Annotated in this window: 51 protein-coding genes (2 of these 51 only partly in view); 15 read left to right on the top strand and 36 right to left on the bottom strand. The window is 73.1% G+C overall.

Annotated features, from left to right (window positions below; translation table 11 throughout):
- The 6 genes from AB0424_RS17065 to AB0424_RS17040 form a co-directional block, all read left to right on the top strand.
- A protein-coding gene (locus tag AB0424_RS17065; RefSeq protein ID WP_366306108.1) for a helix-turn-helix transcriptional regulator crosses the window boundary here: on the top strand, positions 1–800 show its 3' portion. 34 nt of this gene lie to the left of the window's left edge; only the last 800 of its 834 coding nucleotides appear in the window; the start codon falls outside the window, past its left edge; the stop codon is at positions 798–800.
- Positions 782–976 (top strand): DUF397 domain-containing protein, encoded by a 195-nt coding sequence (locus AB0424_RS17060; RefSeq protein WP_366306106.1) that lies wholly within the window; start codon positions 782–784, stop codon positions 974–976. Before AB0424_RS17065 ends, AB0424_RS17060 begins: the two co-directional genes overlap by 19 nt.
- A gap of 119 nt (positions 977–1,095) precedes the next feature.
- Positions 1,096–1,923: a hypothetical protein gene (locus AB0424_RS17055; protein WP_366306104.1), complete on the top strand. Its 828-nt coding sequence runs from the start codon at positions 1,096–1,098 to the stop codon at positions 1,921–1,923.
- Positions 1,924–2,068: 145 nt separating this feature from the next.
- Positions 2,069–3,439 carry an FAD-dependent oxidoreductase gene (locus AB0424_RS17050; RefSeq protein WP_366306102.1) on the top strand — a complete coding sequence of 457 codons (1,371 nt, stop codon included), beginning with the start codon at positions 2,069–2,071 and terminating at the stop codon, positions 3,437–3,439.
- A gap of 93 nt (positions 3,440–3,532) precedes the next feature.
- Entirely contained in the window at positions 3,533–5,275 is a 1,743-nt protein-coding gene (locus tag AB0424_RS17045; protein WP_366306100.1) for a helix-turn-helix transcriptional regulator, read from the top strand.
- A 95-nt stretch (positions 5,276–5,370) separates the two neighbouring features.
- A complete protein-coding gene (locus AB0424_RS17040) occupies positions 5,371–6,741 on the top strand; it encodes an FAD-binding oxidoreductase (protein ID WP_366306098.1) in 1,371 nt (456 codons plus the stop codon).
- An 18-nt stretch (positions 6,742–6,759) separates the two neighbouring features.
- On the opposite strand, the gene AB0424_RS17035 is transcribed toward AB0424_RS17040, so the two are convergent.
- Together AB0424_RS17035 and leuA are read right to left on the bottom strand one after the other, a co-directional pair.
- Positions 6,760–7,452, bottom strand: a complete 693-nt coding sequence (locus tag AB0424_RS17035; protein ID WP_366306096.1) for a TerB family tellurite resistance protein — start codon at positions 7,450–7,452, stop codon at positions 6,760–6,762.
- 325 nt (positions 7,453–7,777) lie between these two features.
- Entirely contained in the window at positions 7,778–9,541 is a 1,764-nt protein-coding gene (gene leuA / locus AB0424_RS17030) for a 2-isopropylmalate synthase (RefSeq protein WP_366306094.1), read from the bottom strand.
- A 293-nt stretch (positions 9,542–9,834) separates the two neighbouring features.
- Here leuA and AB0424_RS17025 point away from each other — a divergent pair, with 293 nt between their 5' ends.
- On the top strand, positions 9,835–10,887 hold the full coding sequence (locus AB0424_RS17025) for a M4 family metallopeptidase (protein WP_366306092.1): 1,053 nt from the start codon (positions 9,835–9,837) through the stop codon (positions 10,885–10,887).
- 20 nt (positions 10,888–10,907) lie between these two features.
- A complete protein-coding gene (locus tag AB0424_RS17020; RefSeq protein WP_366306091.1) occupies positions 10,908–11,159 on the top strand; it encodes a protealysin inhibitor emfourin in 252 nt (83 codons plus the stop codon).
- Positions 11,160–11,164: 5 nt separating this feature from the next.
- Here AB0424_RS17020 and AB0424_RS17015 read toward each other — a convergent pair whose 3' ends face one another.
- From AB0424_RS17015 to AB0424_RS16985, 7 genes are all read right to left on the bottom strand, one after another.
- Positions 11,165–12,514, bottom strand: a complete 1,350-nt coding sequence (locus AB0424_RS17015) for a TerD family protein (RefSeq protein ID WP_366306089.1) — start codon at positions 12,512–12,514, stop codon at positions 11,165–11,167.
- Between the two features lie 61 nt (positions 12,515–12,575).
- Positions 12,576–13,517: a GTPase Era gene (era, locus tag AB0424_RS17010; RefSeq protein ID WP_366306088.1), complete on the bottom strand. Its 942-nt coding sequence runs from the start codon at positions 13,515–13,517 to the stop codon at positions 12,576–12,578.
- Between the two features lie 30 nt (positions 13,518–13,547).
- Complete coding sequence (locus AB0424_RS17005) at positions 13,548–14,492, bottom strand: DUF916 domain-containing protein (protein WP_366306086.1); 945 nt, start codon at positions 14,490–14,492, stop codon at positions 13,548–13,550.
- Positions 14,493–14,559: 67 nt separating this feature from the next.
- Complete coding sequence (locus AB0424_RS17000) at positions 14,560–15,891, bottom strand: beta-xylosidase (protein WP_366306085.1); 1,332 nt, start codon at positions 15,889–15,891, stop codon at positions 14,560–14,562.
- A gap of 200 nt (positions 15,892–16,091) precedes the next feature.
- The gene (locus AB0424_RS16995) at positions 16,092–16,571 is read right to left on the bottom strand and encodes a hypothetical protein (protein WP_366306084.1); all 480 of its coding nucleotides are present in this window, start codon (positions 16,569–16,571) and stop codon (positions 16,092–16,094) included.
- A 205-nt stretch (positions 16,572–16,776) separates the two neighbouring features.
- Positions 16,777–17,139: a cytidine deaminase gene (locus tag AB0424_RS16990; RefSeq protein ID WP_366306083.1), complete on the bottom strand. Its 363-nt coding sequence runs from the start codon at positions 17,137–17,139 to the stop codon at positions 16,777–16,779.
- 158 nt (positions 17,140–17,297) lie between these two features.
- The gene (locus AB0424_RS16985; RefSeq protein WP_366306081.1) at positions 17,298–18,185 is read right to left on the bottom strand and encodes a helix-turn-helix transcriptional regulator; all 888 of its coding nucleotides are present in this window, start codon (positions 18,183–18,185) and stop codon (positions 17,298–17,300) included.
- A gap of 102 nt (positions 18,186–18,287) precedes the next feature.
- On the opposite strand from AB0424_RS16985, the gene AB0424_RS16980 reads away from it, so the two are divergent.
- The gene (locus AB0424_RS16980) at positions 18,288–19,691 is read left to right on the top strand and encodes an MFS transporter (RefSeq protein ID WP_366306079.1); all 1,404 of its coding nucleotides are present in this window, start codon (positions 18,288–18,290) and stop codon (positions 19,689–19,691) included.
- Position 19,692: 1 nt separating this feature from the next.
- Here AB0424_RS16980 and AB0424_RS16975 read toward each other — a convergent pair whose 3' ends face one another.
- The 5 genes from AB0424_RS16975 to AB0424_RS16955 form a co-directional block, all read right to left on the bottom strand.
- A complete protein-coding gene (locus AB0424_RS16975) occupies positions 19,693–20,046 on the bottom strand; it encodes an MmcQ/YjbR family DNA-binding protein (protein ID WP_366306077.1) in 354 nt (117 codons plus the stop codon).
- On the bottom strand, positions 20,043–21,338 hold the full coding sequence (locus AB0424_RS16970) for a hemolysin family protein (RefSeq protein ID WP_366306075.1): 1,296 nt from the start codon (positions 21,336–21,338) through the stop codon (positions 20,043–20,045). Before AB0424_RS16970 ends, AB0424_RS16975 begins: the two co-directional genes overlap by 4 nt.
- Positions 21,339–21,343: 5 nt before the next feature.
- On the bottom strand, positions 21,344–21,841 hold the full coding sequence (ybeY, locus tag AB0424_RS16965; protein ID WP_366306073.1) for an rRNA maturation RNase YbeY: 498 nt from the start codon (positions 21,839–21,841) through the stop codon (positions 21,344–21,346).
- A gap of 22 nt (positions 21,842–21,863) precedes the next feature.
- Positions 21,864–22,907: a PhoH family protein gene (locus AB0424_RS16960; RefSeq protein WP_366306071.1), complete on the bottom strand. Its 1,044-nt coding sequence runs from the start codon at positions 22,905–22,907 to the stop codon at positions 21,864–21,866.
- Positions 22,908–23,048: 141 nt separating this feature from the next.
- Positions 23,049–24,167 (bottom strand): PfkB family carbohydrate kinase, encoded by a 1,119-nt coding sequence (locus tag AB0424_RS16955; protein WP_366306070.1) that lies wholly within the window; start codon positions 24,165–24,167, stop codon positions 23,049–23,051.
- 254 nt (positions 24,168–24,421) lie between these two features.
- Here AB0424_RS16955 and AB0424_RS16950 point away from each other — a divergent pair, with 254 nt between their 5' ends.
- Positions 24,422–25,771: an MFS transporter gene (locus AB0424_RS16950; protein ID WP_366306068.1), complete on the top strand. Its 1,350-nt coding sequence runs from the start codon at positions 24,422–24,424 to the stop codon at positions 25,769–25,771.
- Positions 25,772–25,874: 103 nt separating this feature from the next.
- On the opposite strand, the gene AB0424_RS16945 is transcribed toward AB0424_RS16950, so the two are convergent.
- From AB0424_RS16945 to AB0424_RS16925, 5 genes are all read right to left on the bottom strand, one after another.
- On the bottom strand, positions 25,875–26,885 hold the full coding sequence (locus AB0424_RS16945) for an adenosine deaminase (protein WP_366306066.1): 1,011 nt from the start codon (positions 26,883–26,885) through the stop codon (positions 25,875–25,877).
- Positions 26,886–26,895: 10 nt separating this feature from the next.
- Positions 26,896–27,798, bottom strand: coding sequence for a ribonuclease Z (locus AB0424_RS16940; RefSeq protein WP_366306064.1), 903 nt, complete (start codon positions 27,796–27,798; stop codon positions 26,896–26,898).
- 3 nt (positions 27,799–27,801) lie between these two features.
- Positions 27,802–28,161, bottom strand: a complete 360-nt coding sequence (locus AB0424_RS16935) for a histidine triad nucleotide-binding protein (RefSeq protein ID WP_366306063.1) — start codon at positions 28,159–28,161, stop codon at positions 27,802–27,804.
- A 77-nt stretch (positions 28,162–28,238) separates the two neighbouring features.
- A complete protein-coding gene (locus tag AB0424_RS16930) occupies positions 28,239–29,333 on the bottom strand; it encodes a tetratricopeptide repeat protein (RefSeq protein WP_366306061.1) in 1,095 nt (364 codons plus the stop codon).
- Positions 29,330–30,727, bottom strand: coding sequence for an ATP-binding protein (locus tag AB0424_RS16925; protein ID WP_366306060.1), 1,398 nt, complete (start codon positions 30,725–30,727; stop codon positions 29,330–29,332). The genes AB0424_RS16930 and AB0424_RS16925 overlap by 4 nt, the downstream gene beginning before the upstream one ends.
- Before the next feature lie 74 nt (positions 30,728–30,801).
- On the opposite strand from AB0424_RS16925, the gene AB0424_RS16920 reads away from it, so the two are divergent.
- Complete coding sequence (locus AB0424_RS16920) at positions 30,802–31,188, top strand: hypothetical protein (protein WP_366306058.1); 387 nt, start codon at positions 30,802–30,804, stop codon at positions 31,186–31,188.
- Positions 31,189–31,290: 102 nt separating this feature from the next.
- Here the strand turns inward: AB0424_RS16920 and AB0424_RS16915 are convergent, their stop codons facing one another.
- The 4 genes from AB0424_RS16915 to hrcA form a co-directional block, all read right to left on the bottom strand.
- Complete coding sequence (locus tag AB0424_RS16915; RefSeq protein WP_366306056.1) at positions 31,291–32,034, bottom strand: 16S rRNA (uracil(1498)-N(3))-methyltransferase; 744 nt, start codon at positions 32,032–32,034, stop codon at positions 31,291–31,293.
- Positions 32,031–33,113, bottom strand: coding sequence for a nitronate monooxygenase (locus tag AB0424_RS16910; protein ID WP_366306053.1), 1,083 nt, complete (start codon positions 33,111–33,113; stop codon positions 32,031–32,033). Before AB0424_RS16910 ends, AB0424_RS16915 begins: the two co-directional genes overlap by 4 nt.
- Positions 33,114–33,256: 143 nt before the next feature.
- Positions 33,257–34,396, bottom strand: a complete 1,140-nt coding sequence (gene dnaJ, locus AB0424_RS16905; protein WP_366306051.1) for a molecular chaperone DnaJ — start codon at positions 34,394–34,396, stop codon at positions 33,257–33,259.
- A complete protein-coding gene (hrcA, locus tag AB0424_RS16900) occupies positions 34,397–35,416 on the bottom strand; it encodes a heat-inducible transcriptional repressor HrcA (RefSeq protein ID WP_366306049.1) in 1,020 nt (339 codons plus the stop codon).
- Positions 35,417–35,564: 148 nt separating this feature from the next.
- On the opposite strand from hrcA, the gene AB0424_RS16895 reads away from it, so the two are divergent.
- Both AB0424_RS16895 and AB0424_RS16890 read left to right on the top strand, forming a co-directional pair.
- Positions 35,565–36,293, top strand: a complete 729-nt coding sequence (locus tag AB0424_RS16895) for an MBL fold metallo-hydrolase (RefSeq protein WP_366306047.1) — start codon at positions 35,565–35,567, stop codon at positions 36,291–36,293.
- A gap of 10 nt (positions 36,294–36,303) precedes the next feature.
- Positions 36,304–37,110 carry a DUF3097 domain-containing protein gene (locus AB0424_RS16890; protein ID WP_366306046.1) on the top strand — a complete coding sequence of 269 codons (807 nt, stop codon included), beginning with the start codon at positions 36,304–36,306 and terminating at the stop codon, positions 37,108–37,110.
- 462 nt (positions 37,111–37,572) lie between these two features.
- On the opposite strand, the gene hemW is transcribed toward AB0424_RS16890, so the two are convergent.
- The 3 genes from hemW to lepA form a co-directional block, all read right to left on the bottom strand.
- Complete coding sequence (hemW, locus tag AB0424_RS16885; protein ID WP_366306044.1) at positions 37,573–38,805, bottom strand: radical SAM family heme chaperone HemW; 1,233 nt, start codon at positions 38,803–38,805, stop codon at positions 37,573–37,575.
- Between the two features lie 58 nt (positions 38,806–38,863).
- Entirely contained in the window at positions 38,864–40,741 is a 1,878-nt protein-coding gene (locus AB0424_RS16880) for a long-chain fatty acid--CoA ligase (RefSeq protein WP_366306042.1), read from the bottom strand.
- 229 nt (positions 40,742–40,970) lie between these two features.
- The gene (gene lepA, locus AB0424_RS16875) at positions 40,971–42,836 is read right to left on the bottom strand and encodes a translation elongation factor 4 (RefSeq protein WP_366306040.1); all 1,866 of its coding nucleotides are present in this window, start codon (positions 42,834–42,836) and stop codon (positions 40,971–40,973) included.
- A gap of 185 nt (positions 42,837–43,021) precedes the next feature.
- Between lepA and rpsT the strand changes: the two genes are divergently transcribed.
- Entirely contained in the window at positions 43,022–43,288 is a 267-nt protein-coding gene (gene rpsT / locus AB0424_RS16870; protein ID WP_366306038.1) for a 30S ribosomal protein S20, read from the top strand.
- A gap of 349 nt (positions 43,289–43,637) precedes the next feature.
- On the opposite strand, the gene holA is transcribed toward rpsT, so the two are convergent.
- Complete coding sequence (gene holA / locus AB0424_RS16865; RefSeq protein ID WP_366306036.1) at positions 43,638–44,627, bottom strand: DNA polymerase III subunit delta; 990 nt, start codon at positions 44,625–44,627, stop codon at positions 43,638–43,640.
- A 51-nt stretch (positions 44,628–44,678) separates the two neighbouring features.
- Here holA and AB0424_RS16860 point away from each other — a divergent pair, with 51 nt between their 5' ends.
- Positions 44,679–44,921: a hypothetical protein gene (locus AB0424_RS16860; protein WP_366306034.1), complete on the top strand. Its 243-nt coding sequence runs from the start codon at positions 44,679–44,681 to the stop codon at positions 44,919–44,921.
- Between the two features lie 76 nt (positions 44,922–44,997).
- Here the strand turns inward: AB0424_RS16860 and AB0424_RS16855 are convergent, their stop codons facing one another.
- The 9 genes from AB0424_RS16855 to leuS all read right to left on the bottom strand — a co-directional run.
- Complete coding sequence (locus AB0424_RS16855; RefSeq protein ID WP_366306032.1) at positions 44,998–45,888, bottom strand: YceI family protein; 891 nt, start codon at positions 45,886–45,888, stop codon at positions 44,998–45,000.
- Positions 45,889–45,976: 88 nt separating this feature from the next.
- Positions 45,977–46,777: an arylamine N-acetyltransferase gene (locus tag AB0424_RS16850; RefSeq protein WP_366306031.1), complete on the bottom strand. Its 801-nt coding sequence runs from the start codon at positions 46,775–46,777 to the stop codon at positions 45,977–45,979.
- Between the two features lie 155 nt (positions 46,778–46,932).
- The gene (locus tag AB0424_RS16845) at positions 46,933–48,222 is read right to left on the bottom strand and encodes an MFS transporter (protein WP_366306029.1); all 1,290 of its coding nucleotides are present in this window, start codon (positions 48,220–48,222) and stop codon (positions 46,933–46,935) included.
- 5 nt (positions 48,223–48,227) lie between these two features.
- Positions 48,228–48,842, bottom strand: coding sequence for a helix-turn-helix domain-containing protein (locus tag AB0424_RS16840; protein WP_366306027.1), 615 nt, complete (start codon positions 48,840–48,842; stop codon positions 48,228–48,230).
- A 151-nt stretch (positions 48,843–48,993) separates the two neighbouring features.
- Complete coding sequence (locus tag AB0424_RS16835) at positions 48,994–51,567, bottom strand: ComEC/Rec2 family competence protein (protein ID WP_366306025.1); 2,574 nt, start codon at positions 51,565–51,567, stop codon at positions 48,994–48,996.
- Positions 51,564–52,313, bottom strand: coding sequence for a ComEA family DNA-binding protein (locus AB0424_RS16830; protein ID WP_366306023.1), 750 nt, complete (start codon positions 52,311–52,313; stop codon positions 51,564–51,566). The genes AB0424_RS16835 and AB0424_RS16830 overlap by 4 nt, the downstream gene beginning before the upstream one ends.
- A gap of 561 nt (positions 52,314–52,874) precedes the next feature.
- Entirely contained in the window at positions 52,875–53,720 is an 846-nt protein-coding gene (locus AB0424_RS16825; protein ID WP_366306021.1) for a DegV family protein, read from the bottom strand.
- A 68-nt stretch (positions 53,721–53,788) separates the two neighbouring features.
- A complete protein-coding gene (locus AB0424_RS16820; RefSeq protein WP_366306019.1) occupies positions 53,789–54,508 on the bottom strand; it encodes a hypothetical protein in 720 nt (239 codons plus the stop codon).
- Positions 54,509–54,631: 123 nt separating this feature from the next.
- Positions 54,632–56,030 carry the end of a leucine--tRNA ligase gene (gene leuS, locus AB0424_RS16815; RefSeq protein ID WP_366306017.1) on the bottom strand. It continues 1,478 nt past the right edge of the window, so the window shows 1,399 of its 2,877 coding nt (coding positions 1,479–2,877); the start codon falls outside the window, past its right edge; its stop codon occupies positions 54,632–54,634.

The following is a 56,030-nucleotide window of genomic DNA, read 5'->3' as shown; positions in this document are numbered from 1 at the left end:
TCTTCGGCGAGGTCCTCAAGGAGCGCCGCGAGGGCGCCCGCATCTCCCAGGGCGAACTGGGCAGACGCGTGTTCGTATCCGGTGCGTACATCGGCCTGTTCGAGCAGGGAATTCGAAAGCCCCAGCTGGATGTGGCGCAGCGAATCGACGACGTCCTACAAACCGGTGGTATTTTCGAACGCACGTGGCGGAAACTCATCAACAACTCGCCGTACGCGTCTTATTTCCAGGCCGCCGCCGAACTGGAGGACATGGCCACGAAGATCTGCGAGTTCGAGTCGACGGCCGTACCGGGACTGCTCCAGACGCCCGCCTACGCACGGTCGGTCGTGCGCGCGAGCAATCCGCTCGCCACGGACGAGTACGTCGAGGACACGGTCAGGGGCCGACTGGACCGCTCCGCGATCCTGGAGGACGCCGCCCGGCCCATGTACTGGGTGATCCTGCACGAGACCGCGTTGCGCATCCCCGTGGGTGGAGCCGCCGTCATGGCCGAGCAGCTGGACCACCTCCTGGCGCAGGCGCGCAGGCGCGTGGCTCTGATCCAGGTGCTCCCGTTCGCCGCCGGCGCCTACCCCCAGATGGGCAAACCGCTGAAGCTGATGGAGTTCGAGGACGCTCCTCCAACGGCCTATACAGAGGCGGTGTATTCGGGCAACCTCCTCGATGATCCGGCGGTGGTGAAGCGAGCACAGGCGACCTACGATCTGCTCAGGGCCGCCGCTCTGTCGCCGGAAGCGTCCCTGCCCCTGATCGAGTCGGCGGCGGAGGACCACAGACGATGCGCGCGCAGGACCTGAACAACGCCCGCTGGCTCAAGAGCTCCTACAGTGACGGCGACGGCGGCAACTGCGTCGAGGTCTCCCATGACATCCCCGGCGTCGTCCCCGTGCGGGACAGCAAGGTCGCCGGCGGGCCCGTCGTCGTCGTGGCCGCCGCCGCGTGGTCGGTATTCGTCGCCGGTATCGCGAGATGACGACCGCGCCGACGGACCCCGCCCCGCCCGGGCGTGGTGTCGGCAGGGGGCGGGCGCACCGGGCGCGTACCGGCGAAATCCCTTCCGATGCGCCTCCGCCCGCCCCTACGATCACGCACATGTCGATCACCGCGTCCATACCCGTCCTCCACGCAGCCAAGGACACCGTCGTGCGGCCCGAGGGCGAGGCGCTGCTCGTGCGCCGGCCGCACGAGCAGACGCTCATCCCGCTGCGGGCAGTCGGCCGGGTGCTCGTCGAGGGGCGGACGGTCACGATCGAGCTGACCTCCGCGCCCGGGGCGGAGCGGACCCACGTCCACCGGGTGTGGGACGTGGTGGACGAGGCGGCGGCCGCGGCCTTCGCGGAGGCGGTGAACGCGGCGCTGCCGGAGCGGGCGGACGCGGTCGACGGGGCGGACCTCGTCACGGGCGAGCGGCTGTACCAGCCGAGCTACCGGAACTGGCTGCGCGGGGTGAAGCGGGGCTCCCTGCTCGCGACGCTGGCGTTCGTCGCCCTGTGCGTGCTCGTGGGCGTCGCGGGATACCCGGCCGCCCTCATCGTCATGATTCCGTTCGCCTTCATCGGACTGCCCGTCCTCGCGCTCGGGGCGCTGCTGGCGTTCGAGCCGTACGAGGAGCGGTACCTGCGGAGGCACGGGGTCCGGACCTCCGCCGTACGGCTCCAGGGCGAGGGCAACCTCTACGCGTACGCGGATCCCGGCGGCGTGGTCCGCACCGTGCGGGCCCCCGTGCGGACGTGGGACATCCAGGCGGCCTATGATCCGCGGGACCCCGGGCGGGTCGTTCCGCTGCGGGCGCGGGCCCGGCGGATCCGGAACTCCGCCGGGGTGCTGTCCCTCCTCGTCGTCGGGTTCGGACTCACCGCGGTGGCCGTCGGGGCGGTGATCGCTGCCTTCTTCTTCGGCAGTTTCGACACCCTGCCGTAATGCACACAGGCGCGCTTATGGAAGTCATAAGTGCGCCTTATGAGCTCATAGACCGGGGCCGGGTACCACTTCGCGGGCGGCATTATTTAGGGTGACCTAAGTGTCGGCGGCTTCGCCGCCACGTCGCTTGCGAAGGGAACCTGACATGCCCCGCCCCCTCCGGGTCGCGATCGTCGGCGCCGGCCCCGCCGGAATCTACGCCGCCGATGCGCTGCTGAAGTCCGACGCCGCCGCCGAGCCGGGTGTGTCCATCGACCTCTTCGAGCGGATGCCCGCCCCCTTCGGCCTCATCCGCTACGGCGTCGCCCCCGACCACCCGCGCATCAAGGGCATCATCAATGCCCTCCACCAGGTCCTCGACAAGCCGCAGGTCCGCCTCTTCGGCAACGTCGACTACGGCACCGACATCCACCTCGACGACCTGCGCGCCTTCTACGACGCCGTGGTCTTCTCGACCGGCGCCATGGCCGACCGCGAGCTCCGCATCCCCGGCGTCGAGCTCGACGGCTGCTACGGCGCCGCCGACTTCGCCTCCTGGTACGACGGCCACCCCGACGTGCCGCGCACCTGGCCGCTCCACGCCGAGAAGGTCGCCGTCCTCGGCGTCGGCAACGTCGCCCTCGACGTCGCCCGCATCCTCGCCAAGACCGCCGAGGAGCTGCTGCCGACCGAGATCCCGCCGAACGTCCACGAGGGCCTCCAGGCCAACAAGGCCGTCGAGATCCACGTCTTCGGCCGCCGCGGCCCCGCCCAGGCCAAGTTCAGCCCCATGGAGCTGCGCGAGCTGGACCACTCCCCCACCATCGAGGTCATCGTCAACCCCGAGGACATCGACTACGACGAGGGCTCGATCGCGGAGCGGCGCAAGAACAAGCAGACCGACATGGTCGCCAAGACCCTGGAGAACTGGGCGATCCGCGACGTCGGCGAGCGCCCGCACAAGCTCTTCCTGCACTTCTTCGAGTCGCCCGTCGAGATACTCGGCGAGGACGGCAAGGTCGTCGGCCTGCGCACCGAGCGCACCGAGCTCGACGGCACCGGCAACGTCAAGAGCACCGGCACCACCACCGACTGGGACGTCACGGCCGTCTACCGCGCCGTCGGCTACCTCTCCGACGAGCTGCCCAAGCTCCCCTGGGACACCGCCAGCGGCACCGTGCCCGACCAGGGCGGCCGGGTGATCGAGGAGACCGGCGAGCACATGGCCTCCACGTACTGCACCGGCTGGATCCGCCGCGGCCCCGTCGGCCTCATCGGCCACACCAAGGGCGACGCCAACGAGACCGTGGCGAACCTCCTGGACGACTTCGCGCACGGCCGCCTGCTCACCCCCGCCACCCCGCAGGAGGACGCCGTCGTGTCCTTCCTGGAGGAGAAGGGCCTCACGTACACGACGTGGGAGGGCTGGTACGCCCTGGACGCCGCCGAGAAGGCCCTCGGCGAGCCGCAGGGCCGCGAGCGCGTCAAGCTCGTCGAGCGCGAGGACATGCTGCGCGCCAGCGGCGCGATCGGCTAGCGGAACGGGCGAGGGCCCCGCGACCGTCCGGTCGCGGGGCCCTCGCCCGTTCCCGGTCCTACCCTGAAAGGACCGGGAATGAGGTGAGGCCCCATGTCCGCACCCACGCTCCGCACCCCCGCCGGGACCGCCGGGGTCGACGCGGTCGAGCGGGCCCGGGACGCCGCGGCCCGGGAGTCCTGGCCGGAGGCGTACGCGCTGCTCCGCGCCCACGACCGGCATCCCTCCCCGGCCCTGACCGCCGACGACCTCTCCGTGCTCGCCGACGCCGCCTGGTGGTCGGGGCACGTCGACGAGTCCGTCACCGCCCGGCTCCGCGCCCACGCCGGATACCTCGCGGCCGGCGACCACCGGGGCGCCGGGCTCGCCTCCTGGTGGCTGCACTACGAGTACCGGGGCCTGGGGCGCCCCGCAGCCGCCTCCGGCTGGCTCCACCGCGCCCGGCACCACCTCGCCGACCTGCCCCCCTGCCCCGAACAGTGCTTCCTCGCCTGGACCGACGCCGAGGAGGCCGAGCAGCACGGCGACCCGGCGGCGGCCCTCGCCGCCACCCACCGCATGACCCGGCTCGCGCTCCGCTCCGGCAGCCCCGACCTGCTCGCCCTCAGCCGCCAGGCCGAGTCCGCCGTCCTCCTCGCCCAGGGCCGCCGCGCCGATGCCCTCGCCCTCCTCGACGACGCCATGTGCGCGGTCGGCGCCGGCGAGCTCACCGGCATGTTCACGGGATGGCTCTACTGCCTCGCCCTCACCCAGTGCATGGAGGCGGCCGACTTCGGCCGCGCCGTGGAGTGGACCGACGCGGCCATGGAGTGGTGTGCGCCGCCCTGGTCCGGCCGTCCCCCGGCCGCCCCCGACGCGGCCGGCGCCGCCGGCACCCTGCCCATGACCGTCCCCTCCGGCGAGAACCCCTTCCGGGGCGTGTGCCGGGCCCACCGCGTCCAGGTGCTCGACCTGCTCGGTCTCTGGGAGCTCGCGGAGGAGGAGGCCCGGCTCGCGTGCCGGGAGGTACCGGTGGACTGCCTGGAGTCGGCCGCGGCCGCGTACTACGCCGCCGGGGACGTGCAGCGGCGGCAGGGGCGGCTCGACGCGGCGGCGGAGTCGTACGCCCACGCGCACGAACTGGGGCGGATCCCGCAGCCGGGGCTCGCGCTGCTGCGCCTCGCCCAGGGCCGGTCCGACGCCGCGGTCGCGGGCGTCGCCCTCGCCCTCGCCTGCCAGAGCGACCCGCGCCACGACCTCCTGGGCCGGGCCCGGCTCCTCGCCGCCCGTACGGAGGTGGCCCTCGCCGTCCGGGACGCGCCGGGGGCCGCGGAGGCGGCGGAGCAGCTGGCCTCCCTCGCCGGGGACGTACCCCTCCTGCGGGCGATGGCCGACACGGCGGAGGGCGCGGTCGCCCTCTCCGCCGGCCGGGCCGCGCTGCCGCACCTGCGCCGGGCGCTCGGCGGGTGGCTGGAGCTGCGGGTGCCGTACGAAGCGGCGCAGGTGCGGATGCTGCTCGCCGCGGCCTGCCGGGCGGCGGGCGACGAGGAGGCGGCCCGGCTGGAGCTGGCCGCCGCGCGCGCCGCGTTCGAGCGGCTCGGGGCCGTCCCGGACGCCCGGCGCGCGGCGGCGCTGCTCTCCGGCGGCGCGCGGCGGCGGCTGCCGGGCGGGCTGACCGCCCGGGAGGCCGAGGTGCTGCGGCTGGTCGCGGCCGGCGGCACGAACCGCGACATCGCCCACGCGCTGGTGATCAGCGAGCACACCGTCGCCCGGCACCTGAACAACATCTTCGCCAAGCTGGGCGTCGGCTCGCGCGCCGCCGCCACGGCCTACGCCTACGCGCACGGCCTGGCCTGAACCGGCCGTGGGCCGTCCGGCCCATCCCCGGCCCGTGCCGTCCATGGGCGGTTCGGGCGATGCGGCCCCGCCGCCCGCGGGGCTACACCGGAACCATGACCACCACGACCGCATCCCTGGACACGCTCCGCGGTGCCGTGCGCGGCACCGTCGTCACCCGCGGCGACCCGTCGTACGACGCCTCCCGCCGGGTCTACAACGCCCTGCACGACCGCCGACCGGCCGTCGTCGTCCACGCCGTGGACGCCGGCGACGTGATCGCGGCCGTCCTGCACGCCCGCGAGCACGGCCTCCCGCTGGCCGTGCGCGGCGGCTCCCACGCGGTCGCCGGCTTCGGCACCGTCGACGACGGCCTCGTCGTCGACCTGTCCCGGATGCGCGGCGTCCGCGTCGACCCCGGGGCCCGGACGGCCCGGGCCGAGGGCGGCGCCACCTGGGGCGACTTCAACCACGCCACCCACGCCTTCGGGCTCGCGACCACCGGCGGGGTGGTCTCCACGACCGGCGTCGGCGGCCTCACGCTCGGCGGCGGCATGGGGCACCTCGCCCGCCGTTACGGGCTGAGCTGCGACAACCTCGTCGCGGCGGACGTGGTGACCGCCGAGGGCCGGCTGCTGTCCTGCGACGCCGAGCGGAACGCGGACCTGTTCTGGGCGCTGCGCGGCGGCGGCGGCAACTTCGGCGTCGTCACCTCGCTCGCCTACCGGCTGCACCCGGTCGACCTCGTCTTCGGCGGGATCACCTGCTACCCGCTGGACGGAGACGTGGCCCGCGCCTGGCGGTCGATGAACACGGACGCGCCGGTGGAGCTGAACTCGATCTTCGTGATCGCGCTCGGCCCGCAGGAGCCGTTCCTGCCCGAGCGCTGGCACGGCCGCCCGATCTGCGCCGCCTTCACCTGCTTCACCGGCCCGCCGGCGGAGGACGGGAAGGTGCTGGCCCGGCTGGACGGGCTCGGCCCGGTCGTCGGCCGGTTCATGGACCGGATGCCGTACCCGGTGATCAACACCCTCTTCGACGAGCAGCTGCCGCCGGGGCTCTACCACTACTGGAAGGGGAACTTCAGCCGCGGCCTCTCCGACGGGGCCATCGCGGCCCACATGGCGTACGGCGAGACGATGCCGTCGCTGGAGTCGGACACCGCCATCTTCCCGATCGACGGGGCCTGCCACGAGGTGGGACCGGAGGAGACCGCCTTCGCCTACCGGGACGCGGACTTCTCGCACTCCTTCGGCGGCACCTGGACCGACCCGGCGGACTCCGAGCGCAACATCGCCTGGACGCGCGCCTACGACCGGGAGCTGCGGCCGCACACCCAGGAGGGCGGCTACGTGAACTTCATGGACGCCGACGACCAGGACCGCGTGCGGGTGAACTACCGGCAGAACTACGACCGGCTGCGCGAGGTCAAGCGCCGGTACGACCCGGGCAACGTGTTCCGGCTCAACCAGAACATCGTGCCCTGAGCGCGGCGGAGCCGTCCGCTACGGCACCGTCCGGGCCGAGGCGAGGAGCCGGACGGTGTCGTCGGGGGCGAACGCGAGGGCGTTCCCGACGGTCCCGAGGACCTCCATCTCGGCCGGGCGGTACGCCCCGTCGGCGAGCGCGATCCGCGCCGCCTGGAGCAGGATCGACTCCCGCCCGGAGGGCGCCAGGTGCGGGGTGAGCGGCTCCAGGGCCTCGTGGAGCTCGATCGCGAGGAGCGTCCCCTCGGGGTTCACCTCGGGCATGAAGCGGCCGGTGTCGGCCTCCAGCGCCTCGACGAGGTCGACGAGCTGGACGGCCGTGCACTCGGCGAAGCCGGCGGACCGGACCGCGCTCACGGCCCGGTCGAGGACGGCCCGGGAGTCGGTGCCGCCGGCCGCGAGCACGGCGAGGGCGACGGTGTGCACGCCGTCGCGCAGCATCGCCGAGAAGCGGCTGGTCGTCGGGTGGTCGAGGACCTCCGTGCCGAAGTGCGTGTGACAGGCCGCGCACTCGACGACGGGGCCCGTACAGCCGCGGGGCAGGACCGGGACCCCCAGGACGGCGAACCTGCGGCGGCCGGTGCGCCGCCGGTAGTTCCGGTCGCCCCCGCACTCCTCGCAGAAGAACTCGCCGTCCCCGACCGTGTTCCAGGAGGTGCGGATTCCGCAGACGCCCACTTTCCCACCACGTGATTTCCGGGCAGACCGCACACGCACCTCCTCAACGGCCCGGCTGCACTGCCGGCGTTGGCGTGATGTTAGCCACATCCTTGATGCGACGTCAGCACCCCGTCAGGAGTTCACCGCGGACTTGGCCGAGACACGCCACCCGTCCGGGGCGTTCGGGAGGAGCGACGGCGACGCTTTCCGAAGGCCAGGAAGCCTCCGCCGGCCGCCCGGGCGGCCGCGGTGGGGCCGATCGCCGCGGGGTCGATGGCCGAACCGGTCGTCGCGAGATCACCCTCCGGGGTGGCCGACGGCGCCCCGCGCCCTCCGGGAAGGGAGGACGCGGGGCGGGAGCGGAGCCGGTGGGCGGTCAGCGGGCGGAGCGGTTGACCGCCGAGACGACCGCCTTCAGGGAGGCGCGGGTCGTGTTGGCGTCGATGCCGATGCCCCACAGGACCTGGCCGTCGATGGCGCACTCGATGTACGAGGCGGCCTGTGCGGAGGCGCCCTCGCTCATGGTGTGCTCCTGGTAGTCCAGCAGGCGGGCGTCCACGCCGATCGACTGCAGCGCGGCGAAGAAGGCCGAGATCGGGCCGTTGCCGGAGCCGGACAGCACGGTCTCGGCGCCGTCCACGACCGCCTCGACGGTCAGCGTGTCCGTGCCGTCGGTGTCGGAGGTGCTCTGTCCGGAGCGCAGCTGGATGCGGCCCCAGGCGTTGTCCGGGTTGGGCAGGTACTCGTCCTGGAAGACGGACCAGATCGCGGCCGGCGTGACCTCGCCGCCCTCGGTGTCGGTCTTCTGCTGGATGATCTTCGAGAACTCGATCTGCATCCGGCGGGGCAGGTCCAGCTTGTGGTCGTTCTTCAGGACGTACGCGATACCGCCCTTGCCGGACTGCGAGTTGACCCGGATGACGGCCTCGTAGGAGCGGCCGACGTCCTTCGGGTCGATCGGCAGGTACGGCACCGCCCACTCGATCTCGTCGACGGTCTTCCCCGCAGCGGCCGCGTCGGCCTCCATCGCGTCGAAGCCCTTCTTGATGGCGTCCTGGTGGGAGCCGGAGAAGGCGGTGTAGACCAGGTCGCCCGCGTAGGGGTGGCGCGGGTGGACCTCCATCTGGTTGCAGTACTCGGACGTGCGGCGGATCTCGTCGATCTGCGAGAAGTCGATCTGCGGGTCGACTCCCTGGCTGAACAGGTTCATGCCCAGGGTCACCAGGTCGACGTTGCCGGTGCGCTCGCCCTGCCCGAACAGGCAGCCCTCGATGCGGTCCGCGCCGGCCATGACGGCCAGCTCGGCCGCGGCGACCGCCGTGCCTCGGTCGTTGTGCGGGTGGACGGACAGGCAGACGTGCTCGCGGCGGGTCAGGTTCCGGGACATCCACTCGAACCGGTCCGCGTGCGTGGACGGCGTCGAACGCTCCACGGTGGCGGGCAGGTTGAGGATGATCTCGCGGCCCGGGCCGGGCTGCCAGACGTCGCAGACCGCCTCGCAGACCTCCAGGGCGAAGTCCAGCTCGGTGTCGGTGAAGATCTCCGGGCTGTACTGGTAGCCGAAGGCCGTCTCCGGGCCCAGCAGCTTCTCCGCGTACTCCATCACCAGCCGCGTGCCGTCCACGGCGATCTGCTTGATCTGCTCCTTCGAGCCGCGGAAGACGACCCGGCGGAAGGTGGGGGCGGTGGCGTTGTACAGGTGGACGGTGGCGCGCTTCGCGCCGACCAGCGACTCCACGGTCCGCTCGATCAGGTCCTCGCGGGCCTGGGTCAGTACGGAGATCGTCACGTCGTCCGGGATCGCGCCGTCCTCGATGATCGAGCGCACGAACGCGAAGTCGGTCTCGCCCGAGGACGGGAAGCCGACCTCGATCTCCTTGTAGCCCATGCGGACCAGCAGGTCGAACATCTCGCGCTTGCGGGCCGGCGACATCGGGTCGATCAGCGCCTGGTTGCCGTCGCGCAGGTCGGTGGAGAGCCAGCGCGGCGCCTTGGTGATCCGCTGCTCGGGCCAGGTGCGGTCGGGGATGGCCACGGCCTCGTACCGGCCGTACTTGTGGATCGGCATCCCGGACGGGCGCTGCGTGTGGGTCGCGTTGGTGACGGGCGTCGGGCGGCTGACGAAAGGCGACTGGGACATTGCGTAGGGCTCCTCGGGGGTCCAACGGAGGGACGGCCGACTGTCGAACGCAACGCCAGTACCCGCGGGGAGGGGGTCGGCCTACGACTACAGGCCCTCGCCGCGGCAGCTAAGGAGAAGCAGCCCGAAACGCATGATGTGCGTCACCATAGCCCAGTCCGTGGAGGGCGGACGTCCTGTTTCAGTATGCGGGACGGCTGTCACGTCAAGCCCGAACAGTGACGCATCACTCCATTTCGCCAATCCTCGTCTCTCCTCGTGACAGTCGCATCACTCAGTGCCACATTGCAGGGATGACTCCCCAGACGTCCGTCTTCTGCTCGATCGTCCCGCCCCACCTCCTGGAGCACCTGGCCCGCTCCTCCAACGCGGCCGTCGCCGCCACCGCGCGCCGCACCCTCGTCGCCGACGCCGCCGCCCGCACCTTCCGGGTGCTGCCGCTGCCGGGCGCGGTGCCCACGCTCGCCCCCGGCGACGCCGGCCGCCCCCACCGGACCGTCCACGACTGCGAGCGCGGCACCGACCTGCCGGGCACCAGGGTCCGGGGCGAGGGCGACGAGGCGGTCGCCGACGCCACCGTCAACCGGGCCTACGCGGGCCTCGGCGCCACCTTCGACCTCTTCCTCCACGCCTTCGGCCACGACTCGATCGACGGCTCGGGGCTGCCCCTGATCGCCTCCGTCCACTACGACGAGCACTACGGCAACGCCTTCTGGAACGGCGAGCAGATGGTGTTCGGCGACGGCGACGACGAGATCTTCCTCGACTTCACCCTCCCGGTGGACGTCATCGGCCACGAGCTCGCCCACGGCTTCACCCAGTACACGGCGAACCTGGAGTACTTCAGCCAGTCCGGCGCCCTCAACGAGTCCGTCTCCGACGTCTTCGGCTCCCTCGTGAAGCAGTACGCCCGCGGCCAGAGCGCGCGGGAGGCCGACTGGCTGATCGGCGAGGGCCTCTTCCACCCGAACGTGCAGGGGACGGCCCTGCGCTCCATGAAGGCCCCGGGCACCGCGTACGACGACGACGTCCTCGGCAAGGACCCGCAGCCCGGGCACATGGACGACTACGTCCGCACGGGCCGCGACAACGGCGGGGTGCACATCAACTCCGGCATCCCCAACCACGCCTTCTACCTGCTCGCCACCGAGCTGGGCGGCAACGCCTGGGAGCGCCCGGGACGCATCTGGTACGACGTCATGACCGGCGGCACCCTCACCCCCGAGACCCGCTTCTCGGAGTTCGCCGCGGCGACCGTCGCGGCGGCCCGGGCCCGGTACGGCGACGGCGAGGAGATCCAGGCCGTCCTGAAGGCGTGGTCGGCGGTGGGGGTGCCCACCGACTGACGGACTGGTAGACAGGGCCCATGCGGATTCGAGTGCGGCGCACGGGCGGCTTCGCGGGCATCGAGCGGTCGGCGGAGGTGGTGGTCGCGGACCCCGGACTGGAGTCCCTGGCCGCCACCGTCCTCGCCGACGGCGACGGCGACGCCCGGGGCGTCCCCGACGGTTTCTCCTACGAGATCACCGTTGACGGCACCACCGTCCGCTGCCGCGACCCCCGCCTCACCGACGCCCAGCGGGCCCTCGTCACGAGGGTCCTCAAGGAAGGCGCGTAGGACCCCTAGCCGCGGCGCCAGAACCTGTTCTCCTTGGGCGGCCGGACCTTCAGGGTCCAGTCGCCGTCGGCGCTGACGAGCTGCACGAGCAGGGGGCCCTCCGGCAGGGGACGCGTCTCCCGGGGGAACCTGCTCGCGTCGTTGGCGAGCAGGTGATCGCGGCCGTCCGGCTCGTAGCCGTGCACGTTGAACCACTCGAATTCGAACCTCGTGCGGAGCCGGGAGGAGAGCAGCCCGGCCGGGCCCGTGTACAGCAGCACGTCGGAGCCCCGCCCCTCGGCCGTGCCGTCGAGGACCTCCACGGTGCTCACCGGACGGACGGCGACCGTCCACCCCTCACCGTAGTCGCTCACGCGCAGGCGCAGCGGCGTCGTGCCGTCGTACCGCAGGAGCCGACGGGCCCCCTGGTCCTTCAGCAGCGTGTTCGCGAGCAGCGCGTCGCTCTCGCCCTTCTCGTCGATGCTGTGCACGGCGAAGTAGCCGTCGCCCTTCCGGGTCGACTCGACGACGACGTAGCCGGCGGGGAGGGGCACGTCGACGGTGATGTCGGCCTTGCCCTCGCCGCTGCGGAAGAACTCCGGGAACTCCCCGCCGAACAGCGCGGCGTCCGACCGCGGTCCGGTCCGCGGGGTGCGCGGTGAGGGGACCCGCGGCGGTGCGGGGACGAGGGCCGCCTCGGCCTCGGCCTCCCGGACCTTGGCGAGGAGCTCCTCGGGGATGGCCTCCGGAGCGGCGCCGACGGGGCCGGGCTCGTCGGCCGGGTCGGGCCCGCCGTCGTGCGCGGCGTCGTGCGCGGCGTCGTCGTCGGGGGCGGGCTCCGGGTCCCTGCCCACGATGCCGAAGTCCTCGGCGAGGCCGACGAGGCCGGAGTCGTACCCCTGGCCGAGCGCGCGGAACTTCCACGCCCCGTCCCGCAGGTAGAACTCGCCGAGCAGGAACGCCGTCTCGGTGCTCGCGTCGTCGACCTCGTACAGCGCGAGCTGCTCGCCGGTGGCGGCACCGATCGTCCGTATGTGCAGCCCGGGCACCTGGCCGAAGGTGCCGTCCTCGCTGGAGGCGGTGATCACGATGCGCCGGACGCCGGGCTCGACGCGCGCGGTGTCGATCTCCAGCCAGTCGGCGACCCGCTGCTCCTCGTCCCGCACCTGCCCCAGCAGGCGCACCGCACCGGACGCGTGCTCGGGCTGGTTGTAGAAGACCAGGTCGCCGTCGTTCCTGACGCGGCCCGCGGCGTCGAGCAGGAGCGCGGAGGCGTCGACCGCCGGCACTCCCTCACCCGCCGCCCGCCGGACGACCGCGATCCGCCACACCTGCCCGGGGACCGGCAGGTTTCCCCCCTTGACGATCTTTGTCACCGCGTCATGCTGACACGCGGCCGGGGACCCTGCCCAGGAGACGGACTTCTTGACGGACTTCTCAGAAGCCGAGCTTGCGCAGCTGCTTGGGGTCGCGCTGCCAGTCCTTCGCGACCTTGACGTGGAGGTCGAGGAAGACGGGGGTGCCGAGCAGGGCCTCGATGTGCTTGCGGGACTTCATGCCGACCTCCTTGAGGCGGCTGCCCTTCGGGCCGATGATGATGCCCTTCTGGCTGGGGCGCTCGATGTAGACGTTGGCGTGGATGTCGAGCAGCGGCCGGTCCGCGGGGCGGTTCTCGCGCGGGATCATCTCCTCGACGACGACCGCGATGGAGTGCGGCAGCTCGTCGCGGACTCCTTCGAGGGCGGCCTCGCGGATCAGCTCGGCGACCATGACCTGCTCCGGCTCGTCCGTGAGGTCGCCCTCCGGGTAGAGCGGCGGGGACTCCGGGAGGAGCGGGATGAGGAGGTCGGCGACGAGCTGGACCTGCTTGTCGCCGACGGCCGAGACCGGGACGATCTCCGTCCACTCGAAGCCCAGCTCCTTGGCGAGCTGGTCGATGGCGATCAGCTGCTCGGCGAGGGTCTTGGAGTCGACCAGGTCGGTCTTGGTGATGATCGCGACCTTGGGGGTCTTCTTGATCCCGGCGAGCTCCTTGGCGATGAAGCGGTCGCCGGGGCCGAGCTTCTGGTCGGCGGGCAGGCAGAAGCCGATCACGTCGACCTCGGCCCAGGTGGTGCGCACGACGTCGTTGAGCCGCTCGCCCAGCAGGGTGCGCGGCTTGTGGAGGCCGGGGGTGTCGACCAGGATCAGCTGGGCGTCCGGGCGGTGCACGATGCCGCGGACGGTGTGCCGGGTGGTCTGCGGCCGGTTGGAGGTGATGGCCACCTTCTGACCGACCAGAGCGTTCGTGAGGGTGGACTTGCCCGCGTTGGGGCGGCCGACGAAGCAGGCGAAGCCGGCCCGGTGGACGGCTTCGGATTCTTGGTTGCGAGCGCTCATGGGGGCCATTGTCCCCGATGAGCGCCCTCCTCACGCACCCAGTGCCCGACGGCGCCGTATCCGCAGGCCGAACATGCCGGCCGCGCCGCCCGTGGCGAGGACCGCGGCCGCGAGCCAGGGCAGGGCGAGGAAGGAGACCCGGCCGGTCTCCCGCACGTCCTTCGCGGTGGCCGTGAGGGTGACGTCGCCCCAGTCGAGCTGCGGGGAGCCGGTCCAGCGCTCGGTGAGCCGGATCTTCTGGCGGGGCAGCAGCTCGGACGGGACCCCGGTCAGGTCGCGGTCGAGGAGGGTGCGGCCGAAGAGCCCCCGGGCCTTCAGGGCGACCTTCGGGTTGAGCGTGACGTTGCCCCGGTTGTGCAGGGTGTACGAGACCACGGCACTGCTCGTGCGGGTGCCGGGGACGAGCGGCCGGTCCTGGACGAGGGTGACGTCCTCGACGCCGAGCGCCGCGAGCGTCGGCCCGCCGACCCGGAGGTAGAGGCGGGCGGCGACGGCGCGCTGCACGCCGACGGCGACGCTCCCCTTCCCGCCGGGGCTGATCCGCTCGTCGAGCGCGACGAGGGCGCCGGGGTGGTCGCCGGGGTCGGCGTCGGCCGGCACGGTCAGGGTGTAGGCCACGGTGACGGCGGAGCGGGGCGGGACGGTGATCCGGGTCCGCTCGGGCGTGATCCAGGCCCCGGCGCCGGTCTGCCGCTCCTGCCGGGTGCGGACGGCGAAGCCGCCGTCCCGGTCGGTGTTGTAGGCGTCGGCGCCGTACAGCCGGAAGGTGAGCGGGGCGGCGGTCTTGTTGGCGACGGTGACCCGGTCGGTGAGGGTCGTGCCGGGGGCGGCGGTGAGGAAGAAGTACGGGCGGCTGCCCAGGGTGGCGGCGGCCGGGTAGACGGCCCACTCGCCGTTCTCGGCGGCCCGCGCGTCCGGCGCGGGGGCCAGCAGCGCGACGAGGACGCTCAGGAGGAGTACGTACAGCTTGCGCACGGTGCGGAACCCCCCGGGGTGCGGAGACGGTGCGGGCCGACCGGGTGCGCGCCCGGCCCGCGGGTGGTCAGGAGAGCGTCAGCGTCAGCACGCCCGCGTACGCGCCGGGCGCGGTGAACGCCGGGACGTCGAGGGAGAGCTGCGCGTCGACGGTGAACTCGCCGCCCGTCAGGGTGCCGTTCGGCGTGGAGGCGAGGGTCGCGCCGCCGCTGCCGACCGGTCCGGACGAGCCCGCCGCACAGGTGCTGGGGCTGCCGGCCCTGGCGGCGCAGGCGGGCGTCCAGCTGAGGTTCCCGGCGCCGATCGCCCCGCCGGGTCCGGCGAAGTCGGTGACCTTGCCGGTCAGGGACCAGCCCGCGGGTCCGCCGCGGAAGTCCTTGACCGTCACCGTCTGCAGCGCGCCGGTGGCCGCGCCGCCCTGACCGAAGTCGACGGAGGACAGCTGGACCGCGTCCCCCGCCTGGGTCATGGACAGCTCGCCCGCCGTGACGGCCGCGGTGATCGTCTGGCTGTTCGGCGGGGCCGGCACGACGACCTTGTAGGCGACGGGTCCGGCGCCCTTGTCGGGGTCCCAGGCCGCGCCCTCGTACGCCACGATCCCGGTGGTCGCCGCGTCGTTGACCTTCAGCCGCGCGGCGAACCCGCCCTCGCTGTCGGTCGTGACCGTCATCCGGTCGGCGGTCTCGGCCGCTCCGGCCCGGCCGACGACGGTGACCTCGGTGAGCGGCGTGAAGCGGCTTCCGGTGACGGTGACGCGGACGCCGGGGTCTCCGGAGGCGTTGTCGAGCTGGAGCGCGCGGGTGTTGGGGTTGGTCGCGGGGCTCACCACGACGGTCTCGGAGACCGGGGCCGGCGGGGTCAGCACCGTACAGGGGGTGTCGAGCTCCATGAGGTAGCTGGTGTGGATGTTGTAGTCGCCGGGCGAGAGGGTGATCGAGCCCGCCTCGGTGGCCGTGAAGGTGCCCGTCATGGAGAAGGCCGGGAAGGAGCCCTTGCCGGGGACCGGCGGGTTCTTCCGGGGGCCGGTGACGGTGACCTGGCCGCTCTGGGCGCCGCCGAGGACGACCTTGCCGGTGGGCGTCATGATGTCGGCCGGGAGCGCGAGGTCGACCGGGTTGGACGCGGCGGGCTTGGTGATCGTGTAGGTGACGGTCACCGTCTCGCCGACCTTGGGGCTGGGCTTGTCGACCGTGATCTCGGCGGTCGTGGTGCCCGTGATCGGCGGGATGCCGGCGATCGGCGGCGGGACGCAGCGGGTCTGGAATTCCACCGGCTGCGAGGCCGCGGACGCGCCGGCCGGGGCCGCGAGCGCGCCGCCGGCGACCGCGAGGGCGGTGGCGCCGAGGACGGCGGTCCAGCGCCGTCTTCGGGCCGCCGCCCGGGATCGGTTGAGTGCCATGGGTGCCCCTCCTGAGGGTTGGATGGGCGCCATTGACGGCCGCGGGCGGAGAGAAGTCAAGGGAAGCGAAACACATCGACTGATGGCCCATCAGGTCATGTCAAGATCGACGAAAGAGGAGCGTTTTCGCAGGTCACAGCCGCACGGACACGACAGAGACCGGTGCCGCCGAGGGCGACACCGGTCCGGGACTGAGCGGCTCAGCTGAAGACGAACGGACCCGGCGACTGTGACGTCAGCGCGTCGCAGTTCACCGTGACCCCGAAGATCACCATCTTGAGGGCGACCCCCGCGAAGTACGAGTTGAGACTGTCGCCCGAGGCCACCGTCCCGCTCAGCGGGCCGATGACGACGGACTGGCCGGCAGCGAGCGCCGGATTCTTCTTGCCGGTGAAGACCCGGGTGCCGCCGCCGCCCTTGGCCATCGTCAGGGTGGCGTTGATCGTGTTGGCGCCCACCGCGATCGGCGTCGTGACGGCCGAGGTGACGGTGACGGTCGCGGCGGTGCCGCTCTGCGTGGCCGTGAGGGTGGCGCCGCCGCCGCCCCAGCTGCCGCAGTCGTACGTCGCCGTGGCGGTGCCCGGCGAGACGGCGCCGGCCGTGGGAGCGAAGGCGAGCCCGGCGGCTGCGAGCGCTCCGGTGAGTACCGCGACGGTTCCTAAGGTGCTTCTGCTTCTCATGGCGGGTTCGTACCCCTTCCGATGACGAACGCAGGGGGTGCGGACACTGCGTGGACGATGAACATCTGACGGTCCGTCGGGCGAACCGATGCCATTGATGCGCAGACGACCGGGGAAGGCAAGAGAAGATGCGGCGCCACTTCACAAACGCGCAAAGGGCCCGGCGCGGCGCCGGGCCCTCGATGTCGCGTCGCCGCCGTCCGGATCAGCCGGCCGTGACCGCCGTCCGCAGCTGCCCGTCGGGACCCGCCAGCAGGACCGGGGTCCCGGGGCCGCCGAGGTCGCGCACGGCCGCGCGGTCCTCGTCCGACGCCGCCTCGGCGTTCGACACGACGGCCGCCGCCTCCAGGGACCGGGCGCCGCTGGCCACCGCCATCGCGACCGCGGTCCGCAGCGCGCTCAGCTTGAGCGACTCCAGCTCCACGGTGCCGGCGACGTAGGTCCGGCCCGTCTCGTCGCGCACGGCCGCGCCCTCGGGCACGCCGTTGCGGGCGCGGGCGCTGCGCGCCAGGGTGATGATCTTGAGGTCCTCGGCGCCGAGGTCGCCGTGCTCGCTGCTGAGTGTCATGCCCCGAGCATAGGTCGGGGGCCGCGGACGCCCGGACGGCGTCTCAGCCCTCGGCCGCTCCGTCTCGACCCGTGACCAGCTCCCGGCCGACGGAGCCCCCCGGTCCAGGCACCGGCGGACCCTCAGCCCGCCACCGGGAGCATCGCCCCCGACGCCCCTCAGCCGGCCACCGGGTACATCGCCCCGCGGCGCCCCTCGGGCGACACCAGCCACTCCAGCTTCTCGGCCGTGTCCGCCTCCGGGAGCGGGGTGTGCATGACGATCACCAGGTCCGGGCGGGCCGGCACTCTCAGCTGGGTCGCCTCCACGACCAGCGTGCCGACCAGCGGGTGCTCCAGCTCCTTGCGGTTCTGGCCGCCCGGCAGGATGTCCCGCCGCTCCCACAGCTCGGTGAACTCCTCGCTGCGCTCCTTGAGCTCGGCGATCACCGCCTGGAAACCCTCGTCGTCGTCGCACTCCGAGCACGCCGAGCGGAACTGCGCGACCACCTTCGGAGCGATCTCCTCCCAGTGCCCCACCCGCGAGCGGTACAGCGGGTCGGTGAAGAAGTCGATCAGGCAGTTCTGCGAGATCTCCGGCCGCATCCCGAGCACGATCGCCGCCGCCTCGTTGTACATGACCGTGTTCCAGTACCGGTCCATGATGTGCGCCGGGAACGGCATCCACGCGTCGATCAGACGCCGCAGCCCGTCGCACATGTCCCGGTCCTCCGGGGCCGCCTCCAGCGCCGGCGGGTTCAGCGCCGCCAGGACGTACAGATGGCGCCGCTCCGCCGGGCTCAGCCGCAGCACCCGCGCCACCGAGTCGAGGACCTGCGGCGAGACCGTGATGTCCCGGCCCTGCTCCAGCCACTGGTACCAGGAGACGCCGACGCCGGCGAGGACCGCGACCTCCTCCCGGCGCAGCCCCGGGGTGCGGCGGCGCGCTCCGCCGTCCGGGAGCCCCGCCTCCGACGGGGTGATCCGGGCCCGACGGCTCATCAGGAACTCGCGCAGCTCCCCGAGTCGCCGCTGTTTCGCGCTGGTGCTCTCAAGAGCGGTGGCCACGTGTGCTTCCTCCCCCTGGACGCATGGTGGATGCCTGGTGGTGCGACCAACAGGATAAGTTCCCGCTCCCCACCGTTGTTCCCGTCCGCCCAAGGTGGGCCCATGGCAACGACGACCTCTCCCCCGGCCTCACCCACCGCCCCCGCGGCTCCCCCGGCGCTCACCGGCCGCACCCGGCTCATCCTCTTCGTGCTCTGCGCCGCCCAGTTCATGGTGGCGCTCGACTTCTCCGTCCTGAACGTGGCCCTGCCCGTCCTCGGCGCCGACCTGGGCCTCGGCCAGTCCGCCCTCCAGTGGGCCGTCACCGCCTTCGCCCTGCCGTCCGGCGGCTTCCTGCTCCTCTTCGGACGGGTCGGCGACCTCTTCGGCCGCAAGAAGCTCTTCCTCGCCGGCCTCGTGCTCTTCGGCGCCGCCTCGCTGCTCGCCACCTTCGCCTGGAACCCGGCCGCCTTCCTCACCGGCCGCGCCCTCCAGGGCCTGGGCGCCGCGGCGATCGTCCCCACCGGCATGTCCCTGCTGACCACCACCTTCCCGGAGGGCCCGCTGCGCGACCGGGCACTCGGCATCTCCGGCACGCTGCTCTCGCTCGGCTTCACCGTCGGCATGGTGCTCGGCGGCGTCATGACCGACACCCTCGGCTGGCGCTCCACCATGGGTCTGCTCGCCCTGTTCACCGTGATCGTGCTGCCGCTGGCGCCGGGCCTGCTGCCCGAGTCCCGCACCCCGGAGCGGCCCCGGCTCGACCTCCCCGGCGCGGTGACCGTCACCGGCGGCCTGCTCGCCCTGATCTACGCCCTGTCGACGGCGGCCCAGCGCGGCTTCGGCGGCGCGGACGTGCTGGTCACCCTGGTGGCGGGCGTGGTGCTCCTCGCGGTCTTCGTGCGGGTCGAGTCCCGGCACGCGTCGCCGCTGGTCTCGCTGCCGATGCTGCGCCGGCGGACGGTGGCCTTCGGCAACCTGGCCGGTCTGATCACCTTCTCGATGATGTCGACCGTCGTCTTCGTCCTGACCCTGTACCTCCAGGAGACCCTGGAACTGTCGGCCTTCGCCACCGGTCTCGTCTTCGGCGTGCAGGGCCTGGCGGCGATCCTGGCCGGCACGCTCGCGCCGAAGGTCATCGGCCGGCTCGGCACCCGCCGGGTCCTGGTCGGCTCGCTCGCCGGACAGGGGCTGCTGACCGCCGCGATCCTCGGCGTGGGCCGGGAGTCGGGTGTGGTCCTGGCGACCGTCGCGGCCTCGCTGGCCTGCATGTTCCACCTGGGCGCGATCATCTCGTACGGGCTGACCGTCACCTCCGGCGTCCCCGACGAGGAGCAGGGCCTGGCGACCGGCCTGGTCACCACCACCCAGCAGATCGGCCTCACCGTCGGCATCCCGCTGCTCGGCGTCCTCGCGACCACGGGCGGGGACCTGTACGGAGGGGTCCGCACGGTCCTCGCCCTGGACGCGGCGATCGTGGTCGGCACCGCGGTCCTCGTGGGCCTCGGACTGCGGCGCCGGTCCTGAGCTACGGCCGGTCGAGGCGGAGCCGTACCGCCTTCGGCAGACCCGCGACCACGAGGTCGTACGAGTCCTCGACGAGCTCCCGGACCATCCGGTCCGGGAGCTCCGCGACGCTCACGGTGTTCCAGTGCCGCTTGTTCATGTGGTAGCCCGGGGCGATCGCGGGGTGCTCCTCGCGGAGCCGCACCGCCTCGTCCGGGTCGCACTTGAGGTTGACCCTCAGCGGGTCGGCGTCGAGCCACGACAGCGCGAACATCTTCCCGGCGACCTTGAAGACGGAGACCTCCGGGCTGAAGGGGAACTCCTCCGTCGCGTCGTTGAAGTCCAGGCAGAAGGCGCGCAGTTCCTCGGGGGTCACGCCGGGTCCTCCTCCGGTTCCAGGGGCTCCACGAGAACGGTCACGATCTTGTTCCTGCGACCGGCCGGGGCCTCGGCGGTCAGCCGCAGCGAACGGCCGTCCGGCAGCTCCACCACCGCCTTCGCGCCCGCGATCGGGACCCTGCCGAGCGCCTTGGCGAGCAGCCCGCCGACGGTCTCCACGTCCTCGTCGTCGTACTCGTCGGGTCCGAAGCCGTACAGCTCGCCCAGGTCCCCGATGTCGAGCCGGGCGGTGACCCGGTGGCGTCCCTCGCCGAGCTCCTGGACCGGCGGCAGCTCCCGGTCGTACTCGTCGGTGATCTCGCCGACGATCTCCTCGAGGATGTCCTCGATGGTGACGATGCCGGCCGTGCCGCCGTACTCGTCGATGACGACGGCGACGTGGTTGCGCTCCTGCTGCATCTCGCGCAGCAGGTCGCCGGCGTTCTTGGTGTCCGGCACGAAGGCGGCGGGCCGCATCGCGGTCGACACGACGTCCGCCTCGGAGTCCCGGTTGATGTGCGTCTTGCGGACCAGGTCCTTGAGGTACACGATGCCGACGATGTCGTCCTCGTTCTCGCCGGTGACCGGGATCCGGGAGAAGCCGGAGCGCAGCGCGAGGGTGAGGGCCTGCCGGATCGTCTTGTACCGCTCGATGCAGATCAGATCGGTCCGCGGCACCATCACCTCGCGCACCAGGGTGTCGCCCAGCTCGAAGACCGAGTGCACCATGCGGCGCTCCTCGTCCTCGATCAGCGACTCCTGCTCGGCGAGGTCGACCATGGCCCGCAGCTCGGCCTCGGAGGCGAAGGGGCCCTTGCGGAAGCCCTTGCCCGGGGTCAGCGCGTTGCCGATGAGGATGAGCAGCTGCGGGATCGGACCCATGATCCGGGCCAGCGGCAGCAGCACGTAGGCGGCGGCGGTCGCCGTGTTCAGCGGGTGCTGGCGGCCGATCGTGCGCGGCGAGACGCCGACGGCCACGTACGAGACGAGGACCATCACCGCGATGGCGACGAGCAGCGCCTCCCAGGTCTCCGGGAACGCCTCCAGGCAGGCGTAGGTGACGAGGACGCCGGCCGCCATCTCGCAGGAGACGCGGACGAGCAGCGCCACGTTGAGGTAGCGGGTCGGGTCGGCGGCGATCTGGGCCAGCTTCTCCGCCCCGCGCCGGCCGGACCGTACGGCCTCGGCGGCGCGGAACGTGGTGACGCGGGCGAGACCGGCCTCGGCGCAGGCGGCGAGCCAGGCGACGACGACCAGCGCGACGGCGCCGAGGATCAGCGAGACGTCCATCGGGGTCAGGACACGGTCGGCGCCGGGGACGGGCCGGTGAGGCCCTTCTCCGCGCGCCAGCCGTCGACGATCGCCGCCTGGAGGCCGAACATCTCGGCCTTCTCGTCCGGCTCCTCGTGGTCGTAACCGAGGAGGTGCAGCACCCCGTGGACGGTGAGCAGCTGGAGCTCCTCGTCCATGGAGTGCTCGGTCGGCGCGTCCTTGCCCTGCTGCGTGGCGACCTCGGGGCAGAGCACGATGTCGCCCAGGAGCCCCTGCGGGGGCTCCTGGTCGTCCTTCGCCGGCGGGCGCAGCTCGTCCATCGGGAAGGACATGACGTCCGTCGGTCCCGGCAGGTCCATCCACTGGATGTGGAGCTGCTCCATCGCCTCGGCGTCCACGACGATCACCGAGAGCTCGGAGAGCGGGTGGATGCGCATGCGCGCCAGCGCGTAGCGGGCGATGTCGAGGATCGCCTGCTCGTCGACCTCGGTACCGGACTCGTTGTTGACGTCGATCGACATGGTGCCTGTGTACTTCTCTCGTCTAATGGCGCAGCCCGTTGCGGCTGTCGTACTGCTCGTACGCGTCGACGATACGGCCGACGAGCTTGTGCCGGACGACATCCTGCGACGTGAGCGTCGAGAAGTGGACGTCCTGGACGCCGTCCAGGATGTCGCGGACCTGTCGCAGACCGCTCTTCGTCCCGTTCGGCAGGTCGACCTGGGTGATGTCACCGGTGATGACGATCTTCGAGTCGAAGCCGAGGCGGGTGAGGAACATCTTCATCTGCTCGGGGTTCGTGTTCTGCGCCTCGTCGAGGATGATGAACGCGTCGTTCAGGGTGCGTCCGCGCATGTACGCCAGGGGCGCGACCTCGATCGTTCCCGCGGCCATCAGCTTGGGGATCGAGTCGGGGTCGAGCATGTCGTGCAGGGCGTCGTAGAGCGGGCGCAGGTAGGGGTCGATCTTCTCGTAGAGCGTGCCGGGCAGGAAGCCGAGCCGCTCGCCCGCCTCGACGGCGGGCCGGGTCAGGATGATCCGGTTGACCTGCTTGGACTGCAGGGCCTGGACCGCCTTGGCCATGGCGAGATAGGTCTTGCCGGTACCGGCGGGGCCGATGCCGAAGACGATCGTGTGCTTGTCGATCGCGTCGACGTACCGCTTCTGGTTGAGCGTCTTGGGGCGGATCGTGCGTCCCCGGCTGGAGAGGATGTTCTGGGTGAGCACCTCGGCGGGAGTCTCCTCGCCGCCCTCCGCCGAACCGTTCCCGCTCGCCCTGAGCATGGCGATCGAGCGTTCCACTGCGTCCTCCGTCATCGGCTGACCGGTGCGGAGCACCAGCATCATCTCGTCGAACAGGCGCTGGATCAGAGCGACTTCCGCCGGGTCGCCGACCGCGCTGACCTGATTGCCCCGGACGTGGATGTCCGAGTCCGGGAACGACCGCTCGATGACGCGCAGCAGCGCGTCACCGGACCCGAGCAGACTCACCATCGGGTGCTTGGCGGGGACCGTGAACCGGGCGTGGGCCTGACCGGGGGCGCCGTCCTGCGGCGCGCCGTCGTGGGCTGTGGGTGTCTGAGTCATGGGCCGGCACTGTGGCCTGCGCATACCTCCCGTTGCAGGGTTCTCGCTGCTCGACAACCTCTCGGCCTCCCAGCCTACGACTTGGTGCCGACAAGCCCGTAGCGGTTTACGGCCCGTGCGCGGACGGCGACCCGCCGCGGCTCACGGGGCGGCGGCGCGGAATCCGATCGTGGGCACCGCCCGGCGCAGCGGCCAGGGGCGGGCGGGGGCGGGCAGCAGGCGCTCCAGGAAGGCGTAGCGGTCGCGCAGCGCCTCGGGGTCCTGCCGGGCGTGGCCCTGGACGTGCTGCCACCAGGCGGCGATCTCGCCCCAGGTGGGGGCGGAGAGGGAGCCGCCGAACTCCTGGACGGAGAGGGCGGCGGTGAGGCCGGCGAAGGCGAGTCGGTCGGCGAGCGGCCAGTCGGCGAGGGTGCCGGTGACGAAGCCGGCGACGAAGACGTCCCCGGCGCCGGTGGGGTCGAGGGCGTCGACCTGGATGGCGGGGACCTCGGCGGTCTCGCCGGTGGCGCCGTCGACGGCGTAGGCCCCCTCGGCGCCGAGGGTGACGACGGCGTAGCGGACCTTGTCGGCGAGGGCGCGGGCGGCGGCCCGGGGGCACTCGGTGCGGGTGTAGCGCATCGCCTCGGCGGCGTTGGGCAGGAACGCCTCGCAGTGCTCCAGGTCGGTGAGCCCGGCCAGGTCCCAGCGGCCGGTGTCGTCCCAGCCGACGTCGGCGAAGACCTTGGCGCCGCCGCGGGCGGCCTGCGCGACCCACTCCTCGCTCCGGCCCGGGACGAGGGAGGCGACGGCGGCGCGGGCGTGCGGCGGGTAGGCGGGCAGGGCGCCGTCCAGCGGCGGGGCCTCGTGGCCGTGGGAGACCATCGTGCGTTCGCCCTCGTAGGCCATCGAGACGGTGACCGGGGAGTGCCAGCCGGGGACGGTGCGGGAGAGCGCGAGGTCGATGCCCTCGCCCTGCTCCAGGGCGTCCCAGCAGTACTCGCCGTAGTGGTCGTCACCGAAGGCGGCGGCGAGCGAGGTGCGCAGGCCGAGGCGGGCGAGGGCGGTGGCCATGTTGGCGACGCCGCCGGGGCTGGAGCCCATGCCGCGGGCCCAGGACTCGGTGCCGCGGACGGGGGCGCTGTCGAGGCCGGTGAAGATGATGTCGAGGAAGACCGTGCCCGTCAGGAAGACGTCGCAGGCGGGGTCGGTGGGTTCGCGCAGGCAGACCAACGGGTCGACCCCGGCGTCGTGTTGCGGCTGGTCTCCCCTTGCTGTGGTCACGGCTGGCTCCCTGCGCTGGTGCGGTTCAGGCCAGTGTGCCCGATGGGGTACGCGTGACGGGTGGGACGCAGCGAGAAAGCAGCCCTCTACCCGCAAACCCGCGAGCCAAACAGACTGTGACCCGGATCACATGGCGAATCGGCGGATACCACCTTCTCCCGTCACTCACCTGCTTGATACACATGGTTCCGCGACCCCGTGTTCCCCGCACCACCGGGCGCTCTCCCCGCCCCTTTCCGTACCTGGGAACGCCCATGTCCTCGCGGACCCGCGGCCCGGCGGCGCTCGTCGCCCTCGTCGCCCTCTTCACCGCCGGCTACCTCGCCCCGTACCTGCTGCCGACCGTCGTCGGCCGGCTCTCCGCCGGACTCGGCCTCACCCCCGCGCAAGCCGGTCTGGCCGGCTCCGTGCTGCTCCTCGGCTCCTCCTCGGCCGGCTTCACGCTGGCCGCCCGCGGGGACCGGATCGCCCCGCGCACGGCGGCCCGCGCGGGCCTGCTGGCGATGGCCGTCGGCTACGGCTCCGCCGCCGCGACCGGCATCGTGCCGCTGGTCGTCGCCGGCGCGGTCCTCGGCGGCGTCGGCTCGGGCACGGCGACGGCGGTGGCGGCGGCCGGCATCGCCGGGCAGCGCGACCCGCACCGGGCCTCCACGCTGGGCCTCCTGACGGTCTCGGCCGCGGCGGGCGCCCTCTACCTGACCCTTCCGCACCTGGGCGGCGGCCACGCGGCCCCGCTGCTCGCCATCGCCTGCGCCGCGGCCCTGGTGTGGCCGCTCACCGGCCGGCTCGCGGCCACCGCGTCCGCGCGGGACGGACGGACCGGGCGCACGACCGCGCCGGCCGGCCCGCTGCCCTACCGCTGGGCCGGCGCCGTCCTCGCCGGCGGCATCCTGTGCTGGTCCCTCGCGCAGAACGCCCTGTGGGGCGTCAGCGGCCGCATCGGGCTCACCCAGGCCGGGCTCTCCGAGGTCACGGTCGGCGCTGTCTTCGCGGCGGCGCTCGGCGCCGGGCTCGCCGGGGTCACGGCGGCCGGGGCGCTCGGCTCGCGCCTGGGCCGCGCGGTGCCGATCGGCGTGGGCACCGTCCTCATCGCGGCGTGCGTGCTGCTGAGTTCGGCCGCAGGGAGCCTGGCCTCCTTCGCGACCGGCGAGATCCTCTGGAACGCCGTCTACCCCGTCGTCCTGTCCTACCTCCTGGGCCTGGCCGCCTCCCTGGACCCGCGCGGCCGCTGGGCCGTCCTGGTCGGCTCCGCCTCCTCCCTCGGAGTGGCCTGCGGACCCGTGACCGGCAGCCTGCTCTCCGAGCGCGCCGGCTACCCGGGCATGGGCGCCGTCCTCTGCGCCCTGCTCGTCCTCGTCGCCGTCCCGATGACGGCGGTGGCGCGCCACGCCTCGGGCCGCCCCCTGGTCCCCGGCTCCGTCCGCCGCCGCGGCGGCGCCCCGGCCGCCGTCCTCGCCGGCACGGCCTCCGCTACCCCCGCCCTCGTCCCGCAGATGGGCGCCCCGGAGCAGCCGGTCGCCGCCATCCCCGTCCCCGCCACCGCCGGCCGCCGCCGCCCCGCCAAGTCCGCCTTCCGCCTCGCCCGGCCCTCGGACCGGGGCTAGCCGGACCGGGGCTAGCCGGACCCGGGCCGGTCGGACCGGGGCCGGCCGGACCGGGGCCGGGCCGCCGCCTGTCGGTCGGCCGGGTGGGGGCGGGGACGGCGGATCAGCGCCGCGGGAAGTCGTACGCCTCCACCTCGGCGAGGTAGCGGGCGCGGCGGGGCTCGTCGTCCTCCAGGAAGGAGGCCGTGAAGGAGTTGCGGGCGAGGTCGCGGAGCTGGTCGTCGGAGAGGCCGAGTGCGTCGCGGACCCCGTCGAAGTTGTCGCCGGCGTAGCCGCCGAAGTACGCGGGGTCGTCGGAGTTGACCGTGACGAGGAGGCCCGCGGCCATCATCGTGCGCAGCGGGTGGTCGGCGAGGGTGTCGATGACGCGGAGCCGGACGTTCGACAGCGGGCAGAGGGTGAGCGGGACCCGCTCGCGGGCCAGCCGGTCGACGAGCTCCGGGTCCTCCATGCAGCGCAGCCCGTGGTCGATCCGCTCCACGCCCAGCACGTCCAGGGCCTCGCGGACGTAGGCGGCGGGCCCCTCCTCGCCCGCGTGGGCGACGCGGCGCAGGCCGAGCCGGGCGGCCTCCTCGTACACCTCGCGGAACTTGGCCGGCGGGTGGCCGACCTCGGCCGAGTCCAGGCCGACGCCGGTGATCCGGTCCAGGTACGGCTTCGCGGCCTCCAGGGTCGCGAGGGCCGACGCGGCGGACTCGTCGCGCAGGAAGCACAGGATGAGCCGCGTCGAGATCCCGAACCGCTCCTCGGCGCGGTCCAGGGAGGCGGCGAGGCCCTCGATGACGGTGCCGATCGGGACGCCCCGGGCGGTGTGCGCCTGCGGGTCGAAGAAGATCTCGGCGTGCCGGACGCCCTGGGCCGCGGCCCGCTCCAGATAGGCGTCCGCGAGCTCGGTGAAGTCCTCGGCGGTGCGCAGGACCGCCATCAGGCCGTAGTAGAGGTCCAGGAACGACTGGAGGTCGCTGAAGCGGTACGCCTCGCGCAGGGCGGCGGTGTCCGCGTACGGCAGGGTGACGCCGTTGCGGGCGGCGAGGGCGAAGGCCAGCTCGGGTTCGAGGGTGCCTTCGATGTGGAGGTGCAGTTCGGCCTTGGGGAGAGGCGCGGGGAGGTGCATGGGTGGTGCTCTATCTCTTCGGTACGGGGACCCTCATGAGGTCCTGGGCAATGCTCAGCTCGCCGTCGAACCCGGCCGCCCGCGCCTGCCGTTCGAACGCGGCGGGGTCGGAGTAGCGCTGCGAGAAGTGGGTGAGGACGAGGTGCCGCACCCCCGCGTCCCGGGCGACCGCCGCGGCCTGTCCGGCCGTCAGGTGGCCGTGGTCGGTGGCGAGCCGGACGTCCTCGTCGAGGAAGGTCGACTCGATGACGAGCATGTCGGCGCCCTCGGCGAGGGCGTGCACCCCGTCGCAGAGGCGGGTGTCCATGACGAAGGCGAACCGCTGTCCTCGCCGGACCTCGCTCACCTCGTCGAGCGTGACGCCGCCGAGCACCCCGTCGCGCTGGATCCGGCCCACGTCCGGCCCCTTGATGCCGTGCGCGGCGAGCCGCTCGGGCAGGATCCGGCGCCCGTCGGGTTCGGTGAGGCGGTAGCCGTACGACTCCACCGGGTGCGAGAGCAGGCGCGCGTCGAGGGTGTACGCCTCGGTGACGGCCAGCGGGCCGTCGGCGGAGACGGGCGCCTCGGTCAGCTGCACCGTCTCGCGGTAGGCCGTGGCGTACCGCAGGCGCTCGAAGAAGTGCTGCCCGCTCGCCGGGTAGTGGGCGGTGACCGGGTGCGGGACCTGGTCGAGGTTGATCCGCTGGATCACCCCGGCCAGGCCCAGCGAGTGGTCGCCGTGGAAGTGCGTCACGCAGATCCGGTCGAGGTCGTGCGCGGCGACCCCGGCCCGCAGCATCTGGCGCTGGGTCCCCTCGCCGGGGTCGAACAGGATGCCCTGGCCGTCCCAGCGCAGCAGGTAGCCGTTGTGGTTCCGGTGCCGGGTCGGGACCTGGCTCGCGGTGCCGAGGACGACCAGTTCGCGTACGGACACGGCTTATCCGGGGGGCCAGTTGAGGCCGCGGCCGCCCAGCACGTGCGCGTGGGCGTGGAAGACGGTCTGGCCCGCGCCCGCGCCGGTGTTGAAGACGATGCGGAAGCCGTGGCCGTCGACCTTCTCCTGGGCGGCGACCTCGCCGGCCTCGCGCAGTATGTCGGCGGCCACCGCAGGCGCGGCGGCGGCCAGCGACGCGGCGTCCGGGTAGTGGAGGCGCGGGATCACGAGGACGTGGGTCGGCGCCTGCGGGTTGATGTCGCGGAAGGCGACGGTCGTCTCGGTCTCGCGGACGATCGTCGCCGGCACCTCCCCCGCCACGATCTTGCAGAACAGGCAGTCGCTCTGCGGCTCTCCGGCCATGGCCCGGGCCTCCTCGCCTCTGTCGGTCGGTATACGCGCATGCTATCGGCCGCCCCCGGCTCCGCCGCGCCCCCCGGTCAGTCCTTCGGCGCGCGCCGGTTCAGGGCCGAGCGGCTCACCCAGTAGGTGATGATCACGGCCCAGAACAGGGGTGTTCCCAGTCCGCTCACCACGCCCGAGTCGAAGGACCACAGGGCCAGGGCCGCGAGCGAGTAGAGGCCGAGGAGCCCGACGGCCCCGGCCATGAACAGCACGGGCCGGCAGTTGCGCGCCACGAGGAGCAGGGGCCGCCGCAGCCGGGGCGGGACCCGGCGGGCCATCCACACCGCCCACCCGGTCCACGAGCCGACGACCACCGCCCCGCCGGCCAGGAGCGGGACGGCCGCGTCGGCCCAGCCCGCCCCGTCGGGGACCCAGGCGAGGGCGACGGCCGAGGCGATGAAGCCGAGCAGGGCCACCCAGCGGGAACCGGCGACGGTGTTCCAGGCCATGGCCTCCAGGTTGTAGCGGGCCTTGCGGTCCTGGAGGTCGAGCGCGGCGGAGGCGACGAAGCCCTCGGCTGCCTGGGTCCACGCGCCCCGCCGGAACCAGCGGCGCCGCAGCCGCAGCAGCGACAGGTTGTTGTGGGCCTCGCTGCTCTGCGGGTTGAGCCGCAGCGTCGCCTCGTACGCCCGCTGCGCGGTGACCCGGTCGCCCCGGCGCTGGGCGGTCAGCCCCACCAGGAAGTGGGCCGCGTCCTCCTCGGGGGCGAGGGCGACGGCTGCCCGGGCCGCCTCGTACGCCTCGACGGTCCGGCCGGGCGTGCGGGCGTGCTCGCCGTGCTCGGCGAGGGCGGTGCCGAGCGCGTAGTGGGTTCCCCAGTACTGCGGGGCGAGTTCGACGGCGTGCCGGGCGGACGCCTCCGCCTCCGGGTACCGCTTGGCCGCGAGGAGGATGTGGACCCGCATCAGCCACCCGCCGAGCAGCTCCGGCTGGGCCCGCAGCGCCTGGTCGACGGCGGCCAGCGCGGCGGGGCCCTCGCCGCTGCGGTGGTGGCAGCGGGCCAGCAGCACCAGGGCCTCGGCGTCCTCCGGTTCGGTCGCGAGGTGCTGGGCGACCAGGGCTCCGGCCTGCGCGTACCGCCCGGTGTCGTAGAGCGCCTCGGCGCGCAGCAGCGCGGTCGGGGTGGTCACAGCTTGCGCTTCCGCTTGAGGTGGGCGAGGAGGTCGTCGTACAGGCCGCCCTCGTTGGCGAACATGGCCACGTTCTTGGCGGCGGCGAACCACGGTTCCGTCGACGGCCTGATCTGCTTGGCCGCGCCGAGCAGGTCCTTGGTGGTGATCAGCCGTACGGAGCCGGTGCGGGCCGAGTCGAGGAGCGCGGCCTCGGCGGCCGTCTCGCACAGGTGGGCCAGGTCGGCGCCGGAGAAGTCCTCGGTGGCCTTGACGAGCTTGCCGAGGTCGACGGCCTCGATCGGGCGCTCGCGCAGGTGGTAGCGGAGGATCGCCTCCCGGGCGTGGGCGTCGGGCGGCAGGACGAGCAGGGTGCGGTCGAGGCGGCCGGGGCGGCGCAGCGCGATGTCCACGTCCCAGGGCACGTTGGTGGCGGCGAGGACGAAGACGCCCTCGTTGCCGGCGCCGCTCGCCATGCCGTCGAGCTCGGTGAGGAGCTGGTTGACGACGTTGCGCAGGCCGCCGTGGTGGGTGCGCGAGCGCTTGGCGCCGAGCGCGTCCAGCTCGTCGAGGAAGACGACGCAGGGGGCCTGGCGGCGGGCGGTCTCGAAGATGTCGTGGATGTTCTTCTCGGAGGCCCCGATCCACATGTCGAGGACGTCGGAGAGCGAGACGGTGAGGAAGTTCGCGCCCAGCTCGCCCGCGACGGCCCGCGCGATGAAGGTCTTGCCGCAGCCGGGCGGGCCGTAGAGCAGCAGGCCGCCGCGGAGCGACTTGCCGTACAGCCTGCGGAGTTCGGGGTTGCGCATCGGCGCGAGGAAGGCGGCCTCCAGGCGGTCCTTGACCTCCTCCATGCCGCCGACGTCGGCGAGCCGCACGGCGCCCGGCGCGTCGACGTCCCAGGCGGCGGCGTCCCCCGCCGGCCCGTCGCCGCCGGCGGCCTGAGGCTCCTCCAGGAAGCGGGGCCCGACGAGGTCCTGCACCTGCTGCTCGGCGGCGGCCCAGTCGAAGGCGTCGTGAGCGGCCCCGGACGGCCCGGTCGCGTCCTCCGGGGAGGCGTCCGCCTGCCCGGGGTCGCGCGGGGCGGTCTGCTCGGGGCCGGTCTGCTCCGGGGCGGCGGTCGGGGCGGGCGAAGCGGGGGCCGGGGGCTCCACGACGGGCGCGGGGGTGGGCGCGGTGGCGGGGGCGGGCGCCGGGGGTTGCACGGGCGGCGCCCCCATCGCCCGCATCATCAGCGTCCGCGCGGCCGCGTCCCCCGGCGCGTGCTGGAGCGCGACCGCCGCCTCCGCGACGGCCTCGTCGTTCCGCCCCTCGGCGAGGAGGAGTTCGGCGAAGTGGAGACGCAGGGGCACGTCGCCGGGGGCGGCGGCCACGGCGGCGCGCAGACTGCGGATCAGAGGGGACTCGTCGGCCATGCGGTCAGCCTAAGGAGCCCCCGGGGGCCGCTGTCCACCGGGTGCGGCGGACGGCGGCGCGTAGGGTGCGCGGCATGAGACGGGAAGGCGCACCGCGCAGACTGACCGCGGACGGCACCGTGTGGCTCTGGAACGTCCGGCACCGCCACCCCGACTGCCGGACGGTGCTCTCGCTGCGCCGCGCGGAGCTCCCCCACGCGCAGCTGCGGCTGGTCTTCCGGGAGGGCCCGGGCCGCATCGTGGCCGGATACCCCTTCGGAACGGGCGACGTGGCCTCGGCCGACGGCGCGATCCTCAACCTGAACGAGCCGGGCGTCGTCCGCCGGTTCCTCGACGAGGCCGGCGCCCGCGGCCTCCTCCCCGCCGCCCACGGCGTCCACGGCGTCCACGGCGTCCACGAGGAGGACGCCTGGCCCCTCTACGACACCCTGACGGCTACGGCCGGGAACCGGGACGCCTGAGGGGCCCGCGGGGCTGCGGGGCTGCGGGGCTGCGGGGCTGCGGGGCTGCGGGGCTGCGGGGCTGCGGGGCTGCGGGGCTGCGGGGCTGCGGGGCTGCGGGGCCTAACTCCAGCGGCCGGTGCGGCCGAGGACCAGGGACGTGGCCGCCGTGCCGGCCGTGGAGGTGCGCAGCACGCTGCGGCCGAGCCGGTACGGCTTCGCCCCGGCGGCCTCGAACACGGCGAGCTCGTCCGGGGAGACACCGCCCTCGGGACCGACGACCAGCACGATCGACCCCTTCTCCGGGAGGGCGGCGGTGGCGAGCGCCCCGCTGGGGTGGTCGCGGTCCTCGTGCAGGACGGCCGCGAAGTCGGCGGCCGCGAGGAGCGCGGCGACCTGCTTGGTGCTCATCAGGTCGGCGACCTCGGGGAAGCGGGTGCGGCGCGACTGCTTGCCGGCCTCGCGCGCGGTGGAACGCCACTTGCCGAGGGCCTTGAGGCCGCGGTCGCCCTTCCACTGGGTGATGCAGCGGGAGGCCGCCCACGGCACGATCGCGTCGACGCCGGTCTCGGTCATCGTCTCGACCGCCAGCTCGCCCCGGTCGCCCTTGGGAAGCGCCTGGACGACGGTGATCCGCGGCTCCTCCGGCGCGTCCTCGTGCACGGACGAGGACTCCACCGTCAGCCGGTCCTTGCCCTCCACGGCCGTCACCACGCAGTCGGCCCAGCGGCCCCGGCCGTCGGTGAGGACGACGGCCTCCCCCGGCTCCAGCCGCTTCACGGAGACGGCGTGCCGGCCCTCGGACCCGTCCAGGACGAACTGCCTGGTGTCGGGGAGGGTGTCGACGACGAAGACGGGTGCGGTCATGGGGCGCTCCTGTGGGCCAGCTCGGAGAGGACGGTGTCGAGTTCGGCGGCCAGCACCTCGACCAGCTGCCCGGCGGGGAGTTCGCGGGCGAGCCGGTGACCCTGGCCGGCCCACAGGGCCATGCCCTGGGCGTCGCCCGCGGCGGCGGCGGCCTTGCGGATCGGGGCGGTGAGGTGGTGGATCTCGGGGTAGGCGGCGGGGGCGTACGGCCCGTGCTCGCGCATGAAGCGGTTGACGAGGCCGCGGGCCGGGCGTCCGGAGAAGGCCCGGGTGAGGGCGGTCCGGGTGAACAGCGGGTCGGTCAGGGCCCGCTTGTGGAGCGGGTGGGCGCCGGATTCCGGGCAGCCGAGGAAGGCGGTGCCGAGCTGGGCCGCGTCGGCCCCGGCGGCCAGGACCGCGGCGATCTGCGCGCCGCGCATGATCCCGCCGGCGGCGACGACCGGCAGTCCGACGCGCTCGCGGACCTGGGTGACGAGGGTGAGCAGGCCGGTCCCCGGGGAGCCCTCGTCGGCGGGGTCGTCGCGGTAGGTGCCCTGGTGTCCGCCGGCCTCGACGCCCTGGACGCAGACGGCGTCGGCGCCGGCCTCCTCGGCGGCGGCCGCCTCCTCGGCGGAGGTGACGGTGACGATCGTGTACGTCCCGACCCGGGCGAAGGAGGCGAGCGCCTCGGGCTCCGGGCAGCCGAACGTGAAGGAGACGACGCGGACCGGGTCCTCCCGGAGGATCGCCAGCTTGGCCTCGTAGGCGTCGTCGCGGCTGTCGTCCGCCTCGCCGAGCGGGGTCTCGTACCAGGTGGCCTCGCCGGCGAGCTGGTGGCGGTAGACCTCGACGGCGGCGGGGTCGGCGGGCCGCCCGCTGTGCGGCATGAAGAGGTTGACGCCGAAGGGGCGTGCGGTGAGCCCGCGCACCTGCTTGATCTCCTGGTACAGCCCACCGGCCGTCTTGTACCCGCCGGCCAGGAAGCCGAGCGCGCCGGCCTCGCAGACGGCTCCGACGAGCTCGGGACAGGAGGCGCCACCCGCCATGGGGGCCTGCACGATCGGGAACCGAGAGAGATCGTTCAGCGCGGTGGTGGACATATGGGCATCGTGTCATGCCCCTGCTTCCGGGCCGAATCGGTACGTCAGGTCCCGGAGCCGTTCATTCCGGCGCCCCTGGGAAGGCCGGAGGGGGCGGGGCGGCTCACCGCCGCCCCGCCCCCTCCGTCCGTCGCCGGCCGCGGTCAGGTCCGCCCGTTGAAGGCGTCCTTCAGCCGCGAGAACAGCCCCTGCTGGCCCGGCTGGAACTGGCCGGTCGGCCGCTCCTCGCCGCGCAGCTTCGCCAGTTCGCGCAGCAGCCGCTCCTGCTCCGCGTCGAGCTTGCCCGGGGTCTGCACCTCGACGTGCACGATCAGGTCGCCCCGGCCGTTGCCCCGCAGGTGCGTGACGCCCCGCCCGTGCAGCGGGATCGACTGGCCGGACTGCGTGCCCGGCCGGATGTCGATCTCCTCCAGGCCGTCCAGCGTCTGCAGCTGCACCTTGGTGCCGAGCGCGGCCGCCGTCATCGGGATCGTGACCGTGCAGTGCAGGTCGTCGCCGCGCCGCTGGAACGTGTCGTGCGGGGTCTCGTGGATCTCGACGTACAGGTCGCCGGCGGGGCCGCCGCCGGGGCCGACCTCGCCCTCGCCCGCGAGCTGGATGCGGGTGCCGTTGTCGACACCGGCCGGGATCTTGACCGTGAGGGTGCGGCGGGACCGGACACGGCCGTCGCCCGCGCACTCGGGGCACGGCGTCGGGACGACCGTGCCGAAGCCCTGGCACTGCGGGCAGGGGCGCGAGGTCATGACCTGGCCCAGGAAGGACCGGGTGACCTGCGAGACCTCGCCGCGGCCGCGGCACATGTCACAGGTCTGCGCGGAGGTGCCGGGAGCGGCGCCCTCGCCCGAGCAGGTCGTGCAGACGACCGCCGTGTCGACCTGGATGTCCTTGGTGGTGCCGAAGGCCGCCTCGTTGAGGTCGATCTCCAGACGGATCATGGCGTCCTGGCCCCGGCGGGTCCGCGAGCGCGGTCCGCGCTGCGAGGCCGTGCCGAAGAAGGCGTCCATGATGTCGGAGAAGTTGCCGAAGCCACCGGCGCCGAAGCCGCCCGCCCCGCCCCCGCCGGAGGCCGAGAGGGGGTCGCCGCCCAGGTCGTAGACCTGCTTCTTCTGCGGGTCCGACAGGACCTCGTAGGCGGCGTTGATCTCCTTGAAGCGTTCCTGCGTCTTCGGATCGGGATTCACATCCGGGTGCAGCTCGCGCGCGAGCCTCCGGAATGCCTTCTTGATCTCGTCCTGGGACGCGTCGCGGCGCACGCCGAGTACGGCGTAGTAGTCCGTGGCCACTTACGACTCCGCCAGGATCTGTCCGACGTAACGTGCCACTGCGCGTACCGCTCCCATCGTTCCGGGGTAGTCCATGCGGGTCGGTCCGACCACGCCGAGTTTGGCGACTGCCTCGCCGCCCGAACCGTAGCCGACCGAGACGACGGACGTGGAGCTCAGCCCCTCGTGGGCGTTCTCGTGCCCGATGCGTACGGTCATGCCCGATTCCTTGGCCTCGCCGAGCAGCTTGAGGAGCACGACCTGCTCCTCCAGGGCTTCCAGGACGGGCCTGATCATCAGGGGAAAGTCGGGTCCGAAGCGGGTGAGATTGGCGGTGCCGCCGATCATCAGCCGCTCCTCGTGCTCCTCGACGAGGGTCTCCAGGAGGGTCGCGAGAACGGTGGACACCGTGGCGCGGTCCTCGATCTCCTCGAAGGACTCGGGAAGGTCCTGCACCAGCTGCGGCACGTCCGCGAACCGGCGCCCGACGACCCGGCTGTTCAGCCGGGCCCGCAGGTCGGCCAGCGAGGTCTCGCCGAACGGCGCCGGGCAGTCCACGACGCGCTGCTCCACCCGGCCGGTGTCCGTGATGAGGACGAGCATCAGGCGGGCGGGGGCCAGCGAGAGCAGCTCCACGTGCCGGACGGTCGAACGCGTCAGCGAGGGGTACTGGACGACCGCGACCTGACGCGTCAACTGGGCGAGCAGCCGGACCGTACGCCCGACGACGTCGTCGAGGTCGACCGCGCCGTCGAGGAAGTTGTGGATGGCGCGCCGCTCCGGCGTCGACAGCGGCTTGACGCCGGCCAGCCGGTCGACGAAGAGCCGGTAGCCCTTGTCGGTCGGGATGCGGCCCGCGCTGGTGTGAGGCTGGGCGATGTAGCCCTCCTCCTCCAGGACCGCCATGTCGTTGCGCACGGTGGCGGGCGAGACGCCGAGCTTGTGCCGCTCGGTGAGCGCCTTGGAGCCGACGGGCTCCTCCGTCCCGACGTAGTCCTGGACGATGGCGCGCAGCACCTCGAGTCTGCGTTCGCTGAGCATCGTGCGCACCTCCAGCTGTCGTCGTCGTTCCGGTTTGCTCCGCTTTTGGCACTCACCCGGTCCGAGTGCCAGCGATCCCCGGTCAGTGTACGGCGGCGCACATCGCTCCTGGCAAGGAGGCGGCGCCCCCACCGGTTAGCGTCGCCGCATGGACGTGGATTGGGAAGCGCACGGATGGCAGCGGCTCGCGGACGGGGTGGGCCGACGCCGGCTGCCCGGCTGGGACGCCACGGTCGGACTGGTACTGGGAGAACCGGGGGTCCTGCTGTACGACACCGGCTCCTCGCTCGCCGAGGGCGCGGAGCTGCGAGGTCAGATCGCGGACCTGACCGGCGGCCGCAGAGTGACACACATCGCACTGAGCCATCCGCACTTCGACCACGTGCTCGGCACGGCGGCCTTCGCCGGCGCGGAGGTCTTCGGCGCGGTCGGCTCGGACGACCTCCTCGCCCAGGACCGCGAGCGGGAGGCGCTGCGGCGGGACGCGGTGCAGCAGGGACTCGACGCGGCGGCGGCCGCGGAGGCGGTGGACGTCCTGGTGGCCCCCCGGCACGTCGTCTCCGGCGAGTGGACGCTCGACCTGGGCGGACGCCAGGTCCTCCTCGCGAACGTCGGGCCCGGCCACAGCGGCCACGACCTGGCCCTGTGCGTCCCCGGCGACCGCGAGGTCGTCTTCTGCGGGGACCTGGTCGAGGAGTCGGGCGAACCCCAGGCCGGCCCGGACGCGATCACGGCCCGCTGGCCGGACGCCCTCGACCGGCTGCTCCGCCTCGGCGGCCCCGACGCGCTGTACGTCCCCGGGCACGGAGCGGTCGTCGACGCCGCGTTCGTACGACGCCAGCGGGAGGAACTGGCACAGCGCTTCGAGGTGTCATAACGTCGCCCGAATGCGGAGCTACGACCCGGACCTGACGCCTTCCTGGAAGAAGCCGAAGGCCGTCCCCGAGATCCCGGCCGACCCCGACCTCGTCGTCGAGGAGGTCACCACCGGCTTCTGCGGGGCGGTCATCCGCTGCGAGGCCGGCACGGTCACCCTGGAGGACCGCTTCGGCAAGCACCGGGTCTTCCCCCTGGAACCGCGCGGCTTCCTCCTGGAGGGCCGCGTCGTCACCCTCGTCCGCCCCTCCGCCGCCGCCCCGGCCCGCCCCACCCGTACGGCCTCCGGCTCCGTCGCCGTGCCCGGCGCCCGCGCCCGCGTCGCCCGGGCCGGCCGGATCTACGTCGAGGGCCGCCACGACGCCGAGCTCGTCGAACGCGTCTGGGGCGACGACCTGCGCATCGAGGGCGTCGTCGTCGAGTACCTGGAGGGCGTCGACCACCTCCCCGCCATCGTCGCCGAGTTCGGCCCCGGCCCCGACGCCCGCCTCGGCGTCCTCGTCGACCACCTGGTCCCCGGCTCCAAGGAGTCCCGCATCGCCGCCCAGGTGGCCTCCCCCGACGTCCTCGTCGTCGGCCACCCCTACATCGACATCTGGGAGGCCGTGAAACCCTCCTCCCTCTCCATCCCCGCCTGGCCCTCCGTCCCCCGCGGCCAGGACTGGAAGACCGGCGTCTGCCGCGCCCTCGGCTGGCCCTCCGACAACACCGGCGCCGTCTGGCAGGCCATCCTCCGCCGCGTCCACTCCTACAAGGACCTCGAACCCACCCTCCTCGGCCGCGTAGAAGAACTCATCGACTTCGTCACCGCCCCCTAACCACCCTCCCCGCAAGCCCGCGCGACGGCGGCAACACGTGGAACGGGCCGCGTCGCCCACCCCGCCGTGCGGGACAGGGCCTGGGTGGCCCACCCCGCGTGCGTGAGCAACGCGACGGCGGTGTCGCGCGGCTCTGCCGGGTCCGGGCCGAGGCCCACCCCCGTGTGGGCAGTCGTCCCGCTGGGGCGGGACGGGTGGGCACACGGGACGGCGCGCCTGGCCGCGCCTCCGCCCCGTTGCGCCTGGACCCGCACCGTCAAAGCAACGCGCACGGGGTGCGGGCCCCGGGGCACGGAAGCCTAGGCCCGGCAAGGGGCGCTGTTCCGTTGTGCCCACCCTCCCCCAAGCTCTCGGCTTCGCTCGAGCAGGGGGGACCCCCATCGCCCCGCGGAACAGTTGCCCACAACAGGGCCTGCAGGGGGCACAGGCCCGAACGCGCGGAGACCGGGCACGCGCGGGTTGTCAGTCCACCAGGTCTCGGACGACCGCGTCGGCGAGGAGACGACCCCGAAGCGTCAGAACCGCCCGCCCCTCCCCGAAGGCCCCCTCCGCGAGAAGCCCGTCCGCAAGCGCCCGCTCGGCCGCGGCCAGCCCGGCAGGCCGCAGGAGCGCGAGGGGGCACCCCTCGCGGAGCCGCAGTTCGAGGAGGATCCGCTCGACGCGCCGGTCCTCGTCGGAGAGCAGCTCGCGCCCGGCCCCCGGCGACCGGCCCGAGGCGAGCGCGGCGGCGTAGGAGCCGGGGTGCTTGACGTTCCACCACCGCACGCCCCCGACGTGCGAGTGCGCTCCGGGCCCGGCGCCCCACCAGTCGGCGCCGCGCCAGTACAGCTCGTTGTGGAGGCAGCGCCCGGCCTCGGAGGTGGCCCAGTTGGAGACCTCGTACCAGGTGAATCCGGCCTTCTCGAAGGCGTCGTCGGCGATGAGGTACCGGTCGGCGTGCACGTCGTCGTCGGTCATGGGCACCTCGCCGCGGCGGATGCGCCGGGCGAGCTGCGTCCCCTCCTCGACGATGAGGGCGTAGGCACTCACATGGTCGGGGCCGGCCCCGATCGCCGCGTCCAGCGAGGCCCGCCAGTCGTCGTCGGACTCGCCGGGCGTGCCGTAGATGAGGTCGAGGTTGACGTGGTCGAACCCGGCGGCCCGCGCTTCGGCGACGCACGCCTCGGGGCGGCCGGGGGTGTGGGTCCGGTCGAGGATCTTCAGGACGTGCTGCCGGGCGCTCTGCATGCCGAAGGAGATCCGGTTGAAGCCGCCTTCGCGGAGCTCGGCCAGGTAGGCCGGGTTCACGGACTCGGGGTTGGCCTCCGTGGTGATCTCGGCGTCGTCCGCGAGACCGAACTCGTCACGGATCGCCGCGAGCATCCGTACGAGGTCGCCGGCGGCGAGCAGCGTGGGCGTGCCGCCGCCGACGAACACGGTCCGGACGGGCCGCGGGTCGTCGCCGAGGACCTTGCGGGCGAGCCGGATCTCGTCGACGACCTGCTCGGCGTAGTTGTCCCGGGAGGCGAGTACGCCGCCGGTGCCGCGGAGCTCGCTCGCCGTGTACGTGTTGAAGTCGCAGTAGCCGCACCGCGTGGCGCAGTACGGCACGTGCAGGTAGAACCCGAGCGGCCGCTCCCCCGCCCCTTCCAGGGCGTGCGGGGGCAGCGCCCCGTCGTCGGGCACGGGCTCACCATCGGGCAGTACGGAAGGCATGGGTCCATTGTCCCGTACTGCCCGTGGTGCCCGGCCGGGGTGCGGCCGGGCGGGCGGGTCAGGACTCGCGCGAGCCGGCGTACATCTCCTCGATGAGGTCCTTGTACTCGCGCTCGACGACCGGGCGCTTCAGCTTCAGCGACGGGGTGAGCTCGCCGTGCTCGATGTCGAGGTCGCGGGGCAGCAGACGGAACTTCTTGATCGTCTGCCAGCGCTGGAGGCCCTCGTTGAGCCGGTCCACGTAGCCCTGGATCAGCTTCTGGGTCCGCTGGTCGGCGACGACCTCGGCGTACGTCCTGCCGGCGAGGTCGTGCTCGGCGGCCCAGCCGAGGAGGGCGGGCTCGTCGAGGGCGATCAGGGCGGTGCAGAAGTTCCGGTCGGCGCCGTGGACGAGGATGTTCGAGACGAACGGGCAGACGGCCTTGAACTGGCCCTCGACCTCGGCGGGCGCGATGTACTTGCCGCCGGACGTCTTGATCAGGTCCTTCTTGCGGTCGGTGATCCGGAGGTAGCCGTCGGCGGACAGTTCGCCGATGTCACCGGTGTGGAACCAGCCGTCGGACTCCAGGACCTCGGCGGTCTTCTCCGGCAGGCCGTGGTAGCCCTCCATGATGCCGGGGCCGCGCAGCAGGATCTCGCCGTCGTCGGCGATGCGGACCTCGGTGCCGGGGAGCGGCTTGCCGACCGTGCCGGTGCGGTACGCCTCGCCGGGGTTGACGAAGGAGGCGGCGGAGGACTCGGTGAGGCCGTACCCCTCCAGGATGTGGATGCCGGCGCCGGCGAAGAAGTAGCCGATGTCGGGGGCGAGCGCGGCGGAGCCGGAGATGCAGGCGCGGAGGTTGCCGCCGAACGCCTCGCGGATCTTGCCGTAGACGAGCGCGTCGGCGACCTTATGCTTGGCCGTGAGGCCGAAGGGCGCGGAGGCGGTGCCGGTGCGGCGGAAGTTGTCCTGGGTGGTCTTGGCGTACGTGCGGGCGACCTCGGCGGCCCACTGGAAGATCTTGTACTTGGCTCCGCCGCCGGCCCGGGCCTTGGCGGCGACCCCGTTGTAGACCTTCTCGAAGATGCGCGGGACGGCGGCCATGTAGGTCGGCTGGACCACTGGCAGGTTCTCGATGATCTTGTCGACGCGGCCGTCGACGGCGGTGACGTGCCCGACCTCGATCTGGCCCGAGGTGAGGACCTTGCCGAAGACGTGGGCGAGGGGCAGCCAGAGGTACTGGACGTCGTCCTGGGTGACGAGCCCGGTCGAGGCGATGGCCTTGGCCATGTACGACCAGTTGTCGTGCGGGAGGCGGACGCCCTTGGGACGGCCGGTGGTGCCCGAGGTGTAGATGACGGTGGCGAGCTGGGTGGCGGTGATCGCCCCGACCCGCTCCTTGACCGCCTCGGGGTGGCCCTCCAGGTAGGCGCGGCCGCGGGCCTCCAGTTCGGCGAGGGTCAGGACCCAGTCGCCGTCGCTCTCCACGCCGGTGGCGTCGACGACGACCACGTGGTGCAGGTTCGGGAGCTCCGCGCGGCGCTCGACCGCCTTGGCGAGCTGCGCGGCGTCCTCGGCGATGAGGACCCGGGACTCGGAGTCCGCGAGGATGAACGCCGACTCCTCGGCGTTGGTCTGCGGGTAGACCGTGGTGGTCGCGGCGCCCGCGCACATCACGCCGAGGTCGGCGAGGATCCACTCGACGCGGGTGGAGGAGGCGAGGGCGACCCGCTCCTCGGGCTGGACGCCGAGGTCGACGAGGCCGGCGGCGATCGCGAAGACGCGCTCGGCGGCCTGGCCCCAGCTGAGCGACTTCCACTCGTCGGGACCGGTGCCGGAGGCGGCGGCCACGGGATAGCGGTACGCCTCCGCGTCCGGAGTCCGCCCGACGCGCTCAAGGAAGAGCGCCGCCACGGAGGGCGGCCGGTTCTCGATCAGGGTCTGTGTGTCGCTCACGACGTCCTCCGGGCGGCGGCGGTGCCTTCTGGCGGTGCGTACTACGAAACCAAAACTGTGGGTGACTGCGTAACTAACTGGTGAGTAACCTTCGAGTCGGGTTCAGAGTAAAGGGCCGGGGACCGGTGCGTAAGGGCTAGCAGGGCGTCGCTTCATAACGAACGGGTCCACGCGCCGCCTGCGCGTGGACCCGTTCGATGCACGGGGCAGCTATCCGCCGCCCGCCCCGCTACTTCTTCTTGCCGGAGGACTCGTCGCTCGACAGGACGGCGATGAACGCCTCCTGCGGCACCTCCACCGAGCCGACCATCTTCATGCGCTTCTTGCCTTCCTTCTGCTTCTCCAGCAGCTTCCGCTTACGGGAGATGTCACCGCCGTAGCACTTGGCGAGGACGTCCTTGCGGATGGCGCGGATGGTCTCGCGGGCGATCACCCGGGAGCCGATCGCGGCCTGGATCGGCACCTCGAACGCCTGCCGCGGGATGAGCTCGCGCAGCTTGGCGACGAGCCGCACACCGTAGGCGTACGCGGCGTCCTTGTGGGTGACGGCGGAGAACGCGTCCACCTTGTCGCCGTGCAGCAGGATGTCGACCTTGACCAGGCTGGACGCCTGCTCGCCGGTGGGCTCGTAGTCGAGGGACGCGTAACCGCGCGTCTTGGACTTCAGCTGGTCGAAGAAGTCGAAGACGATCTCGGCGAGCGGCAGGGTGTAGCGGATCTCCACCCGGTCCTCGGAGAGGTAGTCCATGCCGATCAGCGTGCCGCGACGGGTCTGGCACAGCTCCATGATCGCGCCGATGAACTCGCTGGGGGCGAGGATCGTCGCGCGCACGACGGGCTCGAACACGTCGTCGATCTTGCCCTCGGGGAACTCGCTCGGGTTCGTGACCGTGTGCTCGCTGCCGTCCTCCATGACCACGCGGTAGACCACGTTGGGGGCGGTGGCGATCAGGTCGAGGCCGAACTCGCGCTCCAGCCGCTCGCGGATCACGTCGAGGTGGAGCAGGCCGAGGAAGCCGACGCGGAAGCCGAAGCCGAGCGCGGCGGAGGTCTCCGGCTCGTAGACCAGCGCGGCGTCGTTCAGCTGGAGCTTGTCGAGCGCCTCACGGAGGTCCGGGTACTCCGAGCCGTCCAGCGGGTACAGACCCGAGAACACCATCGGCTTGGGGTCCTTGTATCCGCCCAGTGCCTCGGTGGCGCCCTTGTTCAGGGAGGTGATCGTGTCACCGACCTTGGACTGGCGGACGTCCTTCACACCGGTGATCAGGTAGCCGACCTCGCCGACGCCGAGACCGTCGGACGCCGTCATCTCCGGCGACGAGACGCCGATCTCCAGCAGCTCGTGGGTGGCGCCGGTCGACATCATCTTGATGCGCTCGCGCTTGTTGAGCTGGCCGTCGACGACACGGACGTACGTCACGACGCCCCGGTACGAGTCGTACACGGAGTCGAAGATCATCGCGCGGGCGGGGGCGTCGGCGACACCGACCGGGGCCGGAACGTCCCTGACCACCCGGTCGAGCAGCGCCTCGACGCCCATGCCGGTCTTCGCGGAGACCTTCAGGACGTCCTCCGGCTGGCAGCCGATGAGGTTCGCCAGCTCCTCGGAGAACTTCTCCGGCTGGGCCGCCGGCAGGTCGATCTTGTTCAGCACCGGGACGATGGTGAGGTCGTTCTCCATCGCCAGGTACAGGTTGGCGAGGGTCTGCGCCTCGATGCCCTGCGCCGCGTCGACCAGCAGGATCGTGCCCTCACAGGCCGCCAGCGACCGGGAGACCTCGTAGGTGAAGTCGACGTGCCCGGGCGTGTCGATCATGTTCAGGATGTGCGTCCTGCCCTCACCCTGCCCGTCGGTCGGCGCCCAGGGCAGCCGGACCGCCTGGGACTTGATCGTGATGCCCCGCTCCCGCTCGATGTCCATCCGGTCGAGGTACTGGGCACGCATCTGCCGCTGGTCGACCACGCCGGTCAGCTGGAGCATCCGGTCGGCGAGCGTGGACTTGCCGTGGTCGATGTGCGCGATGATGCAGAAATTGCGGATCAGAGCCGGGTCGGTACGGCTCGGCTCGGGCACGTGGGTAGGAGTCGCGGGCACGCAGGGTCTCGTCTCGGGGCGATGTCGGATCGATACGTAGGCTCCATGGTCCCATGCCCGTCGCCCGGCGCCCGGTTTGGGCGGCCCCGAGGGTGACTGGTAACGTGGACGGCTGTGTCTCGTGTGCCCTCTCAGCCTGCGAGATCACATCCAGAAGGAACATCGAACCTGTAAAGGCTCTTTCAGTGGCGAACATCAAGTCCCAGATCAAGCGGAACAAGACCAACGAGAAGGCGCGCCTGCGCAACAAGGCCGTCAAGTCGTCGCTCAAGACCGCGATCCGCAAGGCCCGTGAGGCTGTCGCCGCCGGCGACCTCGAGAAGGCCACCGTCGCCTCTCGCGCCGCCTCGCGTCAGCTCGACAAGGCTGTCTCGAAGGGTGTCATCCACAAGAACGCCGCCGCCAACAAGAAGTCGGCGCTGGCGATCAAGGTTGCCTCCCTCCAGGGCTGAGCTCTGATCTCACGGTCGCACGGGACCCAGCGGGCCCTCTCTCCCGCTCCCGCCCGACCACCCGGACTCGCACGCGGACGCGTTCGCCACGCGGGTGCGAGCCCACCATCTTCACGTCGAAGGCCCCGGCACCTCCTCCCCAGGAGGCGCCGGGGCCTTCGCCGCACCCGCCCTCTGCACGCGCCCCCTTCCCGCACCTCACGAGCGGGCACGAGCGGCCACGAGCGGCCCGACGACATGCCCCGGGCAGGGCTTCGGGAAGGGGCGAGGCAGGGGCCTGCCGACCTGACGACCGGGACGACCCGGCCCGGGTCCTACCCGGCCCGGGTCCTGCTAGGCCCGGGTCCTGCTAGGACCGCCGCAGCCGGGCCGCTCGCGCGACGGCCACGACCGCCTTCTCGAGGGCGTACTCGGGATCGTCGCCGCCGCCCTTGACCCCGGCGTCCGCCTCGGCGATCGCGCGCAGGGCGAGGGAGACGCCGTCGGGGGTCCAGCCGCGCATCTGCTGGCGGACGCGGTCGATCTTCCAGGGCGGCATGCCGAGCTCGCGCGCGAGGTCGGCGGGGCGGCCGCCGCGGGCGGAGGAGAGCTTGCCGATGGCGCGTACGCCCTGGGCCAGCGCGCTGGTGATGAGCACGGGCGCGACCCCGGTGGAGAGGGACCAGCGCAGGGCCTCCAGGGCCTCGGCGGCACGGCCCTCGACGGCGCGGTCGGCGACGTTGAAGGAGGAGGCTTCGGCGCGGCCCGTGTAGTACCGCCCGACGACCGCCTCGTCGATGGTGCCGTCGACGTCGGACGTCAGCTGGGCGACGGCGGAGGCGAGCTCCCGCAGGTCGCTGCCGATGGAGTCGACGAGGGCCTGGCACGCCTCGGGCGTGGCGGAGCGCCCGAGCGTCCGGAACTCCTGGCGGACGAACGTGAGCCGTTCCGCGGGCTTCGTCGTCTTGGGGCAGGCGACCTCCCGCGCGCCGGCCTTGCGCGCGGCGTCGAGCAGGCCCTTGCCCTTGGCGCCGCCCGCGTGGAGGAGGACGAGGGAGATGTCCTCGACGGGGTCGCCGAGGTATGCCTTGACGTCCTTGACGGAGTCGGCGGAGAGGTCCTGCGCGTTCCGGACGATCAGCACCTTGCGCTCGGCGAAGAGCGAGGGGCTGGTGAGCTCGATCAGCGTCCCGGGCTGGAGCTGGTCGGAGGTGAGGTCGCGCACGTCCGTGTCGGCGTCGGCGGCCCGGGCGGCGGCGACCACCTCCTGGACGACACGGTCGAGGAGCAGGTCCTCCTGCCCCACCGCGAGCGTCACGGGGCCGAGGAGGTCGTCGGGGGAAGTCTTTCTGGTGGCCATCGCGCTCCAGCATCCCACGGGGCACTGACAGCCATGCCCGAGAATGGCGGGGTGACCGAACGACACGTACTGGTGCTCCCCGACCGCGACACCGCCGAGGAGGTCGCGGGCGAGCTCCCCGACCGGTTCGGCGTACCCGAGGAGCCGCAGCTCATCCGGGACGCCCTGGCCGGGGAGGACGACGCCGAGGACGCCCAGTGGCTGGTGGTCGTCGAGGACCCGGAGGGCCGGCTCGACCCGGCGGCGCTGGACGCGCTGGCCGCCGAGTACGAGGGGTGGCTGGAGGCCCCGTAGCGGGACCGGCGGACGAGGCGACCGCCGGCGGCGACGGACGCGGGGGCTCCCGCCGAGGCGAGGCGCCGGGGCCTCCTCAGCCCTGCGCCTTCTTGGGGACGATCTGGATGTCGAGGTCGATGCTGATGCTCGACCCGACGGCCGCGATGCCGCGCGCGAGCAGCGTCTGCCAGGTGAGGGTGAAGTCCTCGCGGTGCAGTTCGGTGGTGGCGCGGCAGGCGCCCCGCGTCTCGCCCTCCAGGCCGTTGCCGAGGCCCAGGTATCGGGTGTCCAGCGTGACCGTGCGGCTCACGCCGTGCAGGGTGAGGGCGCCGGTGACGGCCCAGCGGTTGCCGCCGCGGTGGGTGAACCGCTCGCTGAAGAACTCCAGCGTCGGATGGACGCCGACGTCGAGGAAGTCGCCCGAACGCAGGTGGTCGTCGCGCATCTGGACGCCGGTGTCGATGGAGGCCGCGTCGATGACGACGTGCATGGCCGACCGTTCCATGCGGTCGGCGATCCGCACCGCTCCGGCGAAGCCGTTGAACCGGCCGTGGATCCGCGCGAGTCCGATGTGACGGGCGGTGAAACCGATCTGGGAGTGCGCGGGGTCGATCTCCCAGTCGCCCGGCTCCGGCAGCTGGGGCTGCGGGGCGACCTGGAGCAGGACGTCGCCGAGACCGGTGTGGCCGCCCTCGGCGACGACGGCGGAACCGTGGTGCGGCGTGTACCCCTCGGCGGTGACCGCGAGCCGGTACTCGCCCGCGGGCACGGTCGCGAGCGCGGTGCCGTACGGGTCGGTCTCGCCCGCCAGGACCTTGCGGCCCGCGGCGTCGCTGACGACGAACTCGGCCTGGCGGACGGGCTCGTGCACCGGGTCGAGCACCCGGCAGCTCAGCACGCCGGCCGAGGGCGGGACGGCGATACCGGCGAACGGCCCGCCGCGCGCGGCGCCCGCCGCGCGCTTCCCGAAGAGACGGTCCAACATTCTTCACGCACCCCCGTGCGACTCGTTCATCATGCAACGAAGTTGCATTCGATCATCGATGGGGGGTTCGAGGCAAACGAGCCAAGTGTTACCGAGGGTCCGAATTATGCGTTCCGCTTTTCCCCGATCCCTCCCGTACGACCGGGAGCGCGTCCAGCACGATCCCGAACAGGTCCCGGTACGCGTCCCGCACCTCCGCCTCGCTCCCCAGCTCGCGCTCCGTGCGCTCGCCGTGGGCGCGGGTGATCAGCTTCCGGTCGCTGAGGGTGACCCGGCCGTCCTCGGTCAACAGGGAGCAGATGAGCGAGCGCGGGAAGTGGGAGTCGGGCGAGGTCCGGTGGTACCAGGCCCCGGCCGTGAAGTCGGCGAGCTCGCGCGGCCTGGACTCCAGCCGGTACTGCGGCTTGGCGTCCCTCAGCACGTCCAGGTCGCCGTCGGCGGTCTCCGTGATCCGGAAGACACCTCCCGGGTCCTCCTGGTCGTCACGCGAGTCGAAGGCGAGCGGGAAGTGGCTGTGGTCGCCGAACCCGACGTCCGCCAGCCACCTTTCCCCGTCGGCGGTCTCCACCAGCGACGCCATGTGGTCGTACGGGATGCCGGGCCGCCCCTCCGGGCCGATGACCCGTGCCTGCAGCAGCGACACCCGGTAGCCGAGCCCCCGGAGCAGGAGCGCGAAGGTGGTGTTGACCTCGTAGCAGAAGCCACCCCTGCCCGCGCCCACCACCTTGTCGAGCAGGACCTTCTCGTCCAGGACGATGTCCTCGCCGAGGTGGATCGACAGGTTCTCGAACGGCACACGCAGCAGGTGCCGTCGATGCAGCTCCCGCAGCGCGGCGGCGTCCGCCCGCTCCGGCCGCTCCGCCCCGATACGCCGCAGGTAGGCGTCCACTTCGGACGGCCGGGGAACGTAGGGCTCCGCGGGAACAGCACGCGCCGCCGCCGTCGACGCCTCCGAGGGCGCGGATACGGTCGGAGGCGTCGGCGCGGTGGGCGGCGTCTGTGGCGTCGAAGGCGTTGGTGGCGTCGAAGGCGTCGGTGCGGTCGTCATACCGGCAGTCTGCCGGTCGGCTCCTCTTCGGCGGGCATCGTTTTCCCTTCCGCGACGGGAAGTTCCCGCATCCTCGGCAACGGCGAGGGCAGCAGCCACAGGACGGAGAGAACCGCTCCGGCGGTGGCGATCCACAACGTCGGGCGCAGCCCGATCGCGGTGCCGAGCAGGCCGCCGACGAGCGCGCCCAGCGGACGGAATCCGTGGTTGAGCGTCCGGTACGCACCCATGACCCGCGCCCGCACGGCGTCCGGAATCAGCGCCATCTGCAGGGACCCGGCGGAGATGTCGGCGAGCATCACCCCGACGCAGGAGAGGAACTCGGCGACGAACATGACGGCCACCACCAGCGGAAGCGGTCCGTCGGCCAGGGGTATCAGGAGCAGCGGCAGCGTGAATCCGAGGAAGCCGACGACGATCGAGGCCCCGACGCCGATCCTGCGGACGACCGCCCCGCCGCAGGCCGCGCCGAGGAGGCCGCCCACGGCCCCGGCCCCGAGGATCAGGCCGAGCAGCCCGGCGCCGATGCCGAGTTCGGTGGTCGCGTAGAGCACGAAGAGGGTGTGGAACATGTAGTTGAAGAACTGGATGGTGCCGGACGCCGCGAACAGCGCGCGCATCGAGGGCTCCCTCACCACCCAGCGCAGCCCCTCGGTGAAGTGCCCCTTGGCCACGGGGGCCGGCGGGGGCTCGACGGGCCTGATCCGGGCCAGGTACCCGGCGGACACCAGGTAGGTGAGCGCGTCCGCGACCAGGGCGAACGGGGCGGTGAGCACCTGCACGAGGACACCGCCGATCCCGGGACCCGCCAGCCACGCCATCGAACGGCTGCCGTTGACCAGCGCGTTCGCCTGCACGTACTCCTCGGTGGGGACCATCGCCACGAGAAGGGTGGCGTTGCAGACCTCGAAGAGGACGGTGAGCGCCCCGACGCCGAAGGCCACCGCGTACAGCTGGCCGAGCGTCAGCGCGTCCAGGGCGTAGGCCACGGGAAGCGTCAGGACCAGCGCCGCCCGGCCGACGTCGGCGGCGATCATGGCGCGTCTGCGGTGGGCCTGGCGGTCGGCCCAGGCGCCGATCGGCAGGTTGAGCAGGAGGGCGGGCAGCAGTTCGGCCGTCTTGAGCCAGCCCATCGCGGCCGCGTCGGCGCCGAGGATCAGGACGGCGGCGAGCGGGATGGCGATGAGCGAGATCTGGTCCCCGGCGAGGGACACCGTCTGGCCGGTCCAGTAGCGGCGGAAGGTCCGCTCGCGGAGCAGGGCCGGTACGCGTTCCCTGAGGGACATCTCCTTCACTCCTCTTCGCTCTCGGGGACTTCCTGGTCCAGGTGGGCGATCCGCAGGATGCTGACCTGCCGTGCGCCCTCGGGCCTGAGGGACGGGTCGGACCGTCGCTCCTCGTAGGGCCGGAGGAGTGCGTCGATCCGCTCCCCGAGGCCGGTCAGCTCCTCGGGGGTGAGGTAGAGCAGGGTGTCGCCGAACTCCTCGGCCTCCCGCCACTCCCTCGGCAGCCGGTGCCGGTTCTCCATGGCCCGGGTGACCCGCTCGAAGTAGCGCTCGATGACCGCCGCGCTCAGCGCGTCGGCGGCCTCCGCGACCGTCGCGTCCTCGCTGTACTCGGGCCACTCCGTGTACCGCGCCGTGGCCCTCCAGGGCTTCTCCCGCCCCCGCCCGCCCGGCGCCTCCTCCACGAGTCCGTACTTGGCGAGTATCCGCAGGTGGTACGAGCAGCTGGCCACGGACTCCCCGGTCAGCTCGGCCGCCCTGGTGGCGGTGAAGGGCCCGCTGCCGCGCAGCAGCCCCACCAGGGTCATCCGCAGGGGATGGGCATAGGCCCGCAGCGCGCGGGGGTCGGTCAGTCGGATGCTGCGGGGCTGCTCGCCCTCGGAATCGCTGATCTCCGGCATGTTGAAAAGATATCTTTAGAAAGACTCCTTTACAAGCACTCCACCAGCATCTTCCACGACCCGCTCACACCTCCCCCAGCCCCCGCCCCGCCCGACCCCCCACGGCCCTCTCCCCGGCCGGCCCAGTCCCACCCCACCAGCCCCACCCCCGTCACCTCCCCCTCGGCACCGCCACGAGGCCCCGCCCCGAGCCCACCACCGCGATCGCCCCGTCCCGGTCCGTCCGCAGGACCCTCGCGCCGCCCGCCCGCAGTGCCGCGACCGTCCGGGGGGAGGGATGGCCGTACGGGTTGTCCCGCCCCGCCGAGACCAGGGCGAACCGCGGCCGCGCCGCACCCATCAGCGCCGGGTCCTGATGGGCGGACCCGTGGTGCGCGACCTTGAGGACGTCCACCGGCTGAAGGCCGGGGTGCGCGCGCAGCAGCTCCCGTTGCGACGGCGGCTCCAGGTCGCCGAGGAGCAGCAGACTCACCCCGCCGCGGGCCCTGACGAGCAGTGCGACGCTGGCGTCGTTGGGCCCGGCGAGCGCCCCACCGGCCACGGCCGCCCGGGCATCCGCCGGAGGCCAGAGCACGCGCCACTCCAGGGCCCCGACCCGCCGCTCCTCCCCCGGCCCCGCCCTGACCAGGGGAACCCCCGCTGCCGCCGCCGTCCGCCGTACGAACGCCGCCTGCGCCGGCGGCTCTTCGAGGCCCGTCGTCTGGATCGCCCCCACCGCGCGGCCCCGCAGCACGCCCGGCAGCCCGGCCACGTGATCCGCGTGGAAATGGGTGAGCAGCAGCAACGGCACCCGTGCCACGCCGAGTTCCCGCAGACAGCGGTCGACCGACGCGGGGTCGGGCCCCGCGTCCACCACCACCGCGGCGTCCCCACCCGCCGCGAGGACCGTCGCATCCCCCTGCCCCACCTGACACATCGCGAACACCCACCCGGGCGGCGGCCACCCGGTGACCCACCGGGCCAACGGCGCCGGCCGCACCACCGTGACCAGGATCAGTGCCGCGAGGACCACGCCGACCGGCCCCCGGTACGGCAGCCTGCGCGCCCCGACCACCACGAGCGCCGTGAGCAGCGCGAAGACGAGGCCGCCCCACCAGCCGCCGGGCCAGGCCAGTTCGGCACCCGGCAGCGCCGCCCCGCCACGGGCCACCCTCGCGATCCACCCGACAGGCCACCCGGCCGCCCACGCCAGCGCCTCCGCGCCCGTCGCCCACACCGGAGCCAGGGCGAGCGTGGCGAATCCGAGCAGCGTCGCGGGCGCGACCGCCGGCTCGGCGAACAGGTTCGCCGGGATCGCGACCAGGCTCACCCGGGCCGCGAACACCACCACGACCGGCGCACAGACCGCCTGCGCGGCCAGCGCCGCCCCCAGGGCCTCGGCGAGCCGACCGGGCACCCGGCGCTCCCTCAGCACATCGCTCCATCGCGGGGCGACCGTCAGCAGGGAGCCGGTGGCGAGGACGGACAGCAGGAAGCCGTAACTCCGTGCCAGCCAAGGGTCGTAGAGCACCAGCAGAAGGACCGCGGCCGCCAAGGCGGGGATCAGCGACCTGCGCCGGCCGGTTCCGATCGCCAGCAGCGCCACGCCTCCGCAGGCAGCTGCCCGCAGCACGCTGGGATCGGGCCGGCAGACGACCACGAAGGCGATCGTCAGCGCGCCCCCGGCCAGCGCGGTGAGCCGCAGCGACATGCCGAGCCGGGGCGCGAGCCCCTTCCGCTCCACATGGTGCGCCCGTCCCGGACGCCCGATGAGCAGCAGCAGGACGATCGAGAGGTTGCTGCCGGACACCGCGAGCAGGTGGGTGAGGTCGACGGCTTCGAAGGCGTCCCTCAGGTCGGGGCCGATCCGGGAGGTGTCCCCGACCACGAGACCGGGCAGCAGGGCCCGCGCGTCCGGGTCGAGCCCCTCGGTGGCCCTCCGCAGCCCGGCCCGCAGCTCCCCCGCCGTCCGCTGCGACGCGCTCGGCGCTCCGACGATCCGCGGAGGTCCCGCCCGGTCGACCTTGAGTACGGCGGCGAACGGCTCTCCCGGCCGCAGCGGCGGCGCGAGCCGAGCCCCGACCCGCAGCCGGGTCGAGGGAAGCAACCGCAGCCACTCCTCCCGCCCCTCCCCCGGGGGCACGATCAGCAGGACCGGCGCCCTGGTCCGGTGGACCGTGCCGTCCGACCGCTCGACGCGGGTCACCTCCCCGTCCAGGACGACCGAGACGGGCGCCATCGCGTTGCCCCGCACCCGAGGTCTCGTCAGCCGCGGATCGGAGGTCACCGTCACCTCGGCCTGTGCCCGCGCGTACTCCGCCGCCAGCACCGGCACGGGCCCGCGCCTCAGGTCCGCCGCGTGCAGCCCCGCCGACGTGCCCCCGGCCGCCGCACACAGCAGGACCCCGGCGCACGCCGTCCCCCGCAGCCGCCACCCCGGCGAGCGCCACACCCTCCGGCCGGCGGCCGCGGCCGTGCCCGGACTCGTACCGGAGCCTGAGTCTGCGCCGCTACCCGCACAGCCATCCGCACCCTCCTCGGGCGCTCCACCGGCCCGCCGCGCCGCCGCCGATACCGACGCCCACACGGCCGCGGCGCCCATCAGGCAGACCGTCACGCCCGCCACCGTCGACCATCCCGTGGCTCCCACGGCCCAGGCGGCGGCCGCCCAGGCCGCGCCCGCGAGGGGGACGAGCCGGAGATCAAGCGGGCCTTCGCCCTCCCCCGGCCCCGGGGCGGGCCTCATGGCCGCACCAGCGGTTCGAGCTCGGCGAACCGGCGCTCACCGATGCCGTTGACCTCGCGCAGCTCCGCGACGGACCGGAATCCCCCGTGCTCGACGCGATGATCGACGATGTGCTGGGCGAGGACGGGCCCGACCCCGGGCAGCGTGTCGAGCTGTTCGACGGTCGCCGTGTTGAGACTCAGCGGCACGCCCGGCCCGCCCCCGCCACCGGCTCCTCCACTCGCTCCGGCCCCGGCAGCGGCACCGCCGGGCGGCGCTCCGGGCAGACCGACGAGCACCTGCTCCCCGTCGAAGAGGACGCGGGCCCGGTTGAGCGCCGTGAGATCGGCGCCGGGGCGGGCGCCGCCCGCCGCCTCCAGGGCGTCCGCCACCCGCGAGCCGGCCGGGAGGGTCAGCACCCCCGGCCTGAGCACCTTGCCGCCCACGTCGACGACCACCTTCGCCCCGGCCCCCGCGGCGGATGCGGCGGCCGGTCCCTGACCGGTCCCTTCCCCAGGAGCGGCCCGCCCGGCGACAACAGCGCGTCCGGCGGACCCGGTCGACCCGGCACCGCCGGACAGCCCCGCCTCCGCACCCACACCGGCCGTCCGGACCCGATCCCCCGCACCGGCGCGGACGAGCTCCGGGGCCCGCACCGGCTCCGGCCTCCCCATCCAGAAGTAGCCGCCCGCCAGCCCCACGGCCACGACGAGAAGCACCGTCAGCGCGGCCAGGGTCCTCGGTTCGAGCCCGCACCTCGTCTGCACCCACACCGGCGTCCGCTCACGGACGACCGCCGCACCCAGCTTCCACGCCCGCGTCCACACCGGCGCCCCGGGCGGCGACCCCCGCTCCGTCGCCGACGGTTCCTCCGGCTCCTCCGACGGCGCCCACACCAGCCGTGGCGCAGGCCCGGCCGGCGGGAGGAACGGCTGCGGAGAAGACGCCTCCGCGGTGGACGCCTCCGCGGTCTGCGGGACCGCGCCCGGCGGTGCCGTCGCAGGGAACAGGGCCTCCCCACGCCGCCGTACCCCGGCCCCGGGGGCCGCAGCGGCCCTCCCGACCCGGAAGCGCCTCCTGGCCCGGCCAGGGCCCGTGCCGCGCGTCCTGGAGCGGCTCCGGCCGTCCGAGCCGGGCGGCCTGCCGGGGCCACCGGCCGGCGGGCCGGGGCGGGCGGCGGTCCCGACGGCGGTCGATGCGATACCTGTACGAAGAGTCATGATCGTGACGGTAGGAGTCACGACCGGGCCGTGCCGGGATCACTCGTGTTCCGTGGACGGGGCACGAGCTGTGGACAATTCCGTCACCCTCCCGGGGGACGGGCAGGCTCAGCGAGGCGAGACGACCACCGCGAGGAGCCCGGGGCCCGTGTGGGCGCCGATGACCGCACCCACCTCGCTGACCTGGAGTTCCTCGACTCCCGGCACGCGCTCCCTGAGTCGGTCGGCCAGTGCGGCGGCGCGCTCGGGCGCGGAGAGGTGGTGGACGGCGATGTCGACGGCGCCGGAGCCGGCGCGCTCCACGGCGATCTCCTCCAGCCGGGCGATGGCCTTCGAGGCGGTGCGCACCTTCTCCCGCAGCTCGATGCGCCCGCCCTCGAGTTCGAGGAGCGGCTTGACCGCGAGCGCGGAGCCGAGCAGGGCCTGCGCGGTGCCGATGCGTCCGCCGCGGCGCAGATAGTCGAGGGTGTCGACGTAGAAGTAGGCGGAGGTGCCGGCGGCGCGTTTCTCGGCCGCGGCGACCGCCTCGTCGAGCGAACCGCCGGCCTCGGCGACCTCCGCCGCCGCGAGGGCGCAGAAACCCAGCGCCATGCCCATCATGCGGGTGTCGACCACCCGCACGGGCAGCGGTGCGTCCTTCGCCGCCAGGACGGCGGCGTCGTAGGTCCCGGAGACCTCGGCGGAGAGATGGAGCGAGACGACGCCCGTCGCCCCGGCCTCGGCCGCCGCGCGGAACGCGGCGGCGAACACTTCGGGGTTGGGGCGCGAGGTGGTGACGGGCCGCCGCTTCTGCAGGGCCTCGGCGAGGGCCACGGCCGAGACCTCGGTGCCTTCTTCGAGGGCGCGGTCGCCGATGACGACGGTCAGCGGGACCGTGGTGATCGCGTGCCGCTCTCTCGTCTGGCGTGGCAGGTAGGCCGTGGAATCGGTGACGATCGCGACATGCCGGGACATGAGCGGGAGGTTACCCGCAGCTGCCGCCGCGCGGCAGCCCGGCCCCCCTCGCCGCTCGGGTCGCCGTGTCAGGTGGTCGTCTCGGGCCGGGCGGTCTTCTCCCAGGGGTAGGCGGTCCGCCGGGGATCGGGCGCCGTGATCGCGGGCTGGTCGCCTCCGGTCGTCGTCCCGTGAGCGGCGGCCTCTCCGTGCCGCGGGGCACCGGGGGCGGAGCCCTGGGTACCCGGCGCCGCGGAGTCCGGCACGGTCCAGTGGCGCAGGGCTCCCGCCTCGACGTCGATCTGGGCGCTGAGCGTGGACAGGTCGTCCTCGGCGAACCGGACGGCCCGGTCGCGGGCCGCGCGGCGCAGCGCGTCGGCGGAGCCGGTGATCCGCTCGGTCCGGGCGGCGACCTCGGGGAGCTGCCCGGCGACCCAGGCCCGGTCGGGCTCCCGCTCCAGCCGCTTGAGGTCCCCGTCCAGTTCGAGACCGTGTGCGCTGAGCCGGTGGAAGAGGTCGAGGGACTCCTTCAGCGAGGCGTCCTCGACGGCGCCCGCCTGCAGCGCCTCCTGGGTGGCGCGCATCGAGGTGCGCAGGGTGAGCCGCAGCCGCGCGAGTTCGCTCGCGACCCCGGCCTGGCCGAAGCTCTTGGCCCGCAGCGTGGTGTCCTCGACCGTGCGCCGGGCCTGGTCGAGGGTGCGGTCCACTCCGCGCTTGGCGGCCTTCGCGACCTTCACCGTGGCGTACACCCCGAGCGCCACGAAGGCGAAGAAGAGCAGCGCCATGATCGTGATAATCGTGGCTTCCATGTGCGCCCCTCCGGCGTCCGTCGTCATCCCCACGACTGTGGTTCTTCCACGGTAAACGGAACAGGCAGGCCGGGGGTTCCATCGGAACCCCCAACCTGCCCGTAGGGGAAACCCCTATGTGCGTCAGCCGGCGACGATGTTGACCAGCTTCGGCGCGCGCACGATCACCTTGCGGATCTGTGCGCCGCCCAGCGCCGCGACCACGTGCGGGTCGGCCAGCGCCAGCGTCTCCAGCTCGGCGTCGGTGATCGCCGGGGAGACCTCCAGGCGGGCCCTGACCTTGCCCTTGATCTGCACGACGCAGGTCACGGTCTCGTCGACGACGTACGCCGGGTCGGCGACCGGGAAGTCCTGGTGGACGACCGACTCGGTGTGGCCCAGTCGGCGCCACAGCTCCTCGGAGATGTGCGGGGCCAGCGGGGCGACCAGCAGGACCAGCTGCTCGGCGACCGGCCGGGAGATCGCTCCGCCGACCTTGGTCAGGTGGTTGTTCAGCTCGGTGATCTTGGCGATGGCGGTGTTGAAGCGCATGGCCGCCATGTCCTGCGAGACGCCGTCGATCGCCTTGTGCAGGGCGCGCAGGGTGTCCTCGTCGGGCGCGGCGTCGACGACGGTGACCTCGCCGGTCGCCTCGTCGACGATGTTGCGCCACAGGCGCTGCAGCAGGCGGTACTGGCCGATGACCGCGCGCGTGTCCCAGGGGCGGGAGACGTCCAGCGGGCCCATCGCCATCTCGTACAGGCGCAGCGTGTCGGCGCCGTACTCGGCGCAGATCTCGTCGGGCGTCACCGCGTTCTTCAGGGACTTGCCCATCTTGCCCAGGACGCGGCTGACCTTCTCGCCCTGGTACCAGAAGCCGCCGTCGCGCTCCTCGACCTCGGCCGCCGGCACGGCGATCCCGCGCGCGTCCCGGTAGACGAACGCCTGGATCATGCCCTGGTTGTACAGCTTGTGGAACGGCTCGGCCGAGGAGATGTGGCCCAGGTCGAACAGCATCTTGGACCAGAAGCGCGCGTACAGCAGGTGCAGCACGGCGTGCTCGGCGCCGCCGACGTACAGGTCGACGCCACCGGTCGGCATGCCCTCGCGCGGGCCCATCCAGTACTGCTCGACGGCCGGGTCGACCAGCTGCTCGGAGTTGTGCGGGTCCAGGTAGCGCAGCTCGTACCAGCAGGAGCCGGCCCAGTTGGGCATGGTGTTGGTCTCGCGGCGGTAGCGGCGCGGGCCGGCGCCGTCGCCCAGGTCCAGGGTGACGTTGACCCAGTCCTCGTTGCGGGACAGCGGGGTCTCGGGCCGGGTGTCGGCGTCGTCCGGGTCGAAGGTGCGCGGCGAGTAGTCCTCGACCTCGGGCAGCTCCAGCGGCAGCATCGACTCGGGCAGCGAGTGGGCGACGCCGTCCTCGTCGTAGACGATCGGGAAGGGCTCGCCCCAGTACCGCTGGCGGCTGAACAGCCAGTCGCGCAGTCGGAAGTTGACGGTGCCCTCGCCGATGCCGCGGTCGGCCAGCCAGGCGGTGATCTTC

It is taken from the genome of Streptomyces sp. NPDC051180, from assembly GCF_040689545.1.
In the GTDB taxonomy this organism is placed as follows: domain Bacteria; phylum Actinomycetota; class Actinomycetes; order Streptomycetales; family Streptomycetaceae; genus Streptomyces.
Note: the sequence above shows the minus strand (reverse complement) of the source record. Positions and strands in the feature narration are given on the sequence as shown.

What these genes read in the sequence shown, in the direction of transcription:
- AB0424_RS17060 (WP_366306106.1), top strand. Translation starts at nt 782, where the DNA reads ATGCGCGCGCAGGACCTGAACAACGCCCGCTGGCTCAAGAGCTCCTAC.
- AB0424_RS17055 (WP_366306104.1), top strand. Translation starts at nt 1,096, where the DNA reads ATGTCGATCACCGCGTCCATACCCGTCCTCCACGCAGCCAAGGACACC.
- AB0424_RS17050 (WP_366306102.1), top strand. Translation starts at nt 2,069, where the DNA reads ATGCCCCGCCCCCTCCGGGTCGCGATCGTCGGCGCCGGCCCCGCCGGA.
- AB0424_RS17045 (WP_366306100.1), top strand. Translation starts at nt 3,533, where the DNA reads ATGTCCGCACCCACGCTCCGCACCCCCGCCGGGACCGCCGGGGTCGAC.
- AB0424_RS17040 (WP_366306098.1), top strand. Translation starts at nt 5,371, where the DNA reads ATGACCACCACGACCGCATCCCTGGACACGCTCCGCGGTGCCGTGCGC.
- leuA (WP_366306094.1), bottom strand. Translation starts at nt 9,541, where the DNA reads ATGTCCCAGTCGCCTTTCGTCAGCCGCCCGACGCCCGTCACCAACGCG.
- AB0424_RS17025 (WP_366306092.1), top strand. Translation starts at nt 9,835, where the DNA reads ATGACTCCCCAGACGTCCGTCTTCTGCTCGATCGTCCCGCCCCACCTC.
- AB0424_RS17020 (WP_366306091.1), top strand. Translation starts at nt 10,908, where the DNA reads ATGCGGATTCGAGTGCGGCGCACGGGCGGCTTCGCGGGCATCGAGCGG.
- era (WP_366306088.1), bottom strand. Translation starts at nt 13,517, where the DNA reads ATGAGCGCTCGCAACCAAGAATCCGAAGCCGTCCACCGGGCCGGCTTC.
- AB0424_RS17000 (WP_366306085.1), bottom strand. Translation starts at nt 15,891, where the DNA reads ATGGCACTCAACCGATCCCGGGCGGCGGCCCGAAGACGGCGCTGGACC.
- AB0424_RS16995 (WP_366306084.1), bottom strand. Translation starts at nt 16,571, where the DNA reads ATGAGAAGCAGAAGCACCTTAGGAACCGTCGCGGTACTCACCGGAGCG.
- AB0424_RS16990 (WP_366306083.1), bottom strand. Translation starts at nt 17,139, where the DNA reads ATGACACTCAGCAGCGAGCACGGCGACCTCGGCGCCGAGGACCTCAAG.
- AB0424_RS16980 (WP_366306079.1), top strand. Translation starts at nt 18,288, where the DNA reads ATGGCAACGACGACCTCTCCCCCGGCCTCACCCACCGCCCCCGCGGCT.
- AB0424_RS16970 (WP_366306075.1), bottom strand. Translation starts at nt 21,338, where the DNA reads ATGGACGTCTCGCTGATCCTCGGCGCCGTCGCGCTGGTCGTCGTCGCC.
- ybeY (WP_366306073.1), bottom strand. Translation starts at nt 21,841, where the DNA reads ATGTCGATCGACGTCAACAACGAGTCCGGTACCGAGGTCGACGAGCAG.
- AB0424_RS16960 (WP_366306071.1), bottom strand. Translation starts at nt 22,907, where the DNA reads ATGACTCAGACACCCACAGCCCACGACGGCGCGCCGCAGGACGGCGCC.
- AB0424_RS16950 (WP_366306068.1), top strand. Translation starts at nt 24,422, where the DNA reads ATGTCCTCGCGGACCCGCGGCCCGGCGGCGCTCGTCGCCCTCGTCGCC.
- AB0424_RS16945 (WP_366306066.1), bottom strand. Translation starts at nt 26,885, where the DNA reads ATGCACCTCCCCGCGCCTCTCCCCAAGGCCGAACTGCACCTCCACATC.
- AB0424_RS16935 (WP_366306063.1), bottom strand. Translation starts at nt 28,161, where the DNA reads ATGGCCGGAGAGCCGCAGAGCGACTGCCTGTTCTGCAAGATCGTGGCG.
- AB0424_RS16925 (WP_366306060.1), bottom strand. Translation starts at nt 30,727, where the DNA reads ATGGCCGACGAGTCCCCTCTGATCCGCAGTCTGCGCGCCGCCGTGGCC.
- AB0424_RS16920 (WP_366306058.1), top strand. Translation starts at nt 30,802, where the DNA reads ATGAGACGGGAAGGCGCACCGCGCAGACTGACCGCGGACGGCACCGTG.
- AB0424_RS16915 (WP_366306056.1), bottom strand. Translation starts at nt 32,034, where the DNA reads ATGACCGCACCCGTCTTCGTCGTCGACACCCTCCCCGACACCAGGCAG.
- AB0424_RS16910 (WP_366306053.1), bottom strand. Translation starts at nt 33,113, where the DNA reads ATGTCCACCACCGCGCTGAACGATCTCTCTCGGTTCCCGATCGTGCAG.
- hrcA (WP_366306049.1), bottom strand. Translation starts at nt 35,416, where the DNA reads ATGCTCAGCGAACGCAGACTCGAGGTGCTGCGCGCCATCGTCCAGGAC.
- AB0424_RS16895 (WP_366306047.1), top strand. Translation starts at nt 35,565, where the DNA reads ATGGACGTGGATTGGGAAGCGCACGGATGGCAGCGGCTCGCGGACGGG.
- AB0424_RS16890 (WP_366306046.1), top strand. Translation starts at nt 36,304, where the DNA reads ATGCGGAGCTACGACCCGGACCTGACGCCTTCCTGGAAGAAGCCGAAG.
- hemW (WP_366306044.1), bottom strand. Translation starts at nt 38,805, where the DNA reads ATGCCTTCCGTACTGCCCGATGGTGAGCCCGTGCCCGACGACGGGGCG.
- holA (WP_366306036.1), bottom strand. Translation starts at nt 44,627, where the DNA reads ATGGCCACCAGAAAGACTTCCCCCGACGACCTCCTCGGCCCCGTGACG.
- AB0424_RS16855 (WP_366306032.1), bottom strand. Translation starts at nt 45,888, where the DNA reads ATGTTGGACCGTCTCTTCGGGAAGCGCGCGGCGGGCGCCGCGCGCGGC.
- AB0424_RS16845 (WP_366306029.1), bottom strand. Translation starts at nt 48,222, where the DNA reads ATGTCCCTCAGGGAACGCGTACCGGCCCTGCTCCGCGAGCGGACCTTC.
- AB0424_RS16840 (WP_366306027.1), bottom strand. Translation starts at nt 48,842, where the DNA reads ATGCCGGAGATCAGCGATTCCGAGGGCGAGCAGCCCCGCAGCATCCGA.
- AB0424_RS16835 (WP_366306025.1), bottom strand. Translation starts at nt 51,567, where the DNA reads ATGAGGCCCGCCCCGGGGCCGGGGGAGGGCGAAGGCCCGCTTGATCTC.
- AB0424_RS16825 (WP_366306021.1), bottom strand. Translation starts at nt 53,720, where the DNA reads ATGTCCCGGCATGTCGCGATCGTCACCGATTCCACGGCCTACCTGCCA.
- AB0424_RS16820 (WP_366306019.1), bottom strand. Translation starts at nt 54,508, where the DNA reads ATGGAAGCCACGATTATCACGATCATGGCGCTGCTCTTCTTCGCCTTC.